48 protein-coding genes (2 of these 48 only partly in view) are annotated in these 57,671 nt (G+C 72.6%); 33 read left to right on the top strand and 15 right to left on the bottom strand.

The genetic code is table 11. From position 1 onward, the window contains the following. The 5 genes from AB5J51_RS12515 to AB5J51_RS12495 form a co-directional block, all read right to left on the bottom strand. Positions 1-434, bottom strand: partial view of an FAD-dependent monooxygenase gene (locus tag AB5J51_RS12515; RefSeq protein ID WP_369777742.1) — the 5' end (the start) only. The gene continues 1,150 nt to the left of window position 1, outside the view; 434 of the gene's 1,584 nt are visible here — the first part of the coding sequence; it begins with the start codon at positions 432-434; its stop codon lies off the left edge, out of view. Between the two features lie 180 nt (positions 435-614). Next, a complete protein-coding gene (locus AB5J51_RS12510) occupies positions 615-1,508 on the bottom strand; it encodes an amino acid ABC transporter permease (RefSeq protein WP_369777741.1) in 894 nt (297 codons plus the stop codon). After that, positions 1,505-2,179, bottom strand: a complete 675-nt coding sequence (locus AB5J51_RS12505) for an amino acid ABC transporter permease (RefSeq protein WP_053789662.1) — start codon at positions 2,177-2,179, stop codon at positions 1,505-1,507. The genes AB5J51_RS12510 and AB5J51_RS12505 overlap by 4 nt, the downstream gene beginning before the upstream one ends. An 83-nt stretch (positions 2,180-2,262) precedes the next feature. After that, the gene (locus tag AB5J51_RS12500) at positions 2,263-3,114 is read right to left on the bottom strand and encodes a glutamate ABC transporter substrate-binding protein (protein WP_053789661.1); all 852 of its coding nucleotides are present in this window, start codon (positions 3,112-3,114) and stop codon (positions 2,263-2,265) included. Positions 3,115-3,201: 87 nt separating this feature from the next. Then, positions 3,202-3,987, bottom strand: a complete 786-nt coding sequence (locus tag AB5J51_RS12495) for an amino acid ABC transporter ATP-binding protein (protein ID WP_053789660.1) — start codon at positions 3,985-3,987, stop codon at positions 3,202-3,204. 276 nt (positions 3,988-4,263) lie between these two features. Between AB5J51_RS12495 and AB5J51_RS12490 the strand changes: the two genes are divergently transcribed. Both AB5J51_RS12490 and AB5J51_RS12485 read left to right on the top strand, forming a co-directional pair. Further along, positions 4,264-4,968 carry a response regulator transcription factor gene (locus AB5J51_RS12490; RefSeq protein ID WP_053789659.1) on the top strand — a complete coding sequence of 235 codons (705 nt, stop codon included), beginning with the start codon at positions 4,264-4,266 and terminating at the stop codon, positions 4,966-4,968. A gap of 11 nt (positions 4,969-4,979) precedes the next feature. Next, on the top strand, positions 4,980-6,392 hold the full coding sequence (locus tag AB5J51_RS12485; protein WP_369777740.1) for an ATP-binding protein: 1,413 nt from the start codon (positions 4,980-4,982) through the stop codon (positions 6,390-6,392). Positions 6,393-6,425: 33 nt separating this feature from the next. Here the strand turns inward: AB5J51_RS12485 and AB5J51_RS12480 are convergent, their stop codons facing one another. Beyond that, positions 6,426-8,624, bottom strand: a complete 2,199-nt coding sequence (locus tag AB5J51_RS12480) for an endo-beta-N-acetylglucosaminidase (protein WP_369777739.1) — start codon at positions 8,622-8,624, stop codon at positions 6,426-6,428. A gap of 34 nt (positions 8,625-8,658) precedes the next feature. Next, positions 8,659-9,924, bottom strand: coding sequence for a glycosyl hydrolase (locus AB5J51_RS12475; protein WP_369777738.1), 1,266 nt, complete (start codon positions 9,922-9,924; stop codon positions 8,659-8,661). 283 nt (positions 9,925-10,207) lie between these two features. Between AB5J51_RS12475 and AB5J51_RS12470 the strand changes: the two genes are divergently transcribed. The 4 genes from AB5J51_RS12470 to AB5J51_RS12455 are packed head-to-tail and all read left to right on the top strand — an operon-like array spanning position 10,208 to position 12,945. Then, positions 10,208-10,513 (top strand): hypothetical protein, encoded by a 306-nt coding sequence (locus AB5J51_RS12470; protein ID WP_369777737.1) that lies wholly within the window; start codon positions 10,208-10,210, stop codon positions 10,511-10,513. Beyond that, on the top strand, positions 10,447-10,752 hold the full coding sequence (locus AB5J51_RS12465) for a hypothetical protein (RefSeq protein WP_369777736.1): 306 nt from the start codon (positions 10,447-10,449) through the stop codon (positions 10,750-10,752). The genes AB5J51_RS12470 and AB5J51_RS12465 overlap by 67 nt, the downstream gene beginning before the upstream one ends. A gap of 18 nt (positions 10,753-10,770) precedes the next feature. Then, the gene (locus AB5J51_RS12460; RefSeq protein ID WP_369777735.1) at positions 10,771-11,919 is read left to right on the top strand and encodes a LacI family DNA-binding transcriptional regulator; all 1,149 of its coding nucleotides are present in this window, start codon (positions 10,771-10,773) and stop codon (positions 11,917-11,919) included. Between the two features lie 27 nt (positions 11,920-11,946). Continuing rightward, entirely contained in the window at positions 11,947-12,945 is a 999-nt protein-coding gene (locus AB5J51_RS12455) for an ROK family protein (protein WP_369777734.1), read from the top strand. Between the two features lie 31 nt (positions 12,946-12,976). On the opposite strand, the gene AB5J51_RS12450 is transcribed toward AB5J51_RS12455, so the two are convergent. Continuing rightward, positions 12,977-13,972, bottom strand: coding sequence for a TAXI family TRAP transporter solute-binding subunit (locus AB5J51_RS12450; RefSeq protein ID WP_136226905.1), 996 nt, complete (start codon positions 13,970-13,972; stop codon positions 12,977-12,979). Positions 13,973-14,004: 32 nt separating this feature from the next. Then, entirely contained in the window at positions 14,005-14,184 is a 180-nt protein-coding gene (locus AB5J51_RS12445; protein WP_369777733.1) for a hypothetical protein, read from the bottom strand. Between the two features lie 41 nt (positions 14,185-14,225). On the opposite strand from AB5J51_RS12445, the gene miaB reads away from it, so the two are divergent. Next, the gene (gene miaB, locus AB5J51_RS12440; protein ID WP_369777732.1) at positions 14,226-15,752 is read left to right on the top strand and encodes a tRNA (N6-isopentenyl adenosine(37)-C2)-methylthiotransferase MiaB; all 1,527 of its coding nucleotides are present in this window, start codon (positions 14,226-14,228) and stop codon (positions 15,750-15,752) included. A 108-nt stretch (positions 15,753-15,860) separates the two neighbouring features. Further along, positions 15,861-16,568, top strand: a complete 708-nt coding sequence (locus tag AB5J51_RS12435) for a class III extradiol dioxygenase subunit B-like domain-containing protein (protein WP_133896710.1) — start codon at positions 15,861-15,863, stop codon at positions 16,566-16,568. 61 nt (positions 16,569-16,629) lie between these two features. On the opposite strand, the gene AB5J51_RS12430 is transcribed toward AB5J51_RS12435, so the two are convergent. Together AB5J51_RS12430 and AB5J51_RS12425 are read right to left on the bottom strand one after the other, a co-directional pair. Beyond that, positions 16,630-16,875, bottom strand: coding sequence for an antitoxin (locus AB5J51_RS12430; protein WP_053789647.1), 246 nt, complete (start codon positions 16,873-16,875; stop codon positions 16,630-16,632). Between the two features lie 23 nt (positions 16,876-16,898). Beyond that, entirely contained in the window at positions 16,899-17,075 is a 177-nt protein-coding gene (locus tag AB5J51_RS12425; protein WP_234382714.1) for a gliding motility protein, read from the bottom strand. A 205-nt stretch (positions 17,076-17,280) separates the two neighbouring features. Here AB5J51_RS12425 and miaA point away from each other — a divergent pair, with 205 nt between their 5' ends. The 6 genes from miaA to hflX all read left to right on the top strand — a co-directional run bounded on the left by miaA (position 17,281) and on the right by hflX (position 25,327). Continuing rightward, positions 17,281-18,219 carry a tRNA (adenosine(37)-N6)-dimethylallyltransferase MiaA gene (gene miaA, locus AB5J51_RS12420; protein ID WP_053789645.1) on the top strand — a complete coding sequence of 313 codons (939 nt, stop codon included), beginning with the start codon at positions 17,281-17,283 and terminating at the stop codon, positions 18,217-18,219. A gap of 131 nt (positions 18,220-18,350) precedes the next feature. Continuing rightward, positions 18,351-18,887, top strand: coding sequence for a hypothetical protein (locus tag AB5J51_RS12415; RefSeq protein ID WP_369777731.1), 537 nt, complete (start codon positions 18,351-18,353; stop codon positions 18,885-18,887). 68 nt (positions 18,888-18,955) lie between these two features. Beyond that, positions 18,956-19,831, top strand: a complete 876-nt coding sequence (gene dapF / locus AB5J51_RS12410) for a diaminopimelate epimerase (RefSeq protein WP_136226908.1) — start codon at positions 18,956-18,958, stop codon at positions 19,829-19,831. 140 nt (positions 19,832-19,971) lie between these two features. Continuing rightward, the gene (locus AB5J51_RS12405; RefSeq protein ID WP_369777730.1) at positions 19,972-22,095 is read left to right on the top strand and encodes a bifunctional (p)ppGpp synthetase/guanosine-3',5'-bis(diphosphate) 3'-pyrophosphohydrolase; all 2,124 of its coding nucleotides are present in this window, start codon (positions 19,972-19,974) and stop codon (positions 22,093-22,095) included. 138 nt (positions 22,096-22,233) lie between these two features. After that, on the top strand, positions 22,234-23,679 hold the full coding sequence (locus tag AB5J51_RS12400) for a M1 family metallopeptidase (RefSeq protein WP_133896706.1): 1,446 nt from the start codon (positions 22,234-22,236) through the stop codon (positions 23,677-23,679). A gap of 142 nt (positions 23,680-23,821) precedes the next feature. Then, the gene (hflX, locus tag AB5J51_RS12395; RefSeq protein WP_030301584.1) at positions 23,822-25,327 is read left to right on the top strand and encodes a GTPase HflX; all 1,506 of its coding nucleotides are present in this window, start codon (positions 23,822-23,824) and stop codon (positions 25,325-25,327) included. Positions 25,328-25,409: 82 nt separating this feature from the next. On the opposite strand, the gene AB5J51_RS12390 is transcribed toward hflX, so the two are convergent. Then, on the bottom strand, positions 25,410-26,585 hold the full coding sequence (locus AB5J51_RS12390; protein ID WP_369777729.1) for a serine protease: 1,176 nt from the start codon (positions 26,583-26,585) through the stop codon (positions 25,410-25,412). 248 nt (positions 26,586-26,833) lie between these two features. Between AB5J51_RS12390 and AB5J51_RS12385 the strand changes: the two genes are divergently transcribed. From AB5J51_RS12385 to AB5J51_RS12365, 5 genes are all read left to right on the top strand, one after another. Then, complete coding sequence (locus tag AB5J51_RS12385) at positions 26,834-28,270, top strand: diaminobutyrate--2-oxoglutarate transaminase family protein (RefSeq protein ID WP_369777728.1); 1,437 nt, start codon at positions 26,834-26,836, stop codon at positions 28,268-28,270. 1,942 nt (positions 28,271-30,212) lie between these two features. Then, positions 30,213-32,204 (top strand): IucA/IucC family siderophore biosynthesis protein, encoded by a 1,992-nt coding sequence (locus AB5J51_RS12380; RefSeq protein WP_369777727.1) that lies wholly within the window; start codon positions 30,213-30,215, stop codon positions 32,202-32,204. A 6-nt stretch (positions 32,205-32,210) separates the two neighbouring features. Further along, on the top strand, positions 32,211-32,930 hold the full coding sequence (locus AB5J51_RS12375) for a GNAT family N-acetyltransferase (protein WP_136222700.1): 720 nt from the start codon (positions 32,211-32,213) through the stop codon (positions 32,928-32,930). 81 nt (positions 32,931-33,011) lie between these two features. Then, positions 33,012-34,886, top strand: coding sequence for an IucA/IucC family siderophore biosynthesis protein (locus AB5J51_RS12370; protein ID WP_369777726.1), 1,875 nt, complete (start codon positions 33,012-33,014; stop codon positions 34,884-34,886). Between the two features lie 52 nt (positions 34,887-34,938). Next, positions 34,939-36,909, top strand: coding sequence for an ATP-dependent DNA helicase (locus tag AB5J51_RS12365; protein ID WP_369777725.1), 1,971 nt, complete (start codon positions 34,939-34,941; stop codon positions 36,907-36,909). Between the two features lie 91 nt (positions 36,910-37,000). Here AB5J51_RS12365 and lexA read toward each other — a convergent pair whose 3' ends face one another. Beyond that, positions 37,001-37,792 carry a transcriptional repressor LexA gene (gene lexA / locus AB5J51_RS12360; RefSeq protein WP_030301390.1) on the bottom strand — a complete coding sequence of 264 codons (792 nt, stop codon included), beginning with the start codon at positions 37,790-37,792 and terminating at the stop codon, positions 37,001-37,003. Positions 37,793-38,262: 470 nt separating this feature from the next. On the opposite strand from lexA, the gene nrdR reads away from it, so the two are divergent. From nrdR to AB5J51_RS12320, 8 genes are all read left to right on the top strand, one after another. Beyond that, positions 38,263-38,775, top strand: a complete 513-nt coding sequence (gene nrdR / locus AB5J51_RS12355) for a transcriptional regulator NrdR (RefSeq protein WP_053787772.1) — start codon at positions 38,263-38,265, stop codon at positions 38,773-38,775. Between the two features lie 128 nt (positions 38,776-38,903). Continuing rightward, on the top strand, positions 38,904-41,792 hold the full coding sequence (locus AB5J51_RS12350; RefSeq protein WP_053787771.1) for a vitamin B12-dependent ribonucleotide reductase: 2,889 nt from the start codon (positions 38,904-38,906) through the stop codon (positions 41,790-41,792). A 484-nt stretch (positions 41,793-42,276) separates the two neighbouring features. Next, entirely contained in the window at positions 42,277-43,221 is a 945-nt protein-coding gene (locus AB5J51_RS12345) for a hypothetical protein (protein ID WP_369777724.1), read from the top strand. 201 nt (positions 43,222-43,422) lie between these two features. Further along, positions 43,423-44,262 (top strand): arylamine N-acetyltransferase, encoded by an 840-nt coding sequence (locus AB5J51_RS12340; protein ID WP_369777723.1) that lies wholly within the window; start codon positions 43,423-43,425, stop codon positions 44,260-44,262. Positions 44,263-44,294: 32 nt separating this feature from the next. Further along, entirely contained in the window at positions 44,295-44,900 is a 606-nt protein-coding gene (locus AB5J51_RS12335; RefSeq protein ID WP_053787769.1) for a YdbC family protein, read from the top strand. 73 nt (positions 44,901-44,973) lie between these two features. After that, positions 44,974-45,633 (top strand): histidine phosphatase family protein, encoded by a 660-nt coding sequence (locus AB5J51_RS12330; protein ID WP_053787768.1) that lies wholly within the window; start codon positions 44,974-44,976, stop codon positions 45,631-45,633. Positions 45,634-45,644: 11 nt separating this feature from the next. Then, complete coding sequence (locus AB5J51_RS12325; RefSeq protein ID WP_053787767.1) at positions 45,645-46,562, top strand: ADP-ribosylglycohydrolase family protein; 918 nt, start codon at positions 45,645-45,647, stop codon at positions 46,560-46,562. Positions 46,563-46,813: 251 nt separating this feature from the next. Next, positions 46,814-48,538, top strand: a complete 1,725-nt coding sequence (locus AB5J51_RS12320) for a DUF4173 domain-containing protein (RefSeq protein WP_369777722.1) — start codon at positions 46,814-46,816, stop codon at positions 48,536-48,538. Between the two features lie 103 nt (positions 48,539-48,641). Here the strand turns inward: AB5J51_RS12320 and AB5J51_RS12315 are convergent, their stop codons facing one another. After that, a complete protein-coding gene (locus AB5J51_RS12315; protein ID WP_234382308.1) occupies positions 48,642-50,195 on the bottom strand; it encodes an MFS transporter in 1,554 nt (517 codons plus the stop codon). Between the two features lie 141 nt (positions 50,196-50,336). Here AB5J51_RS12315 and AB5J51_RS12310 point away from each other — a divergent pair, with 141 nt between their 5' ends. From AB5J51_RS12310 to AB5J51_RS12300, 3 genes are all read left to right on the top strand, one after another. Then, a complete protein-coding gene (locus AB5J51_RS12310; RefSeq protein ID WP_369777721.1) occupies positions 50,337-50,939 on the top strand; it encodes a TetR/AcrR family transcriptional regulator in 603 nt (200 codons plus the stop codon). A gap of 70 nt (positions 50,940-51,009) precedes the next feature. After that, entirely contained in the window at positions 51,010-51,720 is a 711-nt protein-coding gene (locus tag AB5J51_RS12305; RefSeq protein WP_053787764.1) for a ribonuclease HII, read from the top strand. Between the two features lie 59 nt (positions 51,721-51,779). Further along, positions 51,780-52,439: a hypothetical protein gene (locus tag AB5J51_RS12300; RefSeq protein WP_136222708.1), complete on the top strand. Its 660-nt coding sequence runs from the start codon at positions 51,780-51,782 to the stop codon at positions 52,437-52,439. Positions 52,440-52,584: 145 nt separating this feature from the next. On the opposite strand, the gene AB5J51_RS12295 is transcribed toward AB5J51_RS12300, so the two are convergent. Next, positions 52,585-53,214 (bottom strand): hypothetical protein, encoded by a 630-nt coding sequence (locus AB5J51_RS12295; protein WP_053787762.1) that lies wholly within the window; start codon positions 53,212-53,214, stop codon positions 52,585-52,587. A gap of 418 nt (positions 53,215-53,632) precedes the next feature. On the opposite strand from AB5J51_RS12295, the gene AB5J51_RS12290 reads away from it, so the two are divergent. The 3 genes from AB5J51_RS12290 to AB5J51_RS12280 all read left to right on the top strand — a co-directional run. Further along, the gene (locus tag AB5J51_RS12290; RefSeq protein WP_053787761.1) at positions 53,633-55,792 is read left to right on the top strand and encodes a RecQ family ATP-dependent DNA helicase; all 2,160 of its coding nucleotides are present in this window, start codon (positions 53,633-53,635) and stop codon (positions 55,790-55,792) included. A 265-nt stretch (positions 55,793-56,057) separates the two neighbouring features. Further along, positions 56,058-57,320 carry a DUF4192 domain-containing protein gene (locus AB5J51_RS12285; protein ID WP_369777720.1) on the top strand — a complete coding sequence of 421 codons (1,263 nt, stop codon included), beginning with the start codon at positions 56,058-56,060 and terminating at the stop codon, positions 57,318-57,320. A gap of 293 nt (positions 57,321-57,613) precedes the next feature. Continuing rightward, positions 57,614-57,671 carry the beginning of a glycogen debranching N-terminal domain-containing protein gene (locus AB5J51_RS12280; RefSeq protein WP_369777719.1) on the top strand. 1,946 nt of this gene lie beyond the right edge of the window, so only the first 58 of its 2,004 coding nucleotides appear in the window; it begins with the start codon at positions 57,614-57,616; the stop codon falls past the right edge of the window.

Genomic DNA, 57,671 nt, shown 5'->3' with positions numbered 1-57,671 from the left:
GTGGTCTCGGCGCCCCGGGTGTGCGCGGTGACCCCGCGGTCGTCCTGCTCGAGGGAGTCCAGTTTGCTGTCGGAGACCAGCTGGACCAGCGGATGTGCCGCCGCGGCGTCGCGCAGCCCGCGCGTGAGGGCGTGCTGCGGCAGGTGCAGGGGGGCCTGGCGGTCCTCGAAGGTGATGCGCCGGGGGTCGTCGGTGCGGCTGCGCCGCATGGTGCGCCAGGCGGCGAAGAGCGCGCCCTCGTCGCGCAGCGTCGTACAGCCCAGCCGGTGGACCATGGCCGAGGTGTCCTCGTGCAGCACGACGGTACGGGCAGGTCGGGGCAGGTCCTTGCCGGGTCCCTCGTCGAGCACGACGCTGGGCACGCCCGAGCCGGCCAGGGCCAGGGACAGGGACAGTCCGACGGGCCCCGCGCCGACGACGATCACCGGGTCCATGATGCGGCTCCCGATGTCCGGTATGTGATCACAGAACGTATGCAACCCACTGGAGGTGCCTGCGTCAAGTGACACCCGGCCCCGCCAACGCCCAGTGGTGCGGCGGATGAGTTCCGCCGCACCACAGGTGTCACACAAGTGTACTGACCGGACGTCAGCAGCCCGAGCCGGGTGGAGCCGTCAGGGAGCCTCGCCCACGCCGGCGGCGCCGCCCGCGTCGACCTCGGCCACGTCCCCGGCGACGACCGCGCCGGTGCCCTTCTTCGACCTCCGCAGCCGCCCTTCGATCCAGGAGGCGAGGGTGGTGAGCATGAAGTTCACGACGATGTACAGCAGTGCGATCACGACGAGCGTCGCGATGGTGTTGCTGTAGTTCGCCGAGATCTGCCGGTTCATCGACAGCAGCTCGCCCAGACCCAGCACGGCGCCGCCGATCGCGGTGTCCTTGAGGATCACCACGAGCTGGCTGACCAGCGCAGGCAGCATGGCCGTGACGGCCTGCGGGATCAGCACGTCCACCATGATCTGGCCCTTGCGCATGCCGATCGCCTTGGCCGCGTCGGTCTGGCCCTGGGGCAGCGACCGGATGCCGGCGACGACGATCTCGGCGATGACCGCGGAGTTGTACAGGACCAGGCCTGTGACCACCGCGTACAGCGGGCGCAGCTCGGAGCTGACGGCGCTGAAACGTACGTACAGCGCGGAGCCGAACAGCATCAGCATCAGCACCGGGATGGCCCGGAAGAACTCGACCCAGGCACCCACGGGGATCCGGACCCAGCGGTGGTCGGAGAGCCGGCCCATTCCGAGGATTGCACCCAGCGGCAGCGCGATGACCATGGCGATGAGGCCGGCCTTCAGCGTCTCGCCGAGCCCCGGCAGCAGGAACGTCGTCCAGATTTCGCCGTCGGTGAGGAACGGGCTCCACTTGTCGGCGTCGAGCTGGTGGTTTTCGGCCATGATGGCGAGGACCCACCAGGCGGCCAGCCCGAACACGACCAGGAAGGCGGCGGTGTAGATCCAGTTGCGAGCCCTGGCCTTGGGGCCGGGGGTGTCGTACAGAACGGAGCTCATCGCTTCACCGCCACTCGCTTGGCCACCCAGCCCAGGAGCAGGCCGGTGGGCAGGGTCAGCAGGACGAAGCCGAGGGCGAAGATCCCGAAGACCGCGAAGAGCGCCTGCGGCTCGTTCTCGATCATTTCCTTCATCAGCAGCGCCGCCTCGGCCACGCCGATGGCCGCCGCCACCGTGGTGTTCTTGGTAAGGGCGATCAGTACGTTGGTGAGCGGCGCGATGACCGCCCGGAAGGCCTGGGGGAGCACGATCAGCGTGAGTACCTGGAAGAAGCTCAGGCCCAGCGCGCGGGCGGCCTCGGCCTGGCCCACGGGGACCGTGTTGATGCCCGAGCGCAGCGCCTCGCAGACGAACGTGCCCGTGTAGGCGATGAAGCCCAGGACTGCGAGCCGGAAGCCGATCTCTTTGAACGTGCCGCCGCCGAGTGAGATGCCCAGGGTCTGATTCAGGCCCAGTGAGCAGCCGATGATGATGACGGTCAGCGGTGTGTTGCGCACGATGTCGACGTACGCGGTACCGAAGGCCCGCATCAGCGGGACCGGGCTGACCCGCATCCCGGCCAGGATCGTGCCCCAGATCAGGGATCCGACCGCCGAGTAGAGGGTGAGCTGAACCGTCACCCAGAAGGCTCCGAGCACGTCGTACTGCCCGGAATCAAGAAAGTCGAACACGTTGCCCTGCGCTCTCCCCAGTATGGCCGGTGAGAGGGGCCGCCGCCCGTGGCAGGCGGGCGGCGGCCCCTCTCACCGATGAATCAGCTGCCTTCGGTGATCTGCGGAGCAGGCTCGGCCTTGTAGTCGGCGGGGCCGAGGTTCTTGTCCACCGCCTTCTGCCAGGAGCCGTCCTCGACCATCTTCTTGAGGGCGGCGTTGACCTTCGTCTGGAGGTCCTTGTCGCCCTTCTTCAGGCCGATGCCGTACGGCTCGTCGCTCAGCTTCAGGCCGACGAGCTTGAACTTGCCCTTGTTCTTCTCCTGCGCGGCGTAGCCGGCCAGGATCGAGTTGTCCGTGGTCAGGGCGTCGAGCTTCTTGTTCTCCAGGCCGGTCAGGCACTCGGAGTAGCCGCCCTGCTCCAGCAGGTCCGCCTCGGGGGCGAGCTTGGTCTTGACGTTCTGCGCCGACGTGGAGCCGGTGACCGAGCAGAGCTTCTTCTTGTTGAGGTCCTCGGCCTTGGTGATCGAGGTGTCGTCGGCGCGGACCAGCAGGTCCTGGTGGGCCAGGAAGTACGGGCCGGCGAAGTCGACCTTCGCCTTGCGCTTGTCGTTGATCGTGTAGGTCGCGACGACCAGCTTCACGTCGCCGTTGGCGATCAGGTTCTCGCGCTCGGCGCTGACGGCCTGCTTGAACTCGATCTGGTCGGGCTGGTAGCCGAGCTCCTTGGCGACGTAGGTCGCCACGTCGACGTCGAAGCCCGAGAACTTGCCGTCCGGGGTCTTGAGGCCCAGACCCGGCTGGTCGAACTTGATGCCGATGACGATCTTGTCCTTGGCGCCGCCGGACGCGCCGCCGTCACCGCTCGCCTTGTCGCTGCTGCCGCCGCAGGCGGTCGCGGTCAGAGCGAGGACTGCGGCCACGGCCGCGGCCGCACCGGCCTTGAAAACCTTCATGGTGAACTTCCCTCGGATGAGACGTTGTTGGACGACGAGCGACACGCGTGCTCTGAGCCGCCAGGGGATCACTACCAGACGAGACCGTCAGTGGTGCAGGATCTTCGAAAGGAAGTCCTTGGCGCGGTCACTGCGCGGGTTGCTGAAGAACTGCTCGGGCGCGGCCTCTTCGACGATTTTTCCGTCCGCCATGAAGACGACCCGATTGGCCGCAGAGCGGGCGAAGCCCATCTCGTGCGTGACGACCACCATCGTCATGCCCTCCCGGGCGAGCTGCTGCATGACCTCGAGCACCTCGTTGATCATCTCCGGGTCGAGCGCCGAGGTCGGCTCGTCGAACAGCATCACCTTCGGCTCCATGGCCAGCGCGCGGGCGATCGCCACGCGCTGCTGCTGGCCGCCGGAGAGCTGCGCCGGGTACTTGTCGGCCTGGGAGCCGACGCCCACCCGGTCCAGCAGCGCCTTCGCCTTCTCCAGCGCCACCGCCTCGTCCGTCTTGCGGACCTTGAGCTGGCCCAACATGACGTTCTGGAGCACCGTCTTGTGCGCGAAGAGGTTGAACGACTGGAAGACCATGCCGACATCGGCACGCAGCTCGGCCAGCTTCTTGCCCTCCGACGGCAGTTCCTTGCCGTCGAGGGTGATGGTGCCCGAGTCGATCGTCTCCAGGCGGTTGATGGTCCGGCACAGCGTGGACTTGCCCGATCCCGAGGGACCGATCACCACGACGACCTCACCGCGGGCAATGCTCAGATCGATGTCCTGAAGCACGTGCAGCGCGCCGAAGTGCTTGTTGACGTTGCTCAGTACGACCAGGTCGTCCGCGGCCCCGGCCGCATCCTGCACGTCCTTGGTCACTGATACTCCGCTCATCGGCAACTTGCTCCGTCCTCCTCGGTTGGGAGGACAGTAGTGACGCGGCGCGCACACCGTCATCACATCTGAGGGAGAATTGAGCATAACGAAACGGCCTCGCTCCGATACGCTCCGTGCGCACCACGGTACCCCGGGCCGGTTTCCCCGTACCGGGTGCATAACGGAAGACGCGCCGGACCGGAACCCCCTTGACGTGGGCCTCTCCATCGGCGTGGATGCAGGGTGGCCCTGACCGCGGGCCCTGATCGGAAGAAAACAGGAAAGGGGGACGCAATGAGACTGCTGCTCGTCGAGGATGACGACCACGTCGCCGCCGCCCTGTCCGCGATCCTCGCCCGGCACGGTTTCCAGGTGACCCACGCCCGCAGTGGCGAGGAGGCCCTGCAGGCCCTGCTGCCCGCCGGAGCGCCGCCCTTCGGCGTCGTCCTCCTGGACCTCGGCCTGCCCGACCAGGACGGCTACGAGGTGTGCGGCAAGATCCGCAAGCGCACCGCGACGCCCGTCATCATGGTGACCGCGCGCGCCGACGTACGCTCCCGCATCCACGGCCTCAACATGGGCGCCGACGACTACGTCGTCAAGCCCTACGACACCGGTGAACTCCTCGCACGCATTCACGCCGTCGCCCGGCGCACCGGCGCCTCCGAGGAGGCAGCCGCCACCGGGACGGGCGCCCCCGACGTGGTCCGGCTCGGCCCGGTCAGCATCGAACTGCCCACCCGGCGCGTCAGCGTGGACGGCACCGACGTACCGCTCACCCGCAAGGAGTTCGACCTGCTGGCCCTGCTCGCGCAGCGCCCCGGGGTCGTCTTCCGCCGCGAGCAGATCATCAGCGAGGTGTGGCGCACCAGCTGGGAGGGGACCGGGCGGACCCTCGAGGTCCACGTCGCCTCGCTGCGCTCCAAGCTGCGCATGCCCGCCCTCATCGAGACCGTCCGCGGGGTGGGCTACCGGCTCGTCACCCCGGCCGCCTCCTAGCGGGTCCCGTCGTGCGCGCCCGGCTGCTCCCGCTGCTCGTCGTCCTGATGGCGGGCGTGCTGCTCGCCCTCGGCCTCCCGCTCGCCGCGAGCCTGGCCGCCGGGCAGCAGCAGCGCGTGGTCGTCGACCGGATCGACGACAGCGCCCGCTTCGCGGCCCTCGCCCAGTTCGTCATCGACGCCGAGGGCTCCGGGTCCACCGGCGCCACCGAGCGCGGCGAGACCCTCCAGCACGAACTGGCCCGCTACCAGGAGCTCTACGGCATCCGTGTCGGCATCTTCCTGCGCGACGACAACGCCATGGCCCGCGCCCCGGGCTGGTGGCAGCTCCCGGAGGAGGGGGAGGGCCGGCTCGCCTTCGAGGAGGCCCTCGCCGGGCGGCGCAGCCACGACCCCGCCCAGGTGTGGCCCTGGCAGACCCACGGCAAACTCCTCGTCGCCTCCCCGGTCGTCCTCGACGGCGACGTCGTCGCGGTCGTCGTCACCGAGTCGCCCACCGACCAGCTGCGGGCCCGGATCCTGAGCGGCTGGCTGCTGATCGTCGCCGGGCTCGCCGCCGCCATGCTGGTGGCCTTCGGCGCCGCCCTGAGGCTCACCAGCTGGGTGCTCAAGCCCGTCCGGACGCTCGACGCGGCCGCCCACGGCATCGCCACCGGGCGGATGAACTCCCGGGTCGCAGCCGCCGGCGGGCCCCCGGAACTCCAACGTCTGGCGCACTCGTTCAACGAGATGGCCGACAACGTGGAAGAGGTCCTGGAGCAGCAGCGGGCGTTCGTCGCCGATGCCTCCCACCAGCTGCGCAACCCGCTCGCGGCGCTGCTCCTGCGGATCGAGCTGCTCGCCCTCGAACTGCCCGAGGGCAACGAGGAGATCGCCTCCGTGCGGACCGAGGGCAAGCGCCTGACCCAGGTCCTGGACGACCTGTTGGACCTGGCGCTGGCCGAGCACACCTCCGCCGAGCTCAGACTGACCGACATCGCGGCCCTGACCACCGAACGGGTGACCGCCTGGCGTCCGTACGCCGAGGAGAAGGGCGTACGGCTCACCGAGACGGGCCGGGCCGCCGTCACGGGCTGGGCCGACCCCATCGCCCTCTCCAGCGCGCTCGACGCCGTCATCGACAACGCCCTCAAGTTCACCCCTGAGGGTGAAGGGGTCGAGGTGTCCGTCGCCCCGGCGGGGGCCTTCGTCCACGTCGTCGTCGCCGACCGGGGTCCCGGCCTGACCGACGAGGAGCTGCTGCGCGTCGGCGATCGGTTCTGGCGCAGCGGCCGCCACCAGAACATCAAGGGCTCCGGGCTCGGCCTGTCGATCTCCCGGGCCCTGCTCGCCGCGGGCGGCGGGTCCCTCTCGTACGAGACGAACCCGCCGCACGGGCTGCGGGTGACGGTGGCCGTCCCGCGCAGCGATCCGCACACGCCCTGACGGCCGCCGCGGCAGGTGCCGGCCCGGGCCGGGTCAGATCCAGGCGAGGGCGGTGCCGGCCGGGGCCGAGGCCGCGTACAGCTCGTCCACGGCCCGGACCTCGAAGGCGGCCGCCCGCTCCCGGCCGGCGCGGGTGACGGCCGGGAGGTACAGGGCCGTGCCGCAGGTGCCGCCGAGGAACCGGCGGGTGCCGTCCGGGAGCAGGCGGTACAGCTCGTAGTGGCGGACCGGCCCGGCTGCCCGGCGCCAGGACAGCCGCACGGAGGCCTTGCCGTCCTGCTGGGTCTGGGCGTCCACGGTCAGTGCACTCGGAGACGCCGGGCGCCGCCGCGCGGTGTCGTCGCGTACCGACAGGGCGCCGAGCCGCCACACCACCGCCCTGTTCCCGCGGGCCGTGATCCGTACGGCCAGCCCGTACGCCGTCCGGCCCGCCAGGGACGAGAGCCCGACCCGGGAGGTGCGCCAGCCGCCCTGGCCGGAGCCCCGGGTCTGCGTCTTCAGCCAGGTGTACGGGACCGGCTCGCCCGGGGCGGCCGGCTCGCGCGTGGCCACGCCCACCTCGACGCCGAGCGCGCCCGCCTCGGTGGAGTGCACCAGCTCCAGCACGGTGGAGCCGGTCAGCGGCAGCCGGGTCGCGTGCAGCCCGACCGCCGCCGGGGCGGTGAGTCTGCCCGCCACGAGGAGGCTGGAGCCGCCGCGCCAGGCCTTCGCGAAGTCCAGCGTGACGGTCGGGCGCTGCCCGGTGCTCGTCACGGCCCAGCGGCGGCCCGGGAGCCGGTCCTGGAGCCCGAGGTGGTTCCACGGCGCGTCGGAGGTGACCTTGCCGTCCTCGTACCAGCGTTCCCCGTGCCCGGTGTTGAAGGCGCAGGCGAACGGTAGGGCGGCGACGGTGGACCGGTCCGCGACGGCGGTGGCGGGCGCCCGCCAGGTGCCCTCGGGCGCGGGGTGGGCCGGGTCCAGGGACTCGCCCGTCCAGAAGCGGTCGTCGGCGCGGTGGAAGGCGCCGGGGGAGCGGTCGGTGAGGTGGTTGCGGGTCCACTCCGGCCGGTAGAAGCCGATGCTGACGACGTGGTCGCGGTCGCGCGGGATGATCGCATCCCAACGGACGGTGGAATTCCAGCCGCTCGACTCCATGTCGAGCGCCGCCCACAGCTCGCGGCGGGAGCGGCCCAGCCGGTCGGCGAGCGCGCCGGAGGTGGCGAGGGTCTGCGGGGTCCAGCGGAAGTCGACGAACATCGTGTCCGCGACCCGGCCCGCCCGGTCCTCGAAGAACTCCTGGTTGAGCTGGTTGAGCGCGCCCTGCCAGCCGACCCGGCCCGTGCTGTTCATGGCGTCGTACCACGTGATCCGCAGGCCGTGCGGGGCGCCGGCCGCGCGCAGGGCGCGCAGGAACTCCCGCATCCGGGCGGCGAGCGAGCTGTCCCCGCCGTCGGTCTCGGCGTTCACGAACCAGCCGTCGAACCCGTACGTCCGCGCCACCTCGACGAGCTTCTCGGCGACCGGAAACCGGCCGAGGGCGTCCTGCTGCACCAGGTCCCGCGTCCACCGCAGGTCGCCGCCGTACGCGACGGGCGGCAGGAAGACGTTGCCCAGCACCGGGACGCCGTTGCGGTGGGCCGCGTCGACAACGGGCGCGTTCGGGGCGAGGACGATGCCCTCGCCGGAGGAGCCGCCCCAGAACACCAGCTCGTCGAGGTACGCCCAGTGCGTCAGCGCGTAGTGGTCGGCGGTCGCGGAGCCCTGGGAGGGGTTCTGGGCGGTGGGCCCGAAGGAAACGAGCGAGGAGATCCGCGCCTGGCCGGTGCGGGCGCCCGCGTTCGGCGGCACCGGGGTGAAACGGGGTGCGAGCGGCACGGTCGCGGTGTTGTACGCGAGGTCCGGATCGGACTGCGGGGTCCACTGCTTCAGCGAGCGCCAGGTGATGCCCGGGCCGGGGGAGCCCTGGGGGAGCGAGTCGGGGAACCAGTAGGAGGCGTACGGGGCCAGGTCGGCCGGGGCGGGTGTGACGTCGGCCCGGGTGCCCGGGGCGGTCGCTGCGGCCTGCGCCGTGGTGGCCGCGCCGGTCGCGCCGAGCAGCGCGGCGGCGCCTGCCCCGGCCCCGGCGGCGAGCAGCCCGCGCCGGGTCGTCGGCGCCGTACGGGCAGGACGTATCGCAGGTGCCGGGGGCGCCGGGGGTGCCGTACGGAGGGAACGGGCGGTGCGAGGGTCGGCGCCGTTGCCGGTCTCGGACATGCGGGGCTCCTCGGTGACGGGTGACGGGTGATCGTCAGGTGACGTCGTGCACGCGCAGCACCTCGGTGATGCCGCGCGCGGACAGATGGGCGGGATCCTCCGCGAGCTCCGCCAGGACCACCGCAGGGCGGACCCCCTGGGCCGTCAGCGCGGCCCAGGCCTCGAAGAAGGCCCCGCCCGGGGCGCACACCGAGCGCCTCGGCGCGGCCTCCGGCCCGCCGACGTCCACCGCCAGGGCCGTGGACCGGACGGCCGGGCGGTGCTCCCGGCCCCGCCACTCCGCGGCGATCCGGGCGACGGCGGCGCCGGCCGGCTTGGCCTTGCGGTCGTTGGTGAACAGGCCGAGCCCGTACTCCAGTTCCGGGAAGTCCGCGAGCTCCCGGGACACGTCGTGCGAGCACCACCAGGTCACGCCCCACAGGTCCGGGCAGTCCAGCACGTTCGCCACGGTCGCCTCTGTGAAGGCGGCCGCGTGCTCCGCCGGGATCAGCGGCGCGGGCGCCCCGACCTCCTGGAGCCAGACCGGCCGGTGCGGATCGAGCGCCCAGGCCTTCGACAGTTCGACCAGGTACGCGGCGTGGTGCTCGGTCGCCGCCCCGGTCCGGCCGTGGCGCTGCGCGGTGCCGTTGAACACCCACGAGTGCACGGCCGTGGCCGCGCCCAGCCGGGCCGCCTGCGCGACCGTGAACGGGTGTCCGTCCCGGTACCAGGCGGCGTCGTACTCGGCGTGCAGGTGGAACCGGCCCGGAGCGCCCTTCTCGCAGGCCGCGAGCATCCGCTCCAGCCAGCGCCCCGCCTCCTCGCGGGTGATCCGGTCCGGGTCCGGATGCGGGGCGTCGGAGAACTGGTTGATCTCGTTGCCGACGGTCATGCCGAGGAAATTGGGCCGGTCGGCGAGGGCTGCGGCCAGCGTGCGCAGGTACTCCTCCTGCCCGGCGACGACGTCCGGGTCGGTGAAGATGTTCCGCCGGTGCCAGGTCCCGGTCCACGCGGGCAGGAAGTCGAAGCTCGACAAGTGCCCTTGCAGACCGTCCACGTCGACGTCGAGCCCTCGCTCGGCGGCCGCATCGGCGAGCGCGACGAGCTGTTCGACGGCGCGCGGCCGGATGAGCGTCCGGTTCGGCTGGAACACCGGCCACAGCGGGAAGACCCGTACGTGGTCCAGGCCGAGGGCGGCGACCGAGTCGAGGTCAGCCCTGACCTCGTCGAGGTCGAAGTCGAGCCAGTGGTGGAACCAGCCGCGGGACGGGGTGTAGTTGGCGCCGAAACGGATCGGACGAGGGGCGGATTCGTCGTGCATAAGGCGTCCTGGAGTTCTCGGAAATGCGCCGGGTGAGCACAACCTGCCGGGTGTCACCGATGAAGTCAACAGGGCCTCGGGAGCGGGAACTTATGCGCTTCAGTCCCGTTGACAGAAGGGCTCCGACCATCCCAAGCTGATCGAGCTAATGCGGTTTAGTTCTGGCGGGTTCAGTTCTTACCCAGGAAAGCGTGCGGAAATGGACAGCGGTATTTCGGTCACCGAGGTCGCAACGCCGGCCCTCTTCACCGGTTCTGCGCAATGCCCTGCCCAGGTGGTCCGCGTGCGGATCCGCAGGGAGCGCCCGGCCGGCCCGCCGTACGCCACCGTGCACGGCCCCGGCGTCACCACCCCGCACCCGCGCATCCTGCGCGCCGACACCGCCGACACCGCCGACACCGCCGACACCGCCGACCCCTCGGACACCACCGACGCCCGGGACACCGCCGATGCCGGGACCGGCCCGGCGGCCCGGACGTCCCTCCCGCGCTGTGGGTGGAGGCGCCCGATCCGGAAGTGGACGTGGCCCCCGGCGGGCGGGCCCTGGTACGGGCCAGGATCGGCGCCGCCGGGATCCGGAGCCCGCTGACGGGCCGGGCGTACGCCGTCTCCCCGTACGGGACCTGGCAGTTCACCGGTCCCGCCGGACGGCCCGTGCACGTACCCGCGGACCGCCCGGCGGAGGTGGAGTTCGAGCTGCGGCCGCCGCCGGGGGCCGTGCCGGGTACGTACTGGATGCTGGTCAAGGCCGCCTGCCAGGGCAGGATCGCGTACGGTCCCGCCATCGCCGTGCGCGTATCCGGCGTGCCCGACGTACCCCAGGGATGAGGAAGAGGCAGGCAGGCCATGGCCCGCAGACCCACCATCAAGGACATCGCCCGCCGGGCCGGGGTGTCCGAGAGCGCCGTGTCCTTCGCGCTCAACGACCGGCCCGGCGTGTCTCAGGACACCCGCGCCCGCATCCGCCGGGTCGCCGAGGAACTCGGCTGGCAGCCCAACAGCGCCGCCCGCGCCCTGTCCGGCGAACGCTCCGGCGCGGTCGGACTGGTGCTCGCCCGGCCCGCGCAGACCCTCGGCGTCGAGTCCTTCTTCCTCCAACTGGTCTCCGGCATCCAGGAGGTGCTGTCCGCCGGCCGGGTCGCCCTGCTCTTCCAGGTCGTGGACGGCATCGAAGCCGAATGCGCGGTCTACCGCCGCTGGTGGGCCGAGCGGCGCGTGGACGGGGTCCTCGTCGTCGACCCGCGTACGGACGACCCGCGCCCGGAACTCCTCGCGCAGCTCGGGCTCCCGGCGGTCCTGATCGGCGCAGCGGGCGGCACCGGGCCGGTGCCCCCGGCGGGGGCCGACGGGAACGGGGCCGGGCCCGTGTCCCCCGGCCGGGGCGACGGGAGCGGGGCCGGACCCGTGTCCCCCGGCCGGGGCGACGGGAGCGGGGCCGGGCCCCTGTCCTGCGTCTGGGCCGACGACGCCCGGGCCATGGCCCAGGTCCTGGACCACCTGTACGGGCTGGGCCACCGCCGGATCACCCACATCGCCGGGCTCCCCGGCCTCGCCCACACCGCCCGCCGGATGGCCTCGCTGCGCGCGCAGGCCGAGGCGCGCGGGCTCGGCCCGGAGCACGTGCGCTCGGTGGTCACCGACTACTCCGACGCCGAGGGGGCGGCCGCCACCCGCCGGGTGCTCGCCGAGCCCGGACCGCCGACCGCGCTCGTCTACGACAACGACGTGATGGCGGTGGCCGGCATCGCCGTCGCCGCCGAGCTGGGCATCGCGGTCCCCGGCCGGATCTCCATGGTCGCCTGGGACGACTCCGCGCTGTGCCGGGTCACCCACCCCCGGCTCACGGCCCTCGTACGCGACACCGCAGGCTTCGGCCGGCTCGCCGCGGAGGAGCTCCTCGCCGTGCTCGCCGGGAGCCCGCCGCGGGCCCGCGAGAGCGAGCAGCCCCGGCTGGAGCCCCGGGAGAGTACGGCCCCGCCGCCGGCCGCATACTGAATCCGACCCCTTCCTGGAGCCGCTGCCGTGACGAGTCCCCACCCCGCCTTCCCCGCACCGCGGGCCACCGCCTCGGCCGCCGGCCTGACGGTCGCGATCGACATCGGCGGTACGAAGATCGCCGGCGCCCTGGTGCACCCCGACGGCACGATGACGGCCACCACCCGCCGCCCGACTCCGCGGGGCGCGGACGGCGACGCGGTCTTCGCCGCCGTCGCCGAGGTCGTCGCCGCGCTCGCCACATCCCCGCTCTGGCCCTCGGCGGTCCGCTGCGGGATCGGCAGCGCGGGCCCCGTGGACGCCTCTCGCGGCACCGTGAGCCCGGTCAACATCGGGGCGTGGCGGGAGTTCCCGGTCCTGGCCCGGGTCGAAGCCGAACTGGCCCGGCACGGCGCGGCCCTCCCCACCGTCCTCGCCGGCGACGGGCCCGCGATGACCGCCGCCGAGCACTGGCTGGGCGCGGCCCGGGGGCACGCGAACGCCCTGTGCATGGTGGTCTCCACCGGGGTGGGCGGTGGGCTGATCCTGAACAACCAGCTCCACCCCGGCCCCACGGGCAACGCCGGCCATATCGGCCACATCAGCGTGGCCTTCGACGGTGAGCCGTGCGTCTGCGGGGGCCACGGCTGCGTGGAGTCCATCGCCTCGGGCACCGCCATCGCCCGGTGGGCCAAGGCCCAGGGCTGGACCCCGGCGAGCCCGGGCGGGGACGCCACCGCAGCGGGGGTGGCCGTGGCCGCCGAGGCCGGGGACCCCGTCGCCGTGGCCGCCTTCGACCGCGCGGGCCGCGCCCTGGCCGCCGCCATCGCGGCCACCGCGACCCTCGTCGAAACGGACATCGCGGTCATCGGCGGGGGCGTGGCCACCTCGGGCGACACCCTCTTCGCGCCGATCCGGGCCCACCTGGCGGACTACGCCACGCTCTCGTTCGTGAGGGGCCTGCAGGTGGTCCCGGCGGCCCTGGGCACCCACGCCGGACTGATCGGCGCGGCCGCGGCGGCGCTGATGCTGCTGCCGGCCGCGTGAGCGCGCGTGGGCGTCCTTCCGGATCGCCCCCTTACGGCTTGACCGAGCGGTAGTACCGCTGGGCCCCTTCGTGCAGGTCCAGCGGGTCCGTGTAGATCGCCGTGCGCAGGTCCACCAGCTGCGCCGCGTGCACCTCGTGCCCGATCCGGTCGCGGCTGAGGATCACCGTCCGCGTGAACTGCTCGGTCAGCTCCGGGTCCGTCTCCTCGGTGGTGACCAGCAGGTTCGGTACGGCCAGGGTCGCCACCGCCGAGGTGTTCCGGGCCCGGGTGTACGCGTCCTGGGGCATCACCGCCGCCCGGTAGTACCGCGCGGGGCTCCCGCTCGCCTGGAGGGACTCCACCAGGTCGCCGAGCTGTACGAGCCGGATCTCGAACCGGTCCGACAGCTCGCGCACGGCGTTGGTCGGCAGGCCTCCGGACCAGAAGAACGCGTCGATCCGGCCGGCCTCCAGCTCCGCCGGCATCGTGTCGATGCCGATGGACACCGGGGTGATGTCCCGCGCCGGGTCCAGCTTGGCCGCCGTCAGCAGCCGCTCCGAGACCAGCCGCACCCCGGATCCCGGCTGGCCGATCGCGACCCGCTTGCCCTTCAGGTCCCGCGCCGACTGCACCGGCGAGCCGGCCGGCACCACGAGCTGCACGTAGTCGTCGTAGAGCCGGGCGACACCGCGCAGCCGGTCCGCGCCGGGCTTGCCATCGGCCCGGTACTTGGAGACGGCGTCGGCCGTGGCGATGGTGAAATCGGCCTCCCCGGAGGCCAGCCGCTGGAGGTTCTCCTGCGAGCCCTGGCTGGGCTCCAGCCGCACCTTCATCTCGGGCATGTCCTGGGCGAGCGCCTGCTCCAGCAGCTGGCCGTAGCGGTGGTAGACGCCGGTACGGACACCCGTGCTGATGCTCAGCCCGCCCTTCAGCTCCGGCTCGCCGAAGGGCTTCAGCCACCACGCGAGCAGCGCGAGCACCCCGAGTACGGCCACCAGCCCCCCCAGGGCGGTGCGCCTGCGGATGCGGGGCGGTACGTGAGCCATGGCCGCGATCCTGCCACCGACCCGCCGCCCTGTCACGGCCCGCCCGATCCCGGGCCCACGGAGCCGGCGGCCGGTGCGGCCGCCGGGGCGAACCTGGTCCGCAGCTGTTCCAGCAGCTCGCGCGCCGCCGGGCCCGCCGGGCCGTCCACGGCGCAGCCCAGGACCTGCTGCTCGTCCTCTTCGGGCGCCGCCTGCCCGCGGGCCGGCTGCACGGGGGGCCGGAGGGGTTCCGGGTACCGCCTACCCTTGTTGCATGACCAGCAGCAGCGACCGGAGCACGGCAGTGGACGTCAAGGGAACATACGAGGTGCGCACCTACGGGTGCCAGATGAACGTGCACGACTCCGAGCGGCTGTCCGGTCTGCTGGAGGGCGCGGGCTACACGCGCGCGCCCGAGGGCTCCGACGGCGACGCCGACGTCGTGGTGTTCAACACCTGCGCCGTCCGCGAGAACGCCGACAACAAGCTGTACGGCAACCTCGGCCGGCTCGCCCCGATGAAGACCAAGCGCCCCGGCATGCAGATCGCCGTCGGCGGCTGCCTCGCGCAGAAGGACCGCGACACGATCGTCAAGCGGGCCCCCTGGGTCGACGTGGTCTTCGGCACGCACAACATCGGCAAGCTGCCCGTCCTGCTGGAGCGCGCCCGCATCCAGGAGGAGGCGCAGGTCGAGATCGCCGAGTCGCTGGAGGCGTTCCCCTCCACGCTGCCGACCCGCCGCGAGTCCGCGTACGCCGCCTGGGTTTCGATCTCCGTCGGCTGCAACAACACCTGCACCTTCTGCATCGTCCCGGCGCTGCGCGGCAAAGAGGAGGACCGCCGTCCCGGCGACATCCTCGCCGAGGTGGAGGCCCTGGTCGCCGAGGGCGTTTCCGAGATCACCCTGCTCGGGCAGAACGTCAACGCGTACGGGTCCGACCTGGGCGACCGCGAGGCGTTCAGCAAGCTGCTGCGCGCCTGCGGCCAGATCGAGGGCCTGGAGCGGGTCCGGTTCACCTCGCCGCACCCGCGGGACTTCACGGACGACGTGATCGCGGCGATGGCCGAGACCCCGAACGTGATGCCGCAGCTGCACATGCCGCTGCAATCCGGCTCGGACACCATCCTGCGCGCCATGCGCCGCTCGTACCGGCAGGAGCGCTTCCTCGGCATCATCGAGAAGGTCCGCGCCGCCATTCCGCACGCCGCGATCTCCACCGACATCATCGTGGGCTTCCCCGGTGAGACGGAGGAGGACTTCCAGCAGACGATGCACACGGTGCGCGAGGCGCGCTTCGCGAACGCGTTCACCTTCCAGTACTCCAAGCGCCCCGGGACCCCCGCGGCCGACATGGAGGGGCAGATCCCGAAGGAGGTCGTCCAGGAGCGCTACATGCGACTGGTCGCCCTGCAGGAGGAGATCTCCTGGGAGGAGAACAAGAAGCAGGTCGGCCGCACGCTGGAGGTCATGGTCGCGGAGGGCGAGGGCCGCAAGGACGGCACGACGCACCGCCTGTCGGGGCGTGCCCCCGACAACCGCCTGGTGCACTTCACGAAGCCGGAGGCGGAGGTCCGTCCCGGCGACGTGGTGACCGTCGACATCACGTACGCGGCTCCCCACCACCTCCTGGCGGAGGGCCCGACGGAGTCGGTGCGCCGTACGCGGGCGGGCGACGCCTGGGAGAAGCGCAGTGCGGCGCCGGCGCAGCCCCAGGGCGTCATGCTGGGCATCCCCACCCTGGGCGTCCCGGCCCCGCTCCCGGCGACCACGTCGGGGTGCGCCGTGCCGTCGTCTTCCTGACCGCATCCTTCCCCGCGGGTCCGGCCGCGAGGCCGGCCTGCGGGGCCCGGGGCAGCGGGGTGGCCCGGCGGGGCCACAATGCGGGCCGCGAGGGCTAGGCTGCGGATCATGCTCGTTGCCGCCGCCGTCTGCCCCGCCCCGCCGCTCCTCGTGCCCGAGGTCGCCGCGGGGGCCGCCGCCGAACTCGGCGATGCCCGTACCGCCTGCTCCGACGCGCTCGCGGTGCTCGCCGCCTCCCGCCCCGACCTCCTGGTGGTCATCGGAGCCGCCGACCAGGACCACCGCGGTCCCTACCCGCAGGGCGCCCGCGGCAGCTTCCGCGGATTCGGGGTCGAGGCCGACGTACGACTCGGGGACGGGGAGGAGGGGCCGCGCCTGCTGCCGCCGTCCCTCGCCGTCGGCGCCTGGCTGCTGCGGCACGCCCGCTGGGGCGCGGCCCCCGTCGAGGGGCTCGGCGTGGGGGACCCGCTCGAGACCGCCCGGTGCCTGGAGGCCGGCCGGGAGCTCGCCGCGCGCGAAGAGCGCGTCGCGCTCCTCGTCATGGGTGACGGCAGCGCCTGCCGCACCCTGAAGGCTCCCGGTTACCTCGACGACCGCGCCGCCGCCTTCGACGCCGCCGCTGCCCGCGCGCTCGCCGCCGCCGACGTGGCCGCGCTCGCCGCCCTCGACGCCGAGCTCGCGTACGAGCTCAAGGCCGCCGGCCGGGCTCCTTGGCAGGTACTGGCCGGCGCCGCCGAGGGCGCGGGCCTCGACGGGCGGCTGCTGTACGAGGACGCGCCGTACGGGGTGGGCTACTTCGTCGCCGCCTGGTCCTGACCGGGCGGAACGAGGAAGGGGCGCGGGTTCGGCCGAACCCGCGCCCCTTCCGCTGACCGCGTCAGGAAGACGCCGGCGGCGTCGTCCCGCCGGGGGCGTCCTTGTGCGCGATCTTGCCCAGGGCGTCCTTCGCCTTGCTCGTACCGGTCTCGATCTTGCCGTGGTACTTGCCCTTGGTCTTGGAGTCCACGGCCTGCGCCATCTTGTCGAGGTTCTGGCCGATCCTGCCCTCGTGCTGCTGCGCGAGGTCGCCGACCTTCTCCTTCGCCGGTGCGAGCTTGGCCTTCAGCGTGTCCAGCAGGCCCATGGGTCACCTTCCAGTGGCGGTGTCTACGTACGGGCGCTCTCGCCGGTCTCGCTGTCCGCGGCGGCCTCCGCCGACTGCTGCTTCGGAATCTCCACGGCTTCCGCCGCAGGAGCCTCCGTCGCGGCCGGCTCGGCCTCGGTCTCGCCGACCGCAGCCTCGGACTCCGTCGTCACGTCCTCCGACGCGACCTCTGCGGTCACGTCTTCGCCCTTACGACGAAAAAACCGATCAAAAACGCCCATGTCTACTCCTGTAACGGTACTCGTGCGGGTGAAGTTCCGCCTTGTGCGGCCCGGCCTCCGCCGGGCGTACGCCCGGCGGAACCCCGCCAGGGCAACGACCCCGCCGACAGCCCGTCACGTAACTCGATCGGGTACACGCTGCAGGGTTTGCGAGACTGGGGCGGTGAGGAATGCAGCCCCCGCCCCGCGGGTCATCGCCGTCGTCGGTCCCACCGCGGCCGGAAAGTCCGATCTGGGCGTAGCCCTGGCCCGCCGTTTCGACGGCGAAGTCGTCAACGCCGACTCCATGCAGCTGTATCGGGGGATGGACATCGGCACCGCCAAACTGACGACGGAGGAGCGCGGCGGCGTCCCGCACCACCTCCTCGACATCTGGGACGTCACGGAGACCGCGAGCGTCGCCGAGTACCAGCGCCTGGCCCGCGCCGAGATCGACAAGCTGCTCGCCCAGGGCCGTACGCCGGTCCTCGTCGGCGGATCGGGCCTGTACGTGCGCGGCGCCCTCGACGCCATGGAGTTCCCCGGCACCGACCCCGAGGTCCGGGCCCGGCTGGAGGCGGAGGTCGCGCTGCGCGGCCCCGGTGCCCTGCACGCCCGCCTCGCCGCCGCCGACCCGGCCGCCGCGCAGGCAATCCTGCCCAGCAACGGGCGCCGCATCGTCCGCGCCCTCGAGGTCATCGAGATCACCGGGAAGCCCTTCACCGCCAACCTGCCCGGCCACGAGTCGGTGTACGAGACCGTGCAGATCGGCGTCGACGTGGCCCGGCCGGAGCTCGACGAGCGGATCGCCCTGCGCGTGGACCGGATGTGGGAGGCCGGGCTGGTCGACGAGGTGCGCGCGCTGGAGGCCCGGGGCCTGCGCGACGGAGTCACCGCCTCCAGGGCGCTCGGCTACCAGCAGGTGCTGGCCGCCCTCGCCGGCGAGTGCACCGAGGACGAGGCCCGGGCCGAGACCGTCCGCGCCACCAAGCGGTTCGCCCGGCGGCAGGACTCCTGGTTCCGCCGGGACCCCCGCGTGCACTGGCTCAGCGGCGCCGTCGCCGACCGCGGGGAACTCGTCGGACTCGCGCAGTCGTTGGTCGAACGAGCGGTTACAGCCTGATCACGTGATGGCATCGGGACGCCCCGCGCGCCCGTTCGGGGCCCTGAGCCGTGCCATCATCAAATTCCGCAGGTGCGGTCACCGGCGGTGAACGACGGCGTGCGAAGTCCAAGTGGGGAGGGCGCGTGGCAATGGAGGCCGGCCCTCGCGACACCGGGCAGGACGGGACGAGACGGGAAGCGGACCCGACGCTTTTCGGGCACCTCCCAGCAGCAGCTGGGGGAGAGCCTCCCGAGCCCGACGGCCTCGGGCTGCCCGCAGACCCGGCACGGCTGACCCCCGACGGCCCGGACGCACCGGACACCGCCGAGGCCGAGGCCGCCGCGGGTCCCGAGTTCGAGGTCGAGCTGCGCCCGCAGCGCCGGCTGCGCATCTGGCAGATCGCCCCCATCGTGATGCTGGCCGCGGCCGGGTCCCTGATGTTCGCCTTCCCGCTCGCCTTCGAGTTCGGCGACGGCGGAGCCGTGGTCGCCATGCTCGGCTTCCTCATCAGCTCCTGCGCCGGCGGCTGGGGCATGATGGCCGCGCGCCGCGTGGGCTACACCTGGCCCGGGCTCCCGCCCCGGGGCAGCGGCCGCCGCCCCGACTGGCGCATGGCCGGGCTGTACGCCATGGTCGCGCTGGCACTCGTGGCGCTGGCCGTGTACCGGGTCGCGCGGCTGCGCTAGGTCGCCGGCTGCGGCTCCCGCGGGACGCCGCCGACCTGCCCCGAAGCCCCGCTCGGTACGATGGGCGGGTGACGCAGACGAGCCTCTCCTTCCTCAAGGGCCACGGCACCGAGAACGACTTCGTGATCGTCCCGGACCCGGACAACGCCGTCGAGCTGCCCGCGGCCGCCGTCGCCAAGCTCTGCGACCGGCGCGCCGGTATCGGCGCGGACGGCGTGCTGCACGTCGTCCGGTCCGCCGCGCACCCGGAGGCGGCGCACCTGGCCGACGAGGCCGAGTGGTTCATGGACTACCGCAACAGCGACGGCTCCGTCGCCGAGATGTGCGGCAACGGCGTCCGCGTCTTCGCCCGCTACCTCCAGTACGCCGGCCACGTGGAGCCCGGCGACCTCGCCGTCGCCACCCGCGGCGGTGTCAAGCGGGTGCACCTCGACAAGAGCGGCGACGTGACGGTCTCCATGGGCCGCGCCGTCCTCCCGGAGGAGCAGGTCACGGTGACGGTCGGCGAGCGCGCCTGGCCCGCCCGCAACGTCAACATGGGGAACCCGCACGCCGTCGCGTTCGTTGAAAGCCTGGACCACGCCGGCAAGCTGCTCGACCCGCCCCCGTTCAGCCCCGCCGAGGTCTACCCGACGGGTGTCAACGTGGAGTTCGTCGTCGACCGCGGCCCCCGGCACGTCGCCATGCGCGTCCACGAGCGAGGCTCCGGCGAGACCCGCTCCTGCGGCACCGGCGCCTGTGCCGTCGCCGTGGCCGCCATCCGCCGCGACGGCGCCGACCCGGCCGTCACCGGCGAGCCCGTCACGTACACCGTCGACCTCCCCGGCGGCACCCTCGTCATCACCGAACACCCCGACGGGCAGATCGACATGACGGGACCCGCCGTCATCGTCGCCGCGGGCGAGTTCGACGCGGCCTGGCTCACCGAAACGGCTTTCGGCTGAAGCTTCCCTCTAATGGGTGATCCGTTTCACGCTGAGCGAGAGGCGGACTGCGCCACGTGGTGGGGTCGGTAGCATCAGGCACCGGCCCTGAGGGCTCACCCCATGCCCACCACCGCCGGTCGAAGCCGCCGGAGGTGCCCATGAGTGCAGAGGCCACGAACCCCGAAGCACGACCCGACGCGCGCCCTGAACTCCGCAGACGGGGCCGGACCCGCCTTGACCTGCGACGACTCGGGCGCGCTGCCCTTCTCGGGCCCACATCCCGAGACCGGCTCCCCGATGCCATCGGCCACGTCGCCGAGGCGCACCGCGCCCACCACCCGGACGCGGACCTGTCCATCCTGCACCGCGCGTACGTGCTCGCGGAGTCCTCGCACCGCGGCCAGATGCGGAAAAGCGGTGAGCCGTACATCACACACCCGCTCGCCGTCACCCTGATCCTCGCCGAACTCGGCGCCGAAACAACCACCTTGACGGCCTCTCTGCTCCACGACACCGTCGAGGACACCGAGGTGACCCTCGATCAGGTCCGCGCCGAATTCGGCGACGAGGTCTGCTTCATCGTCGACGGCGTCACCAAGGTCGAGAAGATCGACTACGGGGCGGCCGCCGAGCCCGAGACCTTCCGCAAGATGCTCGTCGCCACCGGCAACGACGTCCGCGTCATGTCCATCAAACTCGCCGACCGGCTGCACAACATGCGCACCCTCGGCGTGATGCGCCCCGAGAAACAGGCGCGCATCGCCAAGGTCACCCGCGACGTCCTCATCCCGCTCGCCGAACGGCTCGGCGTCCAGGCCCTCAAGACCGAGCTGGAAGACCTCGTCTTCGCGATCCTGCACCCCGAGGAGTACGAGCACACCCGCGCGCTCATCGCGGCCCACGCCGGGGAACGCGACCCGCTGCCCGCCATCGCCGACTCCGTCAAGGCCGTCCTACGCGACGCCGGCATCGCCGCCGAGGTGCAGGTCCGGCCCCGGCACTTCGTCTCCGTCCACCGGATCGCCCTCAAGCGCGGCGAGCTGCGCGGCTCCGACTTCGGCCGCATCCTCGTGCTCGTCGGCGAGAACGCCGACTGCTACGCCGTGCTGGGCGAGCTGCACACCTGTTTCACCCCGGTCGTCTCGGAGTTCAAGGACTTCATCGCCGCCCCGAAGTTCAACCTCTACCAGTCGCTGCACACCGCCGTCGCGACGCCCGAGGGGTTCGTCGCCGAAGTCATCGTCCGCACCCGTCAGATGCACCGCGTCGCCGAGGCCGGCGTGGTCGCCCTCGGCAATCCGTACGCCCACGCCGCCGCCGAGGCCGCCGCTGCGGCGGAGTCCGGCTCTCCGGCCGACGCCGCCGACTGCGACGAGGAGCGGGTCGACCCGACGCGGCCCGGCTGGCTGTCGCGCCTCCTCGACTGGCAGCAGTCCGCGCCCGACCCCGACACCTTCTGGAGCGTGCTGCGCGCCGAGCTGGCACAGGACCGGGAGATCACCGTGTTCCGCGCCGACGGCGGCGCCCCCGGCACGATCAGCCTGCCCGCCGGGGCCAGCTGTATCGACGCCGCCTACGCGCAGTACGGCGAGGCGGCCCACGGCTGTATCGGTGCCCGGGTCAACGGGCGCCTCACCTCCCTGGCCTCCCGGCTGTCCGACGGGGACACCGTCCAGCTGCTGCTCGCCCAGGACGCCTCCTCGGGCCCCGCCGCCGACTGGCTGGAGCACGCCAGGACCCCGGCCGCCCGGATCGCCATCAGCAGCTGGCTCCAGGCGCATCCCGACTCGGTGAAACCCACCACCGCGCCCGCCCGGGCGCCGCTGTCCGTGGTCGGCGCCCGCGGCGGCGGCGGCAACGCGGTCGCCGACCTGCCGGACGCCACCGTACGGCTGGCCGGCTGCTGCACGCCCGTGCCGCCGGACGCCGTGGCCGGGTTCGTCGTACGGGGCGGGGCCGTCACCGTCCACCGCATCCACTGCGCGGCGGTGGCCCAGATGCGCGCGCTGGGGCGGACCTCCGTCGCCGTGCACTGGCGGGCCACGGCGGACTGCCGGGTCACGCTGCTCGCCGAATCGTTCGGCCGCCCGCATCTGCTGGCCGACCTGACCGAGGCCATCGCCCGCCAAGGGGTCGAGGTGGTCTCCGCGACCGTGGAACCCCCCGTCGAGCAGCGCGTCCGGCACACCTACACCCTGCAGCTGCCCGACGCGACCGGGCTGCCGGCCCTGATGCGGGCGATGCGCGACGTACCGGGCGTCTACGACGTGCGCCGGGCTTAGGGCTCTCGTCAAACTCCCGTCCGGCCGAGGCCGAGCCCGGGGCGTGCCTAGGCCGCGTCGTCGCCGGAAGGTCCCGTTCGGGTGGAACCGTCGCGCGTCGTACCCGGGCGGGCGGCGGGCGCTGGTAAGCGGTGGGGGATGCAGCTCTCCTCCCCGCGCCTGCGCGCCGCCCTGCTCGCCGCGGCCTCCCTCACCCTCGTCGCCGCCGTGCTGCCCCCGCCGAAGCCGCTGGGCATCGGCGACACGCTGTTCCCCCAGCTCGGGAACCCCGGGTACGACGTCCTCTCGTACGACCTGTCCTTCACGTACAAGGACAACAAGAGCCCGCTCGACGCGGTCACCGTCATCGACGCCCGCGCCCTGGAGCCGCTGGAGCGGATCAACCTGGACTTCACCCACGGAACGGTGGCGTCCGCCGAGGTCAACGGCGAGCCGGCGCACTTCGAGAGCGCCGGGGAGGACCTCGTGCTCACCCCGGCGAGCCCCGTCGCGGCCAACGTGCCGCTGCACATCGCGATCCGGCACACCAGCGATCCGCGCGGCATCGCCGACGGGGGCTGGGTGCCCACCGACGACGGCCTGGCCATGGCCAACCAGGCCGACGCCGCCCACCGCGTCTTCCCGTGCAACGACCACCCGGCGGACAAGGCGTACTTCACCTTCCGGATCACCGCCCCCGCCGGTCTCACCGCCGTCGCCAACGGGGTGGCGGGCGCCCTCCCGGCTCCCCGGGCCGCAGGCTCGACCACCTGGACGTACCGGACCCTGCACCCGATGGCCACCGAGCTCGCGCAGGTCTCCATCGGCGACTCGGCCGTGGTGGCGGGCACCGGTCCGCACGGGCTGCCGCTGCGCCACGTGGTCCCCGCCGCGGACCGGCAGCGGCTGGAGCCCTGGCTGACGAAGACCGCCGGGCACGTCCAGTGGATGGAGCAGCGCGTCGGCCGCTACCCCTTCGAGAACTACGGCGTTCTGATCGCCCGCGCGAAGACCGGATTCGAGCTGGAGACGCAGACCCTCTCGCTCTTCGAGAACGGCCTGTTCTCGGGAGCGGGCTACCCCGAGTGGTACGTGGAGGCCGTCATGGTCCACGAGCTCGCCCACCAGTGGTTCGGCGACAGCGTCACCCCGCGGACCTGGTCCGACCTGTGGCTCAACGAGGGGCACGCCACCTGGTACGAGGCCCTGTACGCGGACGGCCTCGGCAAGTACTCCCTGGAGCGGCGCATGCGCGAGGCGTACCAGCGCTCCGACCAGTGGCGGGCGGCCGGCGGGCCCCCGGCCGCACCGAAGCCCGCCGCCCCCGGCGAGAAGATCGGGCTGTTCCGGCCGGTGGTCTACGACGGGGCCGCGCTGATCCTGTACGCCCTGCGGCAGGAGATCGGCGCGAAGGCCTTCGACCGGCTGGAGCGCCGCTGGGTGGCGGAGCACCAGGACGGGATCGCCGGCACCGACGACTTCGTACGCCTGGCCTCGGACGTGGCCGGACGGGATCTGGAGCCCTTCCTGAAGCCGTGGCTGTACGGGAAGACGACCCCGGCGATGCCCGGCCACCCGGAGTGGGGCGGCCCGAAAAGGGTGTGACCGGCGGGGAACGGGCATGTCACCATCGACAGGGCCGCACGCCAGGGGGAATCTCCCGGCGATGTGACACGTTGGACGTGACAGTGTGAGAGTTGCGGTCGCACGTGGCCACGGCCCCATTCGATATCGACGTAAGGATCCAATGACCTCCTCTTCTTCCCCTTCCCAGGACGCGCGGGACGCACGGGACGTGCCGGACTCGCAGAGCTTCACCGAGAGCCTTCGGGCCGACGCCCTGATGGAAGAGGACGTCGCCTGGAGCCACGAGGTCGACGGAGACCGGGACGGCGAGCAGTTCGAGCGCTCCGAGCGCGCCGCGCTGCGCCGCGTGGCCGGCCTCTCCACCGAGCTCGAAGACGTCACCGAGGTCGAGTACCGGCAGCTGCGCCTCGAGCGCGTCGTGCTGGTGGGCGTATGGACCTCCGGCACGGTGCAGGACGCCGAGAACTCCCTCGCGGAGCTCGCCGCCCTCGCCGAGACGGCGGGCGCGCTCGTCCTCGACGGTGTGATCCAGCGTCGTGACAAGCCGGACCCGGCCACCTTCATCGGCTCGGGCAAGGCCCGCGAGCTGCGCGACATCGTGCTCGAGAGCGGAGCCGACACCGTCGTCTGCGACGGTGAGCTCAGCCCCGGCCAGCTCATCGCCCTCGAGGACGTCGTCAAGGTCAAGGTCGTCGACCGGACCGCCCTGATCCTCGACATCTTCGCCCAGCACGCCAAGTCCCGAGAGGGCAAGGCGCAGGTCGCACTCGCGCAGATGCAGTACATGCTGCCGCGCCTGCGCGGCTGGGGTGCGTCGCTGTCCCGGCAGATGGGTGGCGGCGGCGGTGGCGGCATGGCCACCCGAGGCCCCGGTGAGACCAAGATCGAGACCGACCGGCGCCGGATCCGCGAGAAGATGGCGAAGATGCGCCGGGAGATCGCGGACATGAAGACCGGCCGCGACATCAAGCGGCAGGAACGGCGCCGCAACAAGGTGCCCTCGGTCGCCATCGCCGGCTACACCAACGCCGGCAAGTCCTCGCTGCTCAACCGCCTCACGGGCGCGGGCGTGCTGGTGGAGAACGCACTGTTCGCCACCCTCGACCCGACCGTGCGCCGGGCCGAGACCCCCAGCGGCCGGATCTACACCCTGGCCGACACGGTCGGCTTCGTCCGGCACCTGCCCCACCACCTGGTCGAGGCGTTCCGCTCCACGATGGAGGAGGTCGGCGACTCCGACCTCATCCTGCACATCGTGGACGGCTCGCACCCGGCGCCGGAGGAGCAGCTGGCGGCGGTGCGCGAGGTCATCCGCGACGTCGGCGCGGTCAACGTGCCCGAGATCGTGGTGATCAACAAGGCCGACGCCGCGGATCCGCTCGTACTGCAGCGGCTGCTGCGGATCGAGCGGCACTCCATCGCCGTCTCGGCGCGCACGGGGCAGGGCATCGAGGAGCTCCTCGGGCTCATCGACTCCGAACTGCCGCGGCCCGAGGTCGAGGTGGAGGCCCTGGTGCCGTACACCCGCGGCTCGCTGGTCGCCCGGGCGCACGCCGAGGGCGAGGTGATCTCCGAGGAGCACACCCCGGAGGGCACCCTGCTCAAGGTGCGGGTCCACCAGGAACTGGCGGCGGACCTGGCGCCGTACGTGCCGGCGAAGCGGTAACGCGTACGCGGCACGAACGGACCGAGGGCCCCCTGCGATGCAGGGGGCCCTCGGTTTCTTCACGCGGGTACGCGGGCGGGGACTACTTGAACTTGGCGCTCACGGCGTCGAAGATCCCCTTGGCCTCCGGGCCCAGCCGCGGTCCGGCCAGCCAGCCCGCCTTGGCGGGGCCGATCGAGGTGTTCGACACCAGCGCCGGCTTGCCGTCACTGCCCGTGGCCACCCAGCCGCCGCCGGAGGAGCCGCCCGTCATCGTGCAGCCGATGCGGTACATCACCGGGGCGCTCGCGGCCAGCGACAGCCGGCCCGGCTTGTCCGTGCACTGGAAGGCCCGCTGGCCGTCGAACGGGGCCGCCGCCGGGTATCCCGTCGCCGTGATGCTCGCGACCTTCGGCACCGCCGGGGTGTTGAACTCCACCGGGAGCGCCGAACCGACCGTCTCCTCCAGGGACTTCCCGGTGCTCTTCTCCGGGGTCACGTGCAGCACCGCGAAGTCGTACGGGGCACCGGCGCCACCGGTCGGACCGCCGTTCGCGATCCACTGGTCCGAGGTCTGCGCCCAGTCGCTCCACCACACGCCGTACGGGGCCACCTGCTCGCGCGGGGCGCCCTTGAGCTGCGCCGCCGGCTTGCCCGCGTTGTTGTACGACGGAACGAAGGCGATGTTGCGGTACCAGCCGCCGGACTTGCCCGCGTGCACGCAGTGGCCGGCCGTCCAGACCATGTTGGACTTGCCGGGGTGGGCCGGGTCCTTGACCACGGTCGCCGAGCAGACCATGGAGCCCTCGGGGCCGTCGAAGAAGACCTTGCCGGAGACCGGAACGCTCGTGTGGTACGGCGTGTTGGCGGCCTTGGCCTGCACCGGCGCCGGGGTCGGGTCGGTGACGCCCTGATCCTTGCCGGCGTCCTGGTCGACGGCCGGGGGCTGCGGGGTCTTGTCGGCCTCGCGCATCCGGTCCGGGTCCCAGAGGTCCTCGATGATCGGGTTGATGTAGTCGCCCGCCTCGCGGAGCCAGTCCTCCTGCTTCCAGTTCTTCCACGCACCCCCCTTCCACTTCTCCAGGTCGATGCCGTGCTGCTTGAGCTTGTCCTTGAGCTGGTCCGGGATCTTGATCCCGTCGGCTCCGGACGGGAGGCTCGCCGCCACGGTCGGCTTGGCGTCGCCGCCGGCCTCCCCGTCGCCGGGTCCGCAGGCCGCGGCGGTCATGGCGAGTGCCGCCGCGCACAGGATCGCGGTGACCGGTCGGTTCGGTCGCATGTCGTGAATCCCCCTGGTGAATTCTGGGCGTGAGACGCGGTGCAGTTGAGGCGCAAGGGGCACGCGAGGTGCGTGCCGCCGAGTGCAGCACCCCACTATGCCGCTGCCGTTGGGGACGGCACAGCCCGGGGCCGCGGTTCCGTCCTGGACGGGCGCCCCGAGTCCGAGCGGACAAGGATCTTGGGCCCACCCGTGATCCGCCGCCGCCACCGTCGTTGGTACGTACGGGGGATGGGGGAGCAGCGTTCATGTTCGAGACGCAATCCGGTGGAGCAGTCCGTGCGGGAGGTCCGACACTCGTGGCTTTGACCGAGCAGGGCGCGGCCGCCGCGCAAGTGCCGCCGCCGGGGAGCCGGGGAGCCGGGCCGGCTGCGCCCGGCGGGCCGGCCGCGGTGGAGGGCATCCTGCGCCGGCAGGCGTTGAGGGAGTCCGCCGCCCGGACGTACGCGCGCTCGCTGCCCATCGTCCCGGTGCGTGCCCGGGGCCTGACGATCGAGGGCGCGGACGGGCGGCGCTACCTGGACTGCCTCTCCGGGGCCGGCACCCTCGCGCTGGGGCACAACCACCCGGTGGTGCTCGAAGCCGTCCGGGGCGTCCTCGACTCCGGAGCGCCGCTGCACGTCCTGGACCTCGCGACCCCGGTCAAGGACGCTTTCACCACCGAGCTGTTCGCCTGCCTCCCGCCGGCTCTGGCGGCCGACGCCCGCATCCAGTTCTGCGGGCCCGCCGGAACGGATGCCGTGGAGGCCGCGCTCAAGCTGGTCCGCACGGCCACCGGGCGCGCGGGGCTGCTCGCGTTCACCGGGGCCTACCACGGGATGACCGCCGGGGCCCTGGGTGCGTCGGGCGGAGCCCCGGACGTACGGGTGACCCGGCTGCCGTTCCCGCAGGACTTCCGCTGCCCGTTCGGGGTCGGCGGCCCCGAGGGCGCCCGGCTCGGGGCCCGTTGGACGGAGAGCGTGCTGGACGATCCCAAAGGCGGGGTGCCGACGCCCGCCGCGATGATCGTGGAGCCGGTGCAGGGCGAGGGCGGGGTCTTCCCGGCCCCGGACGCGTGGCTGCGCCGGATGCGCGAGATCACCGAGGCCCGGGGGATCCCGCTGATCGCCGACGAGGTGCAGACGGGCGTGGGCCGGACCGGCGCCTTCTGGGGCGTCGACCATGCCGGGGTGGTGCCGGACGTGATGGTCCTGTCCAAGGCGATCGGCGGCAGCCTCCCGCTGGCGGTGATCGTGTACCGGTCGGGCCTGGACGTGTGGGCCCCCGGGGCACATGCCGGAACGTTCCGCGGCAACCAGCTGGCCATGGCGGCAGGGGCCGCGACCCTGGCGTACGTACGGAAGAACCGTCTCGCCGAGCGCGCCGGGGCCCTGGGCGAGCGGATGCTGACCGCGCTGCGCGGCCTGGCCTCCGACCACCCCTGCATCGGGGACGTCCGCGGCCGCGGTCTGATGATCGGCATCGAACTCGTCGACCCGGACACGGGGGCCGCAGCGCAGGCCCTCGCCGCGGCGGTCCGCCAGGAGTGCCTGAACCGCGGGCTGATCGTCGAACTCGGCGGCCGCCACTCCAGCGTCGTCCGCCTCCTGCCTCCGCTGACCCTCGCCGACGAACAGGCCGCCGCCGTGCTCGACCGCCTGGCCGATGCCGTCCCCGCCGCCGCAGCAGCCTGCCGGCTCCACTGACCCGCAAGGACCCGCGATGCCCGACTCGCAGCCCCACCACCCCGACGCCCACCCGACCGCCCCGCACGCCCCAGCCCGCCCCCACCCGCCGACGGCCCCCCAGGCCTCCGGCGCCCCCGGCAGCCCCGCCACCTTCGCCGCCTTCGCCGCCCCGGGCGGGTCCGCTGGCACGGGCGGGTCCGCTGCCTCCGCTGGCACGGGCGGGCCCGGCGTTCCTGTCGGCCCGGGCAGGCCCGGCGCTGCCGGTGGCCCGGGCGGGTCTGGCGCTTCGGCCGTCCTGGGCGAGCCTGTTGTCCCTGCCTTCCCGGCCCGGTCTGGCGCCCCGGCCAGCCCGGGCGGGTCTGGTGCCCCTGTTGGCACGGGCGGGCCCGCTGCCTCCGTTGGCCCGGGTGGGTCTGGCGCTTCGGCCGTCCTGGGCGGGCCTGCTGTCCCTGCCTTCCCGGCCCGGCCTGGCGTCCCCGCCAGCCCGGACGGGCCCGCCGCTGCCGGCGGCCCGGGTGGGGCTGGTGTCTCGGCCGCTCCGGGCGGGTCAGGCGCCTCTGCCGTGTCGGGCGGGTCCGCCGCCCCTGCTGGGCCGGGCAGGCCCGCTGGCACGGTCGCGGCTGGCCGTGGCGGCCCGGTGGTGGAGCCGGAGCCTTCGGGCTCCGCCCAGGCCACCCTGCACCGGCCCCCCGCCACCACCGGCCCGAGCAACACGGAGCCCGGCTCCGGCTCCACCCCGGAGCCGGAGCCGGGCTCCACCGCGTCCCGCACCCGCTGGCTGCTCCCCGGAACCACTGCCGACTCCACACAGGACCGCAACCCGACGGGCCCGACCCCGCAGGCCTCCCACCTGCTCCCCCTGGCGCCCGGTGCCCCGGATGGTCCTGCCCCGGCACCGGACCAGCAGCCACTGGGCTCGGCCTTGAAGCCCACTGTGTGGCTGGCCCCCGGTATCGGCGAGCCCGCGCCGCAGCCGTCGGGTCCGGCCAACCCGTGGTCGCCGCGCTGGTCTGGTGTCCCAGCCGGTGCCTATGCCCTGGACGGGCCCGACCCGGCCGGTGGCACCGGCGCTCTCGGTGAGCCGGCGCCTGAGCGGGAGGCGCCGGGCGTGGCCCGGACCCCGCAGCCCCTGCTGGGCTCGACGTCCCAGCCCCATCGGATGCCGAACCCCGTATCCGGTGCCCTTGGTGGGACGGGTGCAGCGGACGGCCTGGGCGGTGCGCCCCAGCCCGGCAGATCCACCCAGGAGCCGCAGTCGGCGGGCCTCACCCCGGCCCGGCCGCTCCCGCCGGCTTCGGCCTCCGGGGCCGGCAGCCTCGATGCCTCCGGTGGATCCGAGGGCGCGAGTCGGGGCTGGGCCGACGGAACCGCAGGGATGGGTGGTCCCGGAGCTCTCGACACCTCCTGGAACGGCCCCGCCGCCAGCCTGGGCAGGCACGCGTCGGAGCCGTCGGAGTTGGCGGGCCCCGGCACGGCACCACAAGCCCTCCTGGGCTCGGGCCCGCAGGCCACTCAGTGGCTGGCCCCCGGGGCCGGTGGAATCCATGGCCTCGGTGCCTCTGGTGGCTCGGGCGGCCAGAGTGGGAGCGGGGCCGACCAGGTCGCACGGATGGGCGGTTCCGTTTCCCCCGGTGGCACCCACGGGAATGGTGGCGCCGTTGGCCGGTCCACCCAGGAGGCCTTGCCCGAGGGCGCCGCTTCGGACCCGCAGGCCACGTCTCGGCCGGCCCCCGGGGCCGACGGCGCGGGTGGAACGGCCGGCCTCGGTGTCCCCGACGCTCTCGGCGGGCTCACTTCGGGCCCCGGGCCGGAGGGCGCCGCTGCGGACCCGCAGGCCACGCCTTGGCCGGGCCCCGGGGCCGACGGCGCGGGTGGAACGGCCAGCCTCGGTGTCCCCAACGCTCTCGGCGGGTTTACTTCGGGCCCCGGGCCGGAGGGCGCCGCTTCGGATCCGCAGGCCATGCCTCGGCCGGCCCCCGGGGCCGGTGGAACGGGCGGCCTCGGGGTGCCCGGTGGTCCCCGGAGCGGGGGCCCCGACGGCAGGCTCGAGGGGGTGGCCCCGTCGTCAGGGCCGGAGGGTAGTGCCTCGGGAAGCGGTGCGTCGGGGGGAACCCGCCCCCTTGGTGGTGGGGGGACCCTCCCGCGGCAGAAGGACGGGACGCTCCGGGCGCGGGTCGGCCCCGGGGGGCCGGTCGGGCCCGAACCCGCCATGCTGCCCGACCTGTTGGACCACCCCGACCCGGCCACCGCCGCCGAGGCAGCGGCGGTGGAGAACCTGCTGCGGTGCTGGGTCCGCGAGAACGGCATCGGCCGTCCCGACGGGCCCGCCGGAACCCCGCTCCGCATCCCCCTCCCCGCCTCCGGCACCGCCCTCCTCGTCGCCGTCCGCTACTGGTCCCCGGCCGGCTGGCACCGCTTCGCCCTCGCCCGGCTCGAAGGCGCGCCCGCGCACGCCCCGGCCGTGGACGCAGTCACCCTCGCCTCACTGCTCGCCCGCGAGGGCGACAGCGGCGGCCGCGGCGGCGCCGACCTCGTCGGCCGGGTCGCCGACTCGGTGCGCCGCACCGCCGAGTTCATCGCCGACCGGCGCGAACGCCCCACCCCGCCCGAACCCGTCGCCGATGACCTCTTCCTCACCGCCGAACAGTCCCTCCTCCTCGGCCACCCCCTCCAGCCGGACCCGAAGAGCCGCGAAGGACTCTCCGAGTCCGAAGCACGCCGCTACTCACCCGAACTCCACGGCTCCTTCCCCCTGCACTGGCTCGCCGTCGAACCCTCCGCCCTCGCCACCGACTCCGCCTGGACCGAACGCGGCCGCCCCGTCTCCGCCGCCCGGCTCCTCGGCCGACTCGCCCCCGGACTTCCGCTTCCCGACGGCACGACCCCCCTTCCCCTGCACCCCTGGCAGGCCGGCGACCTGCTCCAGCGGCCCGCCGTCGCCGCCCTCCGCGACGCCGGGCTCCTGCACGACCTGGGCCCGTACGGCGAGCCCTGGTACCCCACCTCCTCCGTCCGCACCGTCCACCGCCCCGGCACCCCCGCGATGCTCAAGCTCTCCCTGGGCCTGCGCATCACCAACTCCCGCCGCGAGAACCTCCGCAAGGAACTCCACCGCGGCGTCGAGGTGCACCGGCTGCTCCGCACCGGCCTCGCGGAGCAGTGGCAGGCGGCCCACCCCCGCTTCGACATCGTGCGCGACCCCGCCTGGATCGCCGTCGACGCCCCGGACGGAACCCCCGTCCCCGGGCTCGACGCCGTGCTGCGCCACAACCCCTTCCGCTCCCAGGACGACGCCGTCTGCATCGCCGCGCTCACCGCACCCCGCCCGTGGCCGGGCCGGACCACCATGCGCTCCCGGCTCGCCGAGGCCGTCTCCCGGCTCGCCGCCACCACCGGGCGCCCGCCCTCCGCCGTCGCCGCCGAGTGGTTCCTGCGCTACCTCGAGCATGTCGTCCTGCCGGTCCTCGCCTTCGACGCGCTCGCCGGGATCGCCCTCGAAGCCCACCAGCAGAACACCCTGGTCCTCCTCGACGCGGCCGGCTGGCCGGTCGGCGGCCGCTACCGCGACAACCAGGGCTACTACTTCCGCGCGTCCCACCGCGCGGAACTCGAGCGCCGGCTCCCCGGAATCGGCAGCGCCAGCGACACCTTCGTCTCCGACGCCGTCACCGACGAACGCTTCGCCTACTACCTCGGCATCAACAACGTGCTCGGCCTCATCGGCGCGTTCGGATCCCAGCGGCTCGCCGACGAACGCGTCCTGCTCGCCGCCTTCCGCCGGTTCCTCGGCAAGGCCTCCGGACTCGGACCGCTCCCCGCGCGGCTGCTCGACTCACCCACCCTGCGCTGCAAGGCGAATCTGCTCACCCGCCTGGGCGGCCTCGACGAGCTCGTCGGCCCCGTCGACTCCCAGTCCGTCTACGTGACCCTCACCAACCCCCTCCACGATTGAGTGCCGATGCCCTCCACCGACACCGCCGCCACTGCCCTCGCCCCCGTCGCCGCCGCCCCCACGGCAATCGGCACCGCCACCGCAACCGCCACCGTGGGCACCCGTATCCCCGGACGACGGCTCACCCCCCGGCTGCTGCCCCTGCTCGCCGAGGCCGAACTGCTCGACTCCCCGGCCGGATGGGGCTCGGCCCGCACGCCCGCCGGAGCCTTCCGCCTCGAACCCGTACGGCTGGGCCGCGACCTGGAGCTGCTCACCGGCTGGATGAACGACCCCGAGGTGGCCGCCTACTGGGAACTCGCCGGTCCCGCCGCCGTCACCGCCGCCCACCTGCGGGTCCAGCGCGACGGGAACGGCCACAGCATCCCCTGCCTCGGCCTCCTCGACGGCACGCCGATGAGCTACTGGGAGATCTACCGGGCCGACCTCGACCCGCTCTCCCGCCACTACCCGGCGCGCCCCCACGACACGGGTATCCACCTGCTCATCGGAGACGGCACGAACCGCGGCCGCGGTCTCGGCACAGTCCTGCTGCGCGCCGTCTCCAACCTCGTGCTCGACAACCGCCCCCGCTGCACACGCGTCATCGCCGAACCGGACATCCGCAACACCCCCTCGGTATCAGCCTTCCTCAACTCCGGATTCCGCTGCTCCGCGGAGATCGACCTCCCCGGGAAGCGGGCGGCGCTGATGATCCGCGAGCGAGCCCTGCGCAACCTCATCTGATCCACCCGACCCTCCCCGTTCACGCCTCACCCTTCGAAAACTCTGCGTCGCGCAGCAAAGTTCCCGATCCCGAGGAGTCCCGTGCCGCATTTCCCCGTCACCCCCGACTCCACGGGTCCCCACTTCTCGGAAGCTGCCGTACCGCCGTCCCCCCAGCACCCCTGCACGCCGCCCGAACTCAACAGTGCGACCTGGGAGTCCGCCGCCCGCCGGCTGCTCGCCAAGATGCTCGGCGAGTTCGCCTACGAGGAGATCGTCAGGCCCGTCCCGGCCGCGGGCACCACCTCCGGCGACGCCTGGCAGCTGACCCTCGACGACGGCAGCACCCTCGGCTTCCGGGCTCGCCGGCGCGCGTACGGCAGCTGGCACGTCGCCCCCGACACCGTCACCCTCACCCCGCCGCCCGCGTCGCCGGAGCCCCCGACCGCCTTCGCGGACCCGTACGCCTTCCTGATCCGCACCCGCGCCCTCCTCGGCCTCGACGGCGCCACCCTCGGCCACCTGGTCCGCGAGCTCAGCGCCACCCTCGCCGCCGACGCGCGCCTCGAACACACCGCCCTCACCGCCGACGTCCTCGCCGATCTCGACCACGCCGAGCTCGAAGGCCACCAGACGGGCCACCCCTGGCTCGTCCTCAACAAAGGCCGTCTGGGGCTGTCCGCCACCGACACCGCCGCATGGGCCCCCGAGGCCCGCACCCGACAGCGGCTTCCCTGGCTCGCCGCCCACACCTCCCTCGCGGCCTACCGCGGCACGGCCGGCCTGGAAGACCCCGCCCGGTTGTACGCCCAGGAGCTCGACCCCCTCACCCGGGCCGCCTTCGACCAGACCCTGCGCGCCCGCGGCCTCGACCCGCGCGGCTACCTCTACCTCCCGGTCCACCCCTGGCAGTGGGACGAGATCGTGCTCCCCCTCTTCGCCCCGGCCCTGGCCTCGGGCGCCCTGGTCCCGCTCCCCGTCGACCCCGACATACGCATCCCGCAGCAGTCCATCCGCACCTTCCTCAACCTCACCCGCCCCGACCGCCACAGCGTCAAACTGCCGCTGTCCGTCTTCAACACCCTGGTCTGGCGCGGCCTGCCCTCCGACCAGTGCGCCGCCGCCCCGGCCGTCACCGCCTGGATCCGGTCCCTCCATGACGCCGACCCCTTCCTCCGCGACGAATGCCGCCCGGTCCTCCTCGGCGAGGTCGCCTCGGTCACCGTCCGGCACCCCGTCTACGACGAGCTCCCCGAAGCCCCGTACCAGTACAAGGAGCTCCTCGGGGCGATCTGGCGCGAGCCCCTGACCGGCCGGCTCGCTCCCGGTGAGCGGGCCCGTACGCTCGCCTCCCTCCTCCACGTCGACCTGCGCGGCCGGTCCTTCACCGCCGAGCTCGTCGCCCGGTCCGGGCTCACCCCGACCGGCTGGCTCCAGCGGCTCTTCGCCGCCCTGCTGCCCCCGCTGCTCCACTTCCTCTACCGCTACGGCACCGTCTTCTCCCCGCACGGCGAGAACGCCACCGTGATCTTCGACGAGCACGAGGTCCCGGTCCGGATCGCCCTCAAGGACTTCGTGGGCGAGATCAACATCTGCCGGGAACCGCTGCCCGAGCTCGCCTCCGTGCCCGCAGAGGTCCGCGCCGCGCTGCGCGACAAGCCCGCGGACTTCCTGCCCCAGTACATCCACTCCGGTCTCTTCGTCGGAGTCTTCCGCTACCTCTCCGCCCTGTGCGAGGACCGCCTCGGCGTCCCGGAGGAGGAGTTCTGGTCGCTCGTACGGGCGGAGATCCTGCGCCACCAGGCCCGCTTCCCCGAGCTCAAGGAGCGCCACGAGCTCTTCGACCTGCTCGGCGAGCGCATCGGGCGGCTCTGCCTGAACCGGAACCGGCTGTACGAGGACGGCTACCGCGACCGCCCCGACCGGCCGCACGCGGTGGAGTGCGGCACCGTGCCCAACCCCTTGTACCGGCCATGAATCATCGTCGTGGCGGTCACTGTCGGTGGCGCCCCGTAGGGTTGTCATTGCTATGACGAAGCCCTCCCTTCCCGACCTGCTGCACGCCGCCGTCTCCGCCGTCGGCGGCACGGAGCGGCCCGGCCAGGTGGCCATGGCCGAAGCCGTCGCCGAAGCGATCGACGACAACACGCACCGGCTCATCCAAGCCGGCACCGGCACCGGCAAGTCCCTCGGCTACCTCGTGCCGGCCCTCGCACACGGCGAGCGCGTGGTCGTCGCCACCGCCACGCTCGCCCTCCAGCGGCAGCTGGTCGAGCGCGACCTGCCCCGGACGGTCGACGCGCTGCATCCGCAGCTCCGTCGCCGCCCGCAGTTCGCCATGCTCAAGGGCCGGTCCAACTACCTGTGCCTGCACCGGCTCCACGAGGGCGCGCCGCAGGACGAGGAGGAGGGCCTCTTCGACCAGTTCGAGGCGGCCACCCCCACGAGCAAGCTCGGCAAGGACCTGCTGCGCCTGCGTGACTGGGCGGACGAGACCGAGACCGGCGACCGGGACGACCTGACCCCGGGCGTCTCGGACAAGGCCTGGTCGCAGATCTCCGTCTCGTCCCGGGAGTGCCTGGGCGCGACGAAGTGCGCGTACGGCGCCGAGTGCTTCGCCGAGGCCGCCCGCGAGCGGGCCAAGCTCGCCGACGTGGTCGTCACCAACCACGCACTGCTGGCCATCGACGCCATCGAGGGTGCCCCGGTGCTGCCGCAGCACGAGGTGCTGATCGTGGACGAGGCGCACGAGCTGGTCTCCCGGGTGACCGGGGTCGCCACTGGCGAGCTCACCCCGGGCCAGGTCAACCGGGCCGTGAAGCGCGCGGCCAAGCTGGTGGACGAAAAGACCGCGGATGCGCTGCAGACGGCATCCGAGTCCTTCGAGCGGGTCATGGAGCTGGCCCTCCCGGGCCGGCTGGAGGAGGTCCCCGAGGACCTCGGCTACGCGCTGGCGGCCCTGCGGGACGCGGCGCGCAATGTCATCTCGGCGATCGGTGCGACCCGGGACAAGTCCGTCCACGACGAGGACGCCGTCCGTAAGCAGGCCCTGGCCGCGGTGGAGGGCGTCCACGGGGTGGCCGAGCGGATCCTGCTGCGCTCCGAGTACGACGTCGTCTGGTACGAACGGCACGACCGCTTCGGTGCCACCCTCCGGGTCGCCCCGCTGTCGGTGTCCGGTCTGCTGCGCGAGAAGCTGTTCGAGGACCGCTCGGTGGTCCTGACCTCGGCCACGCTCAAACTGGGCGGTGACTTCAACGGGGTCGCTGCCTCGCTGGGCCTGTCTCCCGAAGGGGTCGAGGGGGACGACGCACCGGTCTGGAAGGGCCTGGACGTCGGTTCGCCGTTCGACTACCCCAAGCAGGGCATCCTCTACGTCGCGAAGCACCTGGCCACGCCCGGCCGGGAGGGAACCCGCGGCGACATGATGGACGAGCTCGCGGAGCTCATCGAAGCGGCCGGCGGCCGCACCCTCGGCCTGTTCTCCTCCATGCGGGGCGCCAAGGCGGCCGCCGAGGAGCTGCGCGGGCGGCTCGACAACCCGGTCCTGCTCCAGGGGGAGGAGACGCTGGGCGAGCTGATCAAGGCGTTCGCGGCGGATCCGAAGACCTGCCTGTTCGGGACGTTGTCGCTGTGGCAGGGCGTGGACGTGCCCGGTCCCAGCTGCCAGCTCGTGGTCATGGACCGGATCCCGTTCCCGCGTCCCGATGACCCGCTGATGAGCGCTCGGCAGAAGTCGGTCGAGGAGCACGGCGGCAACGGCTTCATGGCCGTCGCGGCCACGCATGCGGCGCTCCTGATGGCCCAGGGCGCGGGCCGGCTCGTACGGGCCGGCGGCGACCGGGGTGTCGTCGCGGTCCTGGACCCCCGGCTGGCCACGGCCCGGTACGGGAGCTTCCTGCGGGCCACGCTGCCGGACTTCTGGTACACCACGGACCGCAACCAGGCCCGCCGCTCCCTCGCCGCGATCGACGCGACGGCGAAGGCCGAGGGCAAGTAGTCCGAGCGGTTCCGCTGCCCGGCCCGGGATACGAAACAACCCCCGGGACCGGCGCAGTGGGTCCCGGGGGCTGGCTGGGAAGCGACGCGGGTCAGACCCGTCGCAGTACGGCGACGACCTTGCCGAGGATGGTCGCCTCGTCGCCGGGGATCGGCTGGTAGGCGGCGTTGTGCGGGAGCAGCCAGACATGGCCGTCCTCGCGCTTGAAGCGCTTGACCGTGGCCTCGCCGTCGAGCATCGCGGCCACGATGTCGCCGTTCTCCGCGACAGGCTGGCGACGGACCGTGACCCAGTCGCCGTCGCAGATGGCGGCCTCGATCATCGAGTCGCCGACGACCTTGAGGACGAAGAGCTCTCCGTCACCGACGAGCTGGCGGGGGAGGGGGAACACGTCCTCCACCGACTCCTCGGCGAGGATCGGGCCGCCGGCCGCGATCCGGCCGACCAGGGGGACGTACGAGGCGGCGGGCTTGCCGGTGGTGTCCGTGGGCTGCGAGCTGGGCTGGTCGGAGCCGCGGACCTCGTACGCCCGGGGGCGGTGGGGGTCCCGGCGCAGGAAGCCCTTGCGCTCGAGGGCCATCAGCTGGTGCGCGACCGACGACGTGCTGGACAGGCCGACCGCCTGGCCGATCTCCCGCATCGACGGCGGGTAGCCCCGGCGCTGCACCGAATCGCGAATGACCTCGATGACCCTCCGCTGCCGGTCCGTGAGCCCGGAGCTGTCGGCGCGGATGCCTGGAGGTCGACCTGGCAGCGATCGTGCGGGGCGTACGGGCTCCGCCTCCGGGTTCAGGCTTGCGTCATTCATGGGATGCACCGGCTCGAGTCGGCTCTGGGAGCGGTTCTGGGCAGTGATGGTGGCACTGTCTGCGGTGGTGGTCACGTCGGCCCCTCTCGAAATGTTCTCCCTAGCTGGACAACGGTAGTAGCTTTCGAAAGGTTGCGCCAAACACACGTTCGAGTGAAAAATCGCAGATCGTCCAGCGTGGTCAGATCAAGGGGTGTATAGAGGATCGGTCTGCCGAACGCGGGTTCGGTCCCGCCTCCGCTGTTTACGGTACCCTTCCCGGTCGGATCGCCGCCTTCCGGTCCCGCGCCCAGTGTGGCACCGGGAATGCCCGGGTCCGGGTACCGGACTCGGCGACACGCGGAACGAACCAAATCCACCACAACCCAAGATCTAGTGGTTGGATGTGCGCTGCCGCCCAGAAGTTGTGGTCCTCGGTCCGTCGAGGCCCTCGGCATCGCATATGCTGGTGGCTGCTTCGCGAGCCCCCGACAGGGACTCGGTCCCCGTCGTTCAGGGGCCTCGTGAGGTGATTCAGTCGTGCCAAGAGGGAGGGTGAGGGAACCATGCACTGCCCCTTCTGCAGGCACCCCGACAGCCGCGTCGTCGACAGTCGCACCACGGACGACGGCACGTCGATCCGTCGGCGCCGTCAGTGCCCCGACTGCTCCCGTCGTTTCACGACGGTGGAGACGGCCTCGCTGATGGTGATCAAGCGCAGCGGGGTGACCGAACCCTTCAGCCGTACCAAGGTCATCTCCGGCGTGCGCAAGGCGTGCCAGGGGCGGCCGGTCACCGAGGACGCCCTCGCCAAGCTCGGCCAGCGGGTCGAGGAGGCGGTGCGCGCCACCGGAAGCGCCGAGCTGACCACCCATGACGTGGGTCTGGCCATACTCGGCCCGTTGCAGGAGCTCGACCTGGTCGCGTACCTCCGGTTCGCGTCCGTTTACAAGGCGTTCGACACACTCGAAGACTTCGAGACCGCCATCGCGGAACTCCGCGTGCCACGGCCTCATCCCGAAGAGTGCGAGCCCCGCGGGACCGTCCCGGTCCCCGTGCCCGCCTCCGCCGCCGACTGAGCGGGGGCCGCAGCGCAGCGCGGCCTCCCGGACAGATCAGGCGAAGAAACGTAGATACAAGACAGACCGTGCCGCGGAATAACGCTGGCACTTTAGGGCGTTTTTGCCCGCATATGGGAGGAAGCGGCATGACAGAGACGGCGAGCGGCTCGGCACGAGGTTCCCGCGCCAAGGGGACCAAGACTGCCAAGAGCGGCCTTCGGATCGAGCGCATCCACACCACCCCCGGCGTGCACCCGTACGACGAGGTGAGCTGGGAGCGCCGTGACGTCGTCATGACCAACTGGCGCGACGGCTCGGTGAACTTCGAGCAGCGTGGCGTCGAGTTCCCCGACTTCTGGTCGGTGAACGCGGTCAACATCGTCACCAGCAAGTACTTCCGCGGGGCCGTCGGCACTCCGCAGCGCGAGACCGGTCTGAAGCAGCTGATCGACCGCATCGTGAAGACGTACACGAAGGCCGGCGAGGACTACGACTACTTCGCGTCCCCCGCCGACGCGGAGATCTTCGAGCACGAGCTGACCTACGCCCTCCTGCACCAGATCTTCAGCTTCAACTCCCCGGTGTGGTTCAACGTCGGCACGCCCCAGCCGCAGCAGGTCTCCGCCTGCTTCATCCTGGCCGTCGACGACTCCATGGAGTCGATCCTCGACTGGTACAAGGAAGAGGGCATGATCTTCAAGGGCGGCTCCGGCGCCGGCCTGAACCTCTCCCGCATCCGCTCCTCCAAGGAGCTCCTCTCCTCCGGCGGCAACGCCTCCGGTCCTGTCTCCTTCATGCGCGGCGCCGACGCGTCCGCGGGAACGATCAAGTCGGGCGGTGCCACCCGCCGCGCGGCCAAGATGGTCGTCCTGGACGTGGACCACCCGGACGTCGAGGACTTCATCGCCACCAAGGTGAAGGAAGAGGAGAAGATCCGCGCCCTGCGCGACGCGGGCTTCGACATGGACCTGGGCGGCGACGACATCACGTCCGTCCAGTACCAGAACGCCAACAACTCCGTCCGCGTGAACGACGAGTTCATGACGGCCGTCGAGAACGGCACCGAGTTCGGCCTGCGCGCCCGCATGACCGGCGAGGTCATCGAGAAGGTCGACGCCAAGGCGCTCTTCCGCAAGCTGGCCGAGGCCGCGTGGGCCTGCGCCGACCCGGGCATCCAGTACGACGGTGTGATCAACAACTGGCACACCTGCCCCGAGTCCGGCCGCATCACCGCGTCCAACCCGTGCAGCGAGTACATGCACCTGGACAACACGTCCTGCAACCTCGCCTCGTTGAACCTGATGAAGTTCCTGAACGACGACGGCAAGGGCAACCAGTCCTTCGACGCCGAGCGCTTCGCCAAGGTCGTCGAGCTCGTCATCACCGCGATGGACATCTCGATCTGTTTCGCGGACTTCCCGACGCAGAAGATCGGCGAGAACACCCGCGCCTTCCGCCAGCTGGGCATCGGCTACGCCAACCTCGGCGCCCTGCTGATGGCGACCGGCCACGCGTACGACTCGGACGGCGGCCGCACCCTCGCCGCGTCGATCACCTCGCTGATGACCGGCACCGCGTACAAGCGCTCCGCCGAGCTGGCCGCCATCGTCGGCCCGTACGACGGCTACGCCCGCAACGCCGACGCGCACAAGCGCGTCATGAAGCAGCACGCCGACGCCAACGGCGCCGCGCCGCGCACCGACGACCTGGACAACTCGATCTGGGCCGCGGCCACCGAGGCCTGGCAGGACGTCCTGCGCCTCGGCGAGAAGAACGGCTTCCGCAACTCCCAGGCCTCCGTCCTCGCGCCGACCGGCACCATCGGTCTCGCGATGTCCTGCGACACCACGGGTGTCGAGCCGGACCTGGCCCTGGTCAAGTTCAAGAAGCTCGTCGGCGGCGGCTCGATGCAGATCGTCAACGGCACCGTCCCGCAGGCCCTGCGCCGCCTGGGCTACCAGGAGGAGCAGATCGAGGCGATCGTCGCCCACATCGCCGAGCACGGCGTGGTCGTCGATGCCCCGGGCCTGAAGACCGAGCACTACTCGATCTTCGACTGCGCGATGGGCGAGCGTTCCATCTCCCCGATGGGCCACGTCCGGATGATGGCCGCGATCCAGCCCTGGATCTCCGGCGCGATCTCCAAGACGGTCAACATGCCGGAGTCGGCGACCGTCGAGGAGATCGAGGAGATCTACTTCGAGGCGTGGAAGATGGGCGTCAAGGCGCTCGCGATCTACCGCGACAACTGCAAGGTCGGCCAGCCCCTCTCCGCGAAGAAGAAGGAAGAGGAGAAGGAGGAGGTCACCGCCAAGGCGGAGGACACCATCCGCGCGGCCGTCGAGAAGGTCATCGAGTACCGTCCGGTCCGCAAGCGCCTCCCCAAGGGCCGCCCGGGCATCACCACCTCCTTCACGGTCGGTGGCGCCGAGGGCTACATGACCGCGAACTCCTACCCGGACGACGGCCTGGGCGAGGTCTTCCTGAAGATGTCCAAGCAGGGTTCGACCCTCGCGGGCATGATGGACGCCTTCTCGATCGCCGTCTCGGTCGGTCTGCAGTACGGCGTGCCGCTGGAGACGTACGTCTCGAAGTTCACGAACATGCGCTTCGAGCCGGCCGGCATGACGGACGACCCGGACGTGCGGATGGCGCAGTCGATCGTCGACTACATCTTCCGCCGCCTGGCGCTCGACTTCCTGCCCTTCGAGACCCGCTCGGCGCTCGGCATCCACACCGCCGAGGAGCGTCAGCGCCACCTGGACACCGGCTCGTACGAGCCGCTCGAGGACGAGCTCGACACGGAGTCCCTGGCCCAGTCGGCGCCGCTGGCCGCCGTCCCGGCAGCCCCGAAGCCGGCCGCGGTCGTCGAGGTCCAGACCCCGAAGACGGCGCACTCCAACGCCGAACTGGTCGAGATGCAGCTCGGCGTCTCCGCCGACGCCCCGCTCTGCTTCTCGTGCGGTACGAAGATGCAGCGCGCAGGCTCCTGCTACATCTGTGAGGGCTGCGGCTCGACCAGCGGCTGCAGCTGAAACGAGCGGAATTGCATCCGATGCATCATTGAGCATCCCTTGCTGAGGTCGTTGACCGGCAGGTGAGAGAGGGAGCCGCCCCCTGGGCGGCTCCCTCTCTGTCGTCGGACCCCCTTCTGGGCCCCGCGCAGACGCAAACTACCTGGTCACGGCGGTGGAGTCGGCCTGGCGGCTCCACCGCCTTTGATGCGCGGGACGCGTGACTTTTGTGCCTGGTGCCACGAGTCGCCGCGTCTGGGGCTTGTTTCGGCGGCGGCTGTCGTGACATGCTCCGGGCCATGATCAAGAGAATCGAGTCCTCCGTCCGCCGATGAGCGAGACGACCGGGACAGGACTGCCCGGATCACCGACAACACTGTTCGACCACGCGCTCCGGCTACACCAGCTGGTTCCCGGAGAGCCGCTTCATCGCGACGGGGAACCGTATCCCGACGAAGGCTTGCACCGTCATCGAAAGGGCCCGCGCGCACCTGAGGACCGGCACTTGGCCGGCAAGGACGCGGCGCTCGTCCTCGACGCACATTTCGCGCGGGCCTCTGCCCTTCCCGGCGAATTGGCCGATGCCTTCCACGACGTCTACATCCCGATTCATCCCAACGAGCACATCGCCGCCGCGGCTGAGCGGGCGGACAGAGAACGCGTTCGCCAAACTGGCCGCTGGCTGGTCCGACATGGCACCGACCGATGTTCGGTCACCGTTGGGCTGGCCCTGGTCGCTGCCGTGGGAACAGCCGACGACATCCCGTTGATTCAAACGATCGGGCTGCTCTCCAACCGCTTCGGTCCACTGGCGGCGCATGCTTTCGAGAGTCAGCCAGCAGGAGTCGAGGCCCTGCTCTGGCTTGCCGAGCGAGTCACCGGCTGGGGACGCGTCTACGTCGTTGAAGCTCTCTGCAGACTCGACGACCCAACTGCCCGACCATGGCTGCTTCGCAGGGCCTGCGACGGCGACTTCCTCAACGGGTACTTCGCCGGCAAGGTCGCCACAGTCGCCAGACTCCATGAGGCGCTTGCAGACCTCGAGACTGACAGCGAGATGGTCGACCACATCGGTCGGCTACTCCATCTGATGAGCGATTGCGGGGGTATGGGCCTCACCCTCGCTCACTACCCCCATTCGGGAGTGGTCCTGGAAGCTCATGCTCGCCATGTGGGTTCGCTCGGCCCGACCACCGAGCGCTACTTCACGATCGCAGTGCTCGCTCAGCACCTGACTACGCAGCCTCCCAAGGCTGCGGGGTGCACCAAGGCCCAGCAAGAAGCGCTCCGGGCGACGTACCTCGAAATCCTCGACCGAGAAGAGTGGACCCAGACCGCACGCGCCGGCTTCAAGGCGGATGACAACCGGATGCGGTGGCTCGCCGACCACAGGGCGCCACAGCTGAGGCTGCGTGCGTTCCCCGATCGAGAGCCGGATGTCGAGGAATAGCGCACGCCAGGAATAAGTGATCTCCGCCAGTACACCGGGCGTAGCCCGCACGGGTAGCTGACCAGCAGTTCACGAAGGGGACCGGCCGATGCCGGTCCCCTTCGGCGTGGGGTGGGGTTGGCGTGCGGGACCGCCGTGGTGATCATTGGGCGGAGCGGGGCCGGCTGGTGCCCGCGGGTCGGACGGCGGAGCGGGGGAGACATGTGGAGCGGTGACCAGCTGGATCTCGATTCCTATCTGGCGCGGATCGGCTACGACGGGCCGGTCGGGGACGACGGGGAACTCCGGCCGGACCTCGGGACGTTGTACGCAGTGCACCGGGCCCACACCGGCGCCATCACCTTCGAGAACCTGGACGTGCTGCTCGGCCGCCCCGTCGAGCTGGGCGTCAAGGCCCTGGAGGACAAGCTCGTGCACGGCCGCCGCGGCGGCTACTGCTACGAGCAGAACTCGCTGCTGGCCGCTGCCCTGGAGCGGATCGGCTTCGACGTCTCCGGGCGCGGCGCCCGCAACCGCACCCGGGGGGACACCCTGCTCGCGGTGACGCACGCCGTCCTCGTCGCCGCCGTCGACGGGGAACCCTGGCTGTGCGACGCCGGGTTCGGCCACCAGGGCCCCCGCGAGCCCGTCCCGCTGGCGCGGCCCGGAGCCGAAGTCGTGCAGGGGGAGTGGACGTACGCCGTCCGCGAGGAGGGCGACGGGATCCTCGTGCTGTGCATGCTGCGCGAGGGAGCCTGGCGGGACCTGTACGCGTTCTCCCCTCAGCCCTACTACCCCGTCGACTACGTCCTGCTCAACCACTACAGCTCCTCCCACCCCCGCTCCGCCTTCGTCGGGCAGGTCGTCGTCCAGCACCCGGGCGCTCCCGTCCGCCGGGCGCTCGTGGGGCGCGAGCTCAGCCGCCTGTATCCCGAAGGGCGGGTCGAGCGGCAGTCCGTGGCCCCCGACGAGCTGCACGCGCTGCTCGACCGGGAGTTCGGGCTTCGGCTGTCCGGGCGGGATGCGGAGGAACTGGAGCGGATCAACCGCGATAGGGACTGACCGGGGCCGCGCCGGGCCCGTACGATGGCGCGGTGCTGGTCAAGTGGATTCGCTGCACGGTGACGGACCGACGCGGGTTCGAGCGCGGGCAGCGCAAATGGGCGGGGCTGCCTGGCGAGCCGGGATTCCGGGGACAGGGTGGCGGTTGGAGCCGGGGGAGGCAGGGGGTCGCGCATGTCTTTGCGTTCTGGGAGAGCCGTTCCTTCTACGACTCCTTCATGGCCCGGTCGTACGACCGGCTGGCCGCGGCCCAGACGGGTACGTACACCAACGCCCGGGTCACGCTCTTCGACCACCGCTTCGACGTGAAGACCGGCTTCGAGCCGCGGTTCACCGACGCGGACGTCGTGCGCGTCGCCCACACCCGGGTGCGGGAAGGCCGCGTGGACCACTTCGCGCTCATGCAGGAGAAGGTGTGGAACCCCGCCATGGCCGGCTCACCCGGAATGATCCGGGGCCTCTTCGGGGAGGCGCCGGGCCGGGAGTTCCTCGTGCTGTCGATGTGGCACGCCGCCGCCGAACACGGCAAGTACCGTCAGGAACGGGTCGAGCGGCTCTCGCTGCGCGCCCAGACCGAGGCCGACGTGGAAGCCCTCACCGGTGACGTCGTCGACCTCGAATCGTCCTGGACTGTATGACCGTACGACGAGCGGCGGGCCCGACCGGCGTGCCCGTGTGCCGGGCCCGCCGGTGGCCGAATAGGGTCGGGGAATGGCACGACCACGGCGCATCGTCCTTGTCCGGCACGGGGAATCGGAGGGCAATGCCGATGACACGGTGTACGAGCGGGAGCCCGACCACGCCCTGCGCCTGACCCCCCGGGGGCACGAGGAGGCCGCGGAGGCCGGAGTACGGCTGCGCGAGCTGTTCGGCGACGAAGCCGTCAGTGCGTACGTCTCCCCCTACCGCCGGACCCTCCAGACGTTCCGCGAGCTGCGGCTGGACCCGTCGCGCGTCCGCATGCGCGAGGAGCCGAGGCTGCGCGAGCAGGACTGGGGGAACTGGCAGGACCGGGCCGACGTACGGCTGCAGAAGGCGTACCGCGACGCGTACGGGCACTTCTTCTACCGCTTCGCCCAGGGTGAGTCCGGCGCGGACGTGTACGACCGGGTCGGGTCCTTCCTGGAGAGCCTCTACCGCAGCTTCGAGGCGCCGGACCATCCGCCGAACGTGCTGCTCGTGACGCACGGACTGACCATGCGACTGTTCTGCATGCGCTGGTTCCACTGGTCGGTGGCCGAGTTCGAGGCCCTCTCCAACCCCGGGAACGGTGAATTCCGGGTGCTTCTGCTGGGTCCGGACGGCCGATACCGGATGGACCGCCCATTTGAACGGTGGACCACACCGGAGCCTTATGACCTGGACGGCTAGAGTGACGCGGGATGACCGCTGACTCCTCTTCCGAAAGGCGCTACGCACGCGCCATGGCCAGCCTCCGCGGGCTGGCTCTGGGTGACGCCCTGGGCTCCCAGTACTTCGTCCCCGTGAACTACCCCCTCCTCAAGCGCCGCGAGCTGCCCGCCGGCACCGAGACCTGGCAGTGGACCGACGACACCGAGATGGCCTGCTCGGTGGTGGCCGTCCTCGCGGATCACGGACGCATCGACCAGGACGCCCTGGCGAGCTCCTTCGCCCACCACCACGACTTCGACCGCGGCTACGGGCCCGCAGTGAACCGGATGCTGCGGCTCGTCCGGGAGGGCGAGGACTGGCGCACGCTGGCCGCCGAGCTGTTCAACGGGCAGGGCTCGTGGGGCAACGGCGCGGCCATGCGCATCGCGCCGCTGGGTGCCTGGTACGCCGACGACCCGGAGCAGGCCACGCACCAGGCGGAGATCTCCGCCTACACCACCCACCAGCACCGCGAGGCCGTGTGCGGGGCGATGGCCGTCGCCGCGGCGGCCGCGCTGGCGGCGGCTCCGGCCGGTCCGCCCAAGGCCGCCGACCTGCTGGACGGGGTGATCGCGCTGGTGCCGCGCAGCGCCGTCGGCGCGGGGCTGCGGCGGGCCCGGGACATGCTGGACTACGGCGACGCGACGACGGTCGCGGCGGTGCTGGGCTGCGGGCGGCGGACCAGCGCCCACGACACCGTGCCGTTCGCCCTGTGGTCGGCGGCGCGGTCGCTGGACGACTACGAGCGGGCGTTCTGGACCACCGCGCAGGTGGGCGGCGACGTCGACACGACCTGCGCGATCGTCGGCGGGGTGCTGGGGGCGCGCGGGGACGCGGTGCTGCCCGCCGCCTGGCTGGCCCGTACGGAGGCCCTGCCGGCCTGGCTGCCGGAGACGGCGGCGCGTTAGCCGACGGCGCGGCGGCCGGCGGTGCGGCGGCCGGCGGTCAGATCGCCGGCGGCGCGATGGGCCTTGCGGCCTGGTGGCCGGGCCGGGGGAGCGGGCTTACGCGGTGGGCGATATGCCCCGTTCTGATTGTCACGGTCCTGCCACAGGGGCCGTTCCGGTGTGGCTGAAGCCGCACGTCACGGGCCTACCCTGTCCGCGCGCTGCCTCCTCCGTCGTGAAGACGGAGGCGGCCGACAGGGGAGGGGAACCCGATGTCAGAGAACACCGACGGGGTGGCCGACGCCGCGTCCGGGGACACGGCCGGGGGCTCGGCGGCCGCCGCTCCGGCGACCGGGGCGCCGTCCGCGGAGCCTGTTGCCGGGCCTGCTGCCGTTGGGCCGGGCGCCGGGGCGGCGGCGGGTGTTGCGCCCGCCGGGTGGGATCCCAAGGCCTGGCGGGCCTATCAAGTGCGCCGGCAGCGGACCGAGTCCGGGGCGTGGTCCATCGCCCCGCTCGCCTGGGCCGAAGCCGCGCGGCCGGGGCAGGCCGGGCCCGTATCCACCGCCGTGCTGGTCTGCGCCGTCGTCGCCGGCATCGCCTCGGCCCTCTTCCTCGGCGACGGCCTGGGCCCCGGCCTGCTCCTCGCAGTCGTGCCGGCCATCGCCGCCGCGTACGTCGCCGCCCGGGCGGCCCGGCGTACCGCCCGCCCCTGGACCCTGGTCTGGGCGATCGGCTGCGTGGCCCTCCTCGCCGTACCGGCGCTGCGCGACGCCGGCTGGCCGTCCGCACTCGCGCTGTTCGCCGCCGTCCTGCTCGGCGCACTGGCCCTGCACGGCAGCCGCACCTGGCCCGGCGTCCTGCTCAGCCCGCTCGGCCTCATCGACGCCACCGTGCTCGGGGTCCGCTGGGCCTGGAAGGGGCTCCGCTCGCGCGGCAGCGGGGTCGACCGGAGCCGCTGGCTGCCCGTGGCCAAGGCAGCACTGGTGGCCGTGGCCCTGCTGGTGCTCTTCGGCGCCCTCTTCGCCTCCGCCGACGCCGCCTTCGCGGACCTGCTGAACGGGCTGACCCCCGACGTCTCCATCGGCGACAGCCCGGTGCGCCTCCTCCTGTTCCTGATCGGTGCCCTCCTCGCACTCGCCGCCGCCCGCGCCGCCGCGGCCCCCTCGCGCTGGGACCGGATCCGGGTGGCGCCCGGAAAGCCGCGCTCCCGTGTCGAATGGGCGCTTCCGCTCGTCGTGCTCGACCTGCTCTTCGCCGGCTTCAACGCCGTCCAGCTGGCCGTCCTGTTCGGCGGCTACGACAAGGTCCTGGAGAGCACCGGGCTCACCTACGCCGAGTACGCCCGCCAGGGCTTCTGGCAGCTGCTCTGGGCCACCCTGCTCACCCTCGCCGTGATCGCCCTCGCCCTGCGCTGGGCCCCGCGCGCCGGAGCCGGCGACCGGCGCTTCGTCCACGTCGTCCTGGGCACCCTGTGTGCGCTGACCCTGGTCGTGGTCGCCTCCGCGCTGCGCCGGATGGACCTGTACGTGGACGCGTACGGGCTGACCCGGCTGCGCGTGTCGGTGGCCGCGATGGAGCTCTGGCTCGGGCTGGTCATCGTACTGATCATGGCTGCCGGGATGTTCGGCGCGAGCCGGCTGCCGCGGGCGGTCGCGGGAAGCGCCGCCGTCGCCGTCCTGGCGTTCGGGCTGCTGTCCCCGGACGGGATGGTCGCCGAGCGGAACGTGGCCCGCTTCCAGCAGGACGGCAAGATCGACCTGGCCTACTTCCAGTCCCTGTCGGCGGATGCGGTGCCCGCCCTGGACCGACTGCCCGAACCCCGCCGCTCCTGCGCCCTGCGCGGCATCAACAACGAGCTGTCGAGGGGCGGTCGGGTGCCCTGGTACGCGATCAGCCTCGGCGAGTACCGGGCCCGGCAGATCCTCCGCGAGCGCCCGGTGAAGGCCCCGTACGAGGTCTGCTCGAGCCTGGGCACCTTCCACAGCCGCACCGGGTGACCGCCCGGCGGCGGTCGTACGAGGGCCCGGGCGCGGGATCTTCCCCCGCGCCCGGGCCTCCGTAAGCCGGACAGGGGCCCGGCCCCCGTACACCGGACCGGACTCAGGCCGCCGGACCGGCCTCCGCGGCGGCGCCGTTGAGGGCCTCCAGGTCGCTCTTGCGCACCCGGATCACCAGCAGCGCGGTGGCCAGGGCGAGCCCGGCCATGGCGACGGCCGCGATGAACGCGGTGGAGATGCCCTGTGTGAGGACGAGGTCCCCCCAGGGGTCGGGCAGCCGCCCGGTCTCCTTGAACGCCGCCATCTGACCTGGGTCCGCGTGGGCCATGAAGTCCGGCACCTGTTTCTCCCCCTCGCTCCGGCTGGCCGTGCCGAAGACGGTGACCAGGATCGACAGGCCGAGTGAGCCGCCGACCTGCTGGCTGGCGTTGAGTAGCCCGGACGCCGCGCCCGCCTCCCGCTGGGCGACCCCGGAGACGGCGGTGAGGGTCAGTGTCACGAAGTTCAGGCCCATGCCGAAGCCGAACACCAGCATCGGCCCGAGGACCCCGGAGACGTACGAACTGTCGGTGCGGATGAGGGTCAGCCAGGCCAGTCCGATGCCGGTGAGGGCCGATCCGGCCACCATGAACGGCTTGGGGCCGAACCGCGGCAGGAAGCGCTGCGAGAGGCCGGCGGCGGTGACGATCGCGACGGTCACGGGCAGGAAGCCGAGCCCCGACTGGATCGGCGAGAAGCCCAGCACGTTCTGGACGAACTGGACGATGAAGAAGAACATGCCGAACATCGCGGCGGCGAGGCCGAGCATGATCAGGTACGTGCCGGCGCGGTTGCGGTCGGCGAACATCCGCAGCGGGATGATCGGCTCGTGGGCCCGCGACTCGATGGCCACGAAGAGCGCGAGCAGGACGACGGCCGCGGCGAAGGAGGCGAGGGTGAGCCCGTCGCGCCAGCCGTCCTCGGACGCGCGGATGAACCCGTAGACGAGCGAGGCCATGCCGCCGGTGGAGGTGAGCGCCCCCGCGATGTCGAACCGGCCCGGGTGGCGCTCGGACTCGGTGATGTAGAGCGGGGTGAGCACGGCGATCAGCACGCCGATCGGCACGTTGACGAAGAGCACCCAGCGCCAGTCGAGCCACTCGGTCAGCATCCCGCCGGCCAGCAGGCCGATCGCGCCGCCGCCCGCGGAGACGGCGGCGAACACCCCGAACGCCCGGTTGCGCTCGGGGCCTTCGGCGAACGTGGTGGTGATCAGGGCCAGCGAGGTCGGGGAGGCGATCGCGCCGCCGACCCCCTGCAGCGCGCGGGCGGCGAGCAGTTGCCACGGCTCCTGCGCGAAGCCGCCGAGCAGGGAGGCCACGGTGAACACCAGGATTCCGGTCAGGAACACACGGCGCCGGCCGAGGATGTCGCCGGCCCGGCCGCCGAGCAGCAGGAGGCCGCCGAAGGCGAGCGTGTACGCGCTGATGACCCAGGACAGGTCGGTGGTGGAGAAGGAGAGGGCGGTCTGGATGTGCGGGAGTGCGATGTTCACGATCGTCGCGTCGAGGACGACCATCAGCTGGCAGGCGGCGATGACCGTGAGGGCCACGCCCGGGCGGCCTTCCCGGCGGGCCGCGCCCGGTATCCGGGGCGTGGCGAGTTGAGAGCCTTTCACCGTGGAACCCCCCATAGTGAAACAGTGAACGTATTCGTTCACTGCGGGTCCACGGTAGGAGGCCCTTGATAGTGAACGCAACCGTTCACTAAGGCTGAAAACGCGTGCGAGGGGCGCGTGGGTCGGTCGGAGGCAGAGGTGATGGTGGGTTCGCGCTGGTCAGTGACGTCACCGGGGCGCAGGCGGGGTCCGGAACTCGAACGGGCGATTCTCGACGCGGCCTTGGAGCAGCTGAGCACCGTCGGCTGGAACGCGCTCACCATGGAGGGCGTCGCGGCCTGCGCGCACACCGGCAAGGCGGCGGTGTACCGGCGCTGGCCCTCGAAGGCGGACCTCGTGGCCGACGTGCTGCGGACCGGGCTGCCGCCGATCGGAGGGATCGCCGATCACGGATCGATCCGGGGTGACCTCGTCCGGTTGTGTGTGCGGATGCGGGAAGTGATGGAGTCGCGGGCCGGCCAGGCGCTGCGCGCCGTCCTTCACGAATGCGACCACGCCCATGCGGGCCGGTTCCATGACGTCATCCGGGCGGGGCTGCACGAGCCCGCCCACCGGTTGATCAGGGAGCTTGTCCAGCGAGGGATCGAGCGGGGGGACGTGCGGCCGGATGCGACCGGTCCGTTCGTGGCCGACGTCATTCCGGCGATGATGATGTACGGCGCGAAGGTGTGCGGGAGCGAATGGGCGGATCCGGACATCGAGGAAATGATCGATCAGGTGATGGTGCCGCTGCTCAGGGCGTGAGATCGCCGTACCGACTCCACCCGGGCCGGGGTGTGCAGGCGGCTCGGGGCGGCGTAACCTTGCTGGCGCCATGCCGTACGAAGCACCCACCCACACCGTCGAACGCTCCCTCCGTGCAACCACCGGTGCCAAGGTCATCGCCGGGGTCGACGAAGTCGGACGAGGGGCCTGGGCCGGTCCGGTCACCGTGTGCGCGGCGATCACCGGTCTACGCCGGCCGCCCGCAGGGCTCACCGACTCCAAACTGCTCACCCAGAAACGACGCGACGCGCTCCTCGGCGTCCTGGAGGCCTGGGTCACCGCGTACGCCCTGGGGCACGCCTCCCCGGAGGAGATCGACGAACTCGGGATGACCGCCGCCCTGCGGCTCGCAGCGGAGCGCGCCCTGGTGGCGCTGCCCGTGCGGCCCGACGCGGTGATCCTCGACGGCAAGCACGACTATCTCGGCCCGCCCTGGCGGGTTCGTACGGTGATCAAGGGCGACCAGTCCTGCGTCGCCGTCGCGGCGGCTTCGGTGATCGCCAAGGTCAGGCGCGACCGCATGATGGCCGAACTCGGCCAACTGGGCGGCGGCATCGAGGACTTCGCCTTCGGTGACAACGCCGGATACCCCTCTCCCGTGCACCGGGCCGCGCTCGAGGAACTCGGGCCGACCCCGTATCACCGGCTCTCGTGGGCGTACCTCGACGGGCTGCCCCGGTGGCGGCACCTCAAGAAGGTGCGCCGCAGCGAGGAGTCGGTGGAGCTGGAAAACGGAGGCCAACTCGGCTTCGATTTCTGATCGCACCCAGGTGCCACCCGCCGGTACGTTTCGTACCGGTGTTTGATAGACATCAACTCATGCCTCTCACCCCCGAGGAGCCTCAGATTCACGAGAGTGCCCAGGGTCCCCGCGTCACGCCGGCAGCGAGCCGCACCGCGCAGACCCCCCGCCCCGTACCTGGTCCGCGTCCCGCCGCCGTGCCGCGGCCCGGACGCCCCGGTCCCTCCCCCGCGGCGGCGAGCCGCGCCGGAGTTGCCCCCAGGCCCGCCCCGCCCGCGCAGCGTGCGCCGCAGGCCACCCCCGGACCCGTTCCCGCCACTCCCACCGCACCGTCCGTCTCCGCGGCGGTGCCGCAGATCCAGCTGATCCCGGCCTCCGCCGAGGGTGCGCTGGACGCGGCCGAAGAGGCCGTCGACCTGCTGCTCGACACCGGGCGCGCGCCCGGCGACATCCTGGTCCTCACCACCGGCGACCCGCACCCGTGGGCCGCTCACGAGCTGTCCTTCGGCGAGGCCGCGTACTGGGCCCTGCACGATGCCGGGGACGACGTGTTCTACGCGGACGCGGCGCAGGTCAAGCGCGCTGCGGGCCGTCCCGTCGTGGTCTTCGCGGCCAACGGCGGACCGGCCGGGGCGACTGCCGCCGCCCTGCCGGCCGCGCTGGCGCGGGCCGGTGCGCTGCTCATCGTGTGCGGCGACCCGCAGCAGATCAACTCCGTGCTGGGCACGGGCGTCTGACGCCCCGTGTCCCGGCGCGGGCATGGGGCGGGGCCGGTCGGCCGGCCCTGCTGAAGCCCGAGGCCTGACCTGCCGTACGCCCGCTCCAGGGTGTGCGGCCGTGAGGGCTGCCCGCGTACGGGTCGGCGTACGGGTGCTGTGGGGCTCAGCGTGCGGCGGTACGGCGCAGGACCTCGGCCGCGCCGCCGCCGGTGCGCAGGGTCACCGCGGGGAACTCGGCCACGGTGTCGCCGAGGCGCTCGGGCCGCGAGTCGGAGCTGGGCCGCCGGCCGCCCCGGCCTTCTCCCAGCACCTGCCAGCCGCCGCGGGTCAGCGTGATGTACGCGCCGCAGCGCAATCCGTGCAGGGTGCAGGCGTCCCGCAGCCCCCACATCCAGGCGCCGTCCTCCTCGGTCCACCGCTCGTCGCCCTCGCGGCAGTACAGCAGGACCGCCGTCCGCACCGGGGTCCGGCGCCGCAGGTCGTGGGGGATGACCCGGCGCAGCGCGGAGAGCAGGGCGTTGCGGTACTCCCAGCCGTCGGCCGAGGCCGAGCGCTGGACGAAGGACGCGCTCGCGACGAGCTGTTCCTCGGGACCGAGGACCGCGATCACCGCCGTCGAGGGCACCGGACCGTGCCGGGAGTGCAACCCGCTGACCACCTCGCGCGGATTGCGCAGCAGGGGGATGCCCGCCGATGTCCACTCGGCGGGTTCCAGCAGTCGGCCGTGCCGGCTGGCGCCACCGGCTGCCTGTGTCAGAGACGTGGTCGAGTGCGGGGCGAATCCGAAGGTCACGGTCCTCCCTTCGGGTACACGCCCGCGGACGGGCACAGCTGAAGTGTGGGCGCGCCGCGGCGTGGCCCAGGAGAGCGCCGTCGAGCCGAACGGGAGCACTCCAATTCTCGCGTGGCCAGCGAGCGTGCGGCAACGAGCAATTGGCGCCGCCGACCGGAATTCGCCGGTATGCCGTTCATATCCTTGCCCCGTCCCACCGAAGATGACTCATTCGGCTACGGCCGAAGCGCCAGTACCCAGCGGAAACACTCGCTACGGGCCAGACTCGACCGCGGCGCCGGGGTCCCGGTCCAGGCCTGGTGGAGGCGTGCTCCCCGGTATGGCCGCTCGAGCCGTCAGGAGACGTCGGCCGTCCGTGACCTGATCGTCACGTTGAGTGAATTGGCCGATTGTCCGCGCCATCGGGTTGCATGGGGGCATGGACAACCTGGAGCTCCGCACCGAAGCCGATGCCGTCCTCGCCGAGCTCGTGGGCGCACCGGGGGGTTCGGCGCGGCTGCGGGAGGACCAGTGGCAGGCCGTGGCGGCCCTGGTGGAGGAGCGCCGGCGGGCCCTGGTGGTGCAGCGCACCGGCTGGGGCAAGTCGGCCGTGTACTTCGTCGCGACCGCCCTGCTGCGACGGCGCGGATCCGGCCCCACGGTGATCATTTCGCCGCTGCTGGCGCTGATGCGCAATCAGGTCGAGGCGGCGGCCCGGGCCGGCATCCAGGCGCGCACCATCAATTCGGCCAACCCGGAGGAGTGGGACACGATCTACGAGGAGGTCGAGCGCGGCGAGACCGACGTCCTCCTCGTCAGCCCGGAACGCCTCAACTCGGTGGACTTCCGAGAGCAGGTGCTCCCCAAGCTCGCGGCCACCACCGGTCTGCTCGTGGTCGACGAGGCCCACTGCATCTCCGACTGGGGCCACGACTTCCGCCCCGACTACCGCCGGCTGCGGGCCATGCTCGCCGAGCTCGCCCCCGGTGTCCCGGTCCTGGCCACCACCGCGACCGCCAACGCCCGGGTCACCGCGGACGTGGCGGAGCAGTTGGGAACGGGCGCCGGCGAGGCGCTGGTGCTGCGCGGCCCGCTGGACCGCGAAAGCCTGCGCCTGGGCGTGGTGCAGCTGCCGGACGCCGCGCACAGGCTGGCCTGGCTCGCCGAGCACCTGGACGAGCTGCCCGGCTCGGGGATCATCTACACGCTGACGGTGGCCGCGGCCGAGGAGGCCGCCGCGTTCCTGCGCCAGCGCGGTTTCCCGGTCGCCTCGTACACGGGGAAGACGGAGAACGCCGACCGGCTGCAGGCCGAGGTCGACCTGATGGAGAACCGGGTCAAGGCGCTGGTCGCGACGTCGGCGCTGGGCATGGGCTTCGACAAGCCCGACCTGGGCTTCGTGATCCACCTCGGCTCGCCGTCGTCGCCGATCGCCTACTACCAGCAGGTCGGCCGCGCCGGGCGCGGTGTGGAACACGCCGAGGTGCTGCTGCTGCCGGGCAAGGAGGACGAGGCCATCTGGCGCTACTTCGCCGATACCGCCTTCCCGCCCGAGGCCCAGGTACGGCAGACCCTGTCGGCCCTCTCCGATGCGGGACGGCCGCTGTCCGTACCGGCCCTGGAAGCGGCGGTGGAGCTCCGGCGCACCCGGCTGGAGACCATGCTCAAGGTGCTCGACGTCGACGGAGCCGTCAAGCGGGTGAAGGGCGGCTGGACCTCCACCGGCCGGGAGTGGACGTACGACTCCGAGCGGTACGCCTGGGTCGCCCGCCAGCGGGCGGCCGAACAGCAGGCCATGCGCGACTACGTGAGCACCACCGGGTGCCGGATGGAGTTCCTGCGCCGGCAGCTGGACGACGAGGGTGCCGTCCCGTGCGGCCGGTGCGACAACTGTGCGGGCGCCTGGGCCGATTCCTCCGTGTCGGCGGAGACGCTGAGCGGGGCGGCGAAGGAGCTGGACCGCCCGGGAGTTGAGGTCGAGCCGCGCCGGATGTGGCCGACGGGCATGTCCGCACTGGGCATCAACCTCAAGGGACGCATCCCGGTCGGCGAGCAGTGCTCCACCGGGCGCGCCCTGGGCCGGCTCTCGGACATCGGCTGGGGCAACCGGCTGCGCCCGCTGCTCGCCGAGACCGCCCCGGACGGGCCGGTCCCCGACGACGTCCTGCACGCCGCGGTGGCCGTCCTCGCCGACTGGGCGCGCTCCGCGGGCGGCTGGGCCCCCGATGTCCCGGACGCCTCCGCCCGGCCCGTCGGTGTCGTCGCCGTACCGTCCCTCGCCCGTCCGCAGCTCGTCGGCTCCCTCGCCGAGGGGATCGCGGGCATCGGCCGCCTCCCGTACCTGGGCACCTTGACCTACACCGGACGGGACGGCGCGCACGGGGCACGCCGCAGCAACTCCGCCCAGCGCCTGCGGGCGCTGGCCGGTGCCTTCGCCGTCTCCGAGGAACTGGCCGGCGCGCTGGCGCAGTCGCCCGGGCCCGTCCTCCTCGTGGACGACTACTCCGACTCCGGCTGGACCCTGGCGGTCGCCGCCCGCCTGCTCCGGCAGGCGGGCAGCGGGCCGGTCCTTCCGCTGATCCTCGCGACGGCGGGCTGACACCCCTGGGTGGCGGCGGGTGGGGGTGCGGCCGGGTCGGGTGGTTCCCGGAGGCGGCCGCCCTGCGCGGCCGGTGCGGGGCGGCGGAGTCGGCCGCCGCGCGGAGGCGACGGTGTGGGTGTGGGCCGGTGGTCTGCGTTCATGCCCCCATGCAACGCGATGGTTCCGGCATCGCGCCAACGGCACTCTGAACCTGTGGATGTTGAACGATCAATAGTTATCCACAGGGGTTTCGTGATCCGATCGTCCGCGGGACCGTCGGGGCATGACGAACGACCGCGAATCACGCACCCCGTCCGACCGGCCCTCCATCAGCCCGTCGGGACCCGCCCTCGACCCACGGATCACCCTGCGCAGCCCGGCCGAACTGGCCGACGCGCTGCCCTACATGCTCGGCTTCCACCCCACCGACTCCCTCGTCATGGTCACCGTGCACGGCGAGGGCGGCCGCTTCGGCGGACGGCTCCGCGTGGGCATTCCTTCGGCCCCCGCGGAATGGGAGGACACCGCCCGGCAGGTCGCCGACTGCCTCGTCCGGGGCAGCGAGCGGCGCGGCGACAAGCCCGACGGCATCGTCCTCTTCCTCTGCCAGGACCCGGCCGGCGGCGAGAGCGGCCAGCGGGTGATGACCCGGCTGCGGCCCCTGGCCCAACGCATCCGGCTGGCCTGCGGCGCGCTCGACGTACCCGTGATGGAGGCGCTCTGCATCTCCGGCGGCCGGTACTGGTCCTACTGCTGCCCCGACGAGCGGTGCTGCCCGGCCGAGGGCAGCCCGCTGGCCGCCACCGGCACCTCGGTGATGGCGGCGACGGCCACCTTCGCCGGACTCCAGGTCAGGGGTTCCCTCCGGGAGATCGAGGGCCGGCTGGCACCGCTGCGCGGCGGTGTGGCGGTGGAGATGGAGCGGGCCCTGGACCGGGCGGCCGCCGCCCTCGTGCCGAAGATCCTCGACGGGGTCACCCGGCAGGAGGTCGGCGCGGAGACCGTCACGCTGGCCCGCACCCTGATGCGGCGGATGACCCTCGCCCCGCCCGTCGAGGGTGGTCCCGGGCCCGACGAGTGGGACGACGCGCTGCTCGGCCACGACGAGGCCGCCACCGTGATCCTCGGCCTCCAGGACCGCGAGATCCGGGACGTCGCGGCCGAGTGGATGGAGGGCGAAGAGGCAGCCCCCGCCCTGCGGCTGTGGCGGGCGCTGGCCCGCCGCTGCGTCGGGGCCTACGGGGAGCACGCGGCGGCCCCGCTCACCCTCGCCGGGTGGGTCTCGTGGTCCACCGGCGACGAGCCGACCGCCCGGATCGCCCTCGGGCTGGCCCTGCGGGCCGATGCCGAGTACCGCTTCGCCCAGTTGCTCCACCACGCCTGCAACGAGGGCATCGACCCGGAGGGCCTGCGGTCCTGCCTGAGGGAGGAGCGGCGGCGCCGGGAACCCCGCCGCAAGCGTGCAGTGGGCACCACCCGCCCTCCGGGCCGCCGGGCGGCGCAGCCCCGCCGTGAGCCCCGCCGCACCGCAGGGAGCGAACAGTGAGCCGGCACCGGCACCGGCACCGGGACCGGGACCGGGACCGGGGACGGGCCTGGCGCTGGGGTGCGGGCCCGGGCCTCGGCGGGGGGAATCCCGTGCGGCGGCTCCGGGACGCCGCGATCACCGCCCTGCGGCGGCGACCGCGTCACCGGCACGGCCCAGTGCGGGCGCAGCCGCCCCCGGGGCCCGTGACCCGAGCAGGGGCGGGGGCGTTCCCCTGGAGGGTGGCGGGGGCCCGGCCGCGCCGCCGCCCAGCGAAACCGGCCGGAGCGCAGACAGCCCAGACAAGGCGACCCATGGCCCACCCCGTACCGCCCGCCCGCAGGACCGAGTTGCCGCCCGTGCACGGCGCCG

The organism is Streptomyces sp. R33 (genome assembly GCF_041200175.1).
GTDB classification, from domain to species: Bacteria; Actinomycetota; Actinomycetes; order Streptomycetales; family Streptomycetaceae; genus Streptomyces; species Streptomyces katrae_B.
The sequence above is the reverse complement of the archived record's forward strand: the minus strand, read 5'-3'. Positions and strand labels throughout refer to the sequence as shown.

Excerpts from the sequence above, each read along its gene's own strand:
- AB5J51_RS12305 (WP_053787764.1), top strand. The coding sequence starts at position 51,010 with ATGCCGTACGAAGCACCCACCCACACCGTCGAACGCTCCCTCCGTGCA.
- AB5J51_RS12325 (WP_053787767.1), top strand. The coding sequence starts at position 45,645 with ATGACCGCTGACTCCTCTTCCGAAAGGCGCTACGCACGCGCCATGGCC.
- AB5J51_RS12435 (WP_133896710.1), top strand. The coding sequence starts at position 15,861 with ATGCTCGTTGCCGCCGCCGTCTGCCCCGCCCCGCCGCTCCTCGTGCCC.
- AB5J51_RS12400 (WP_133896706.1), top strand. The coding sequence starts at position 22,234 with ATGCAGCTCTCCTCCCCGCGCCTGCGCGCCGCCCTGCTCGCCGCGGCC.
- AB5J51_RS12365 (WP_369777725.1), top strand. The coding sequence starts at position 34,939 with ATGACGAAGCCCTCCCTTCCCGACCTGCTGCACGCCGCCGTCTCCGCC.
- AB5J51_RS12475 (WP_369777738.1), bottom strand. The coding sequence starts at position 9,924 with ATGCACGACGAATCCGCCCCTCGTCCGATCCGTTTCGGCGCCAACTAC.
- AB5J51_RS12480 (WP_369777739.1), bottom strand. The coding sequence starts at position 8,624 with ATGTCCGAGACCGGCAACGGCGCCGACCCTCGCACCGCCCGTTCCCTC.
- AB5J51_RS12340 (WP_369777723.1), top strand. The coding sequence starts at position 43,423 with ATGTGGAGCGGTGACCAGCTGGATCTCGATTCCTATCTGGCGCGGATC.
- AB5J51_RS12495 (WP_053789660.1), bottom strand. The coding sequence starts at position 3,987 with ATGAGCGGAGTATCAGTGACCAAGGACGTGCAGGATGCGGCCGGGGCC.
- AB5J51_RS12330 (WP_053787768.1), top strand. The coding sequence starts at position 44,974 with ATGGCACGACCACGGCGCATCGTCCTTGTCCGGCACGGGGAATCGGAG.
- AB5J51_RS12310 (WP_369777721.1), top strand. The coding sequence starts at position 50,337 with ATGGTGGGTTCGCGCTGGTCAGTGACGTCACCGGGGCGCAGGCGGGGT.
- AB5J51_RS12510 (WP_369777741.1), bottom strand. The coding sequence starts at position 1,508 with ATGAGCTCCGTTCTGTACGACACCCCCGGCCCCAAGGCCAGGGCTCGC.
- AB5J51_RS12450 (WP_136226905.1), bottom strand. The coding sequence starts at position 13,972 with ATGGCTCACGTACCGCCCCGCATCCGCAGGCGCACCGCCCTGGGGGGG.
- AB5J51_RS12500 (WP_053789661.1), bottom strand. The coding sequence starts at position 3,114 with ATGAAGGTTTTCAAGGCCGGTGCGGCCGCGGCCGTGGCCGCAGTCCTC.
- AB5J51_RS12460 (WP_369777735.1), top strand. The coding sequence starts at position 10,771 with ATGGCCCGCAGACCCACCATCAAGGACATCGCCCGCCGGGCCGGGGTG.
- AB5J51_RS12405 (WP_369777730.1), top strand. The coding sequence starts at position 19,972 with ATGAGTGCAGAGGCCACGAACCCCGAAGCACGACCCGACGCGCGCCCT.
- hflX (WP_030301584.1), top strand. The coding sequence starts at position 23,822 with ATGACCTCCTCTTCTTCCCCTTCCCAGGACGCGCGGGACGCACGGGAC.
- AB5J51_RS12380 (WP_369777727.1), top strand. The coding sequence starts at position 30,213 with ATGCCTCGGCCGGCCCCCGGGGCCGGTGGAACGGGCGGCCTCGGGGTG.
- AB5J51_RS12290 (WP_053787761.1), top strand. The coding sequence starts at position 53,633 with ATGGACAACCTGGAGCTCCGCACCGAAGCCGATGCCGTCCTCGCCGAG.
- AB5J51_RS12320 (WP_369777722.1), top strand. The coding sequence starts at position 46,814 with ATGTCAGAGAACACCGACGGGGTGGCCGACGCCGCGTCCGGGGACACG.
- AB5J51_RS12390 (WP_369777729.1), bottom strand. The coding sequence starts at position 26,585 with ATGCGACCGAACCGACCGGTCACCGCGATCCTGTGCGCGGCGGCACTC.
- AB5J51_RS12350 (WP_053787771.1), top strand. The coding sequence starts at position 38,904 with ATGACAGAGACGGCGAGCGGCTCGGCACGAGGTTCCCGCGCCAAGGGG.
- AB5J51_RS12375 (WP_136222700.1), top strand. The coding sequence starts at position 32,211 with ATGCCCTCCACCGACACCGCCGCCACTGCCCTCGCCCCCGTCGCCGCC.
- AB5J51_RS12415 (WP_369777731.1), top strand. The coding sequence starts at position 18,351 with ATGGAGGCCGGCCCTCGCGACACCGGGCAGGACGGGACGAGACGGGAA.
- nrdR (WP_053787772.1), top strand. The coding sequence starts at position 38,263 with ATGCACTGCCCCTTCTGCAGGCACCCCGACAGCCGCGTCGTCGACAGT.
- AB5J51_RS12490 (WP_053789659.1), top strand. The coding sequence starts at position 4,264 with ATGAGACTGCTGCTCGTCGAGGATGACGACCACGTCGCCGCCGCCCTG.
- miaB (WP_369777732.1), top strand. The coding sequence starts at position 14,226 with ATGACCAGCAGCAGCGACCGGAGCACGGCAGTGGACGTCAAGGGAACA.
- AB5J51_RS12285 (WP_369777720.1), top strand. The coding sequence starts at position 56,058 with ATGACGAACGACCGCGAATCACGCACCCCGTCCGACCGGCCCTCCATC.
- AB5J51_RS12430 (WP_053789647.1), bottom strand. The coding sequence starts at position 16,875 with ATGGGCCTGCTGGACACGCTGAAGGCCAAGCTCGCACCGGCGAAGGAG.
- AB5J51_RS12300 (WP_136222708.1), top strand. The coding sequence starts at position 51,780 with ATGCCTCTCACCCCCGAGGAGCCTCAGATTCACGAGAGTGCCCAGGGT.
- AB5J51_RS12385 (WP_369777728.1), top strand. The coding sequence starts at position 26,834 with ATGTTCGAGACGCAATCCGGTGGAGCAGTCCGTGCGGGAGGTCCGACA.